Origin of the sequence: Mycobacterium conspicuum, from assembly GCF_010730195.1 — a bacterium.
GTDB lineage: Bacteria > Actinomycetota > Actinomycetes > Mycobacteriales > Mycobacteriaceae > Mycobacterium > Mycobacterium conspicuum.
In genome coordinates this window covers 6,174,047-6,230,644 of the sequence record NZ_AP022613.1, presented here as the reverse complement: position 1 = coordinate 6,230,644, position 56,598 = coordinate 6,174,047, and the positions used below count along the sequence as shown (strand labels likewise).

The window sequence follows — 56,598 nt, the reverse complement described above, 5'->3', positions numbered from 1 at the left end:
CCGTACACCAGCCGCTGCCCACCCACGCGCGAATCATGGTGCGTGGCAGCGATATTCAGGGTCAGGCGGGCCAGCTCCGGCGCGCTGCTGACGACGTCGCCGGTGCTGCGCAGCACCGCACCCGCCAGGCCCGCGTCAAAGTGCGGCCCCGGGACCCGCGTCCGAAACACCTCCCCGTCCCACCCCGCCGTCGGATCCGACGCCGGCGGCGGCGCGTCGACGCCGATGCCGGACAGGTCGTCGTCGGGCGCGCCGTCAAGTGTGAAATCCGAGCTGGCGGGCAGCATCCCGCAGCGGTAGAAGTCGAGCACCAACCGGTCGGCCTGGTCGATGGTGGTCATCCGCAGCGCCGCCAATCCCGTCGGCGCCCGGCCCGGCTTGACCGAATTCGCCCGCAGCCCAACCACTTCGGTGCGGGTGTAGAGGCTGTCACCGATGACCGGGAAGCGGTGAAACGTCAGCCCGCGGTAGAACAGGTTCGCCTTGACCCGCTGGGTCGCCAGCGTCGACTGGCCGATCGCGACGTCGCACACCAGGCCCGGGTGTGCCAGCGGCCCCGGCGCACCGGTCACGGCGGCGCACAGCTCGGCGTCCAGGGAAAGCCGCATCCGGTCACCGAGGATCGCCTGATGCGCGGCGGCCAACCCGGACGACAGCGTCGCCGACGGCGCCCAGTCGAACACCTGACCCACCGAGAGGTCATCGAAGTAGGGACCACCCTCGCGTATCCGCGCATACGTCACCGGGCCAATATGGCACACGTGGGCAGTGATCTGAACGACGAAGAAGCGATGCTGGTCGCCACCGTGCGGGCGTTCGTCGACCGCGATGTCAAACCGACCGTGCGCGAGGTGGAGCACGCCAACGAGTACCCGGAGGCGTGGATCGAGCAGATGAAACGCATCGGCATCTACGGCCTGGCCGTCCCCGAGGAGTACGGCGGGTCGCCGGTGTCGATGCCGTGCTACGTCGAGGTCACCGCCGAGCTGGCGCGCGGCTGGATGAGCCTGGCCGGCGCCATGGGCGGGCACACCGTCGTGGCCAAGCTGCTGACCCTGTTCGGCACCGGGGAGCAGAAGCGCGCCTATCTGCCGGCGATGGCCACCGGCAAGTTGCGGGCCACCATGGCGCTGACCGAGCCCGGCGGCGGTTCGGATCTGCAGAACATGACCACCACGGCGGTGCCGGACGGTCCGGATGCCTTGCTGATCAACGGCTCCAAGACCTGGATCTCCAATGCGCGCCGGTCCGGATTGATTGCGCTGCTGTGCAAGACCGACGCCCAGGCCAGTCCTCGGCACAAGGGCATCTCGATCGTGCTCGTCGAACACGGGCCGGGGCTGACGGTGTCGCGGGACCTGCCCAAGCTCGGCTACAAGGGTGTCGAATCCTGCGAGTTATCGTTCGACGGGTACCGGGCGCCGACGTCCGCTGTCTTGGGAAATGTTATGGGACAAGGCTTTTCACAGATGATGAAGGGGCTCGAGACCGGCCGCATTCAGGTGGCCGCGCGCGCCCTGGGCGTGGCGACGGCCGCGTTCGAGGATGCGCTCGCCTACGCGCAGCAGCGGGAGAGCTTCGGTCAGCCGATCTGGAAGCACCAGGCGGTGGGCAACTACCTGGCCGACATGGCGACCAAACTCACCGCGGCCCGTCAACTCACCCGCTATGCGGCGCAACGCTACGACAGCGGCGAGCGCTGTGACATGGAGGCCGGCATGGCCAAGCTGTTCGCGTCGGAGGCCGCGATGGAGATCGCGCTGAACGCCGTGCGTATCCACGGCGGCTACGGCTATTCAACCGAATACGACGCGGAGCGCTACTTCCGCGACGCGCCGTTGATGATCGTCGGCGAGGGCACCAACGAGATTCAGCGCAACGTGATCGCCGCGCAATTGGTGGCCAGGGGCGGAATCTGAGTTTTGCCGCCGCGGGTGCGCTATATTTGCGTGACTTCGGCGCCACCCCAAGGGAAGGCAGTTGCCATGAGTTATCCGCCAGGGCCCTACGAAGGTTCCCCGGGTTGGCCCGCGAGCAACCCCGGCCAGCAGCCGGGTTGGCAATCTCAGCCCGTCCCCCCGCCCCAGCCGGGTTGGCCGGCCCAGCAGCCGGGTTGGCCGGGCCAGCCACCGCCGGACAACTATCTCGTCTGGGCGATCCTGACCACCCTGTTCTGCTGCCTGCCCACCGGCATCGTGTCGATCGTCTACTCCACCAAAGTCTCCGGGCTGTGGGCGCAGGGACAGTACGGCGAGGCGCAGGCCGCGGCGGACAACGCCAAGAAGTGGGCGATCATCAGCGCGGTCGCGGGGCCCGTCGTGTATGTGATCTTCATGGTCATCTACTTCGCCTTCATCGCGGCGGTGGTCACCCACATGCCCTCCATCCCCACCACCACCACGTATCCCGGCTACTGAGTAACCGCCTTGGGCGCCAGCGGGTTTGGTGTCACGCCGGCTCGATCGCGTCCACCAACCCCCAGGCCAGCGCGGTCTCGGCGTCGATAGTTCTGCCGGACAACACCAGATAGGCGGTGCGCCAGCGGCCGATCCGGCGCGTCACGCTCACGGTGCCGCCGGCGCCGGGGATCAACCCCAGGCCCAGTTCCGGCAGCCCGAATACCGAATCGCGTTGTGCCTCAACCCATCCGCAGAACGCTGCCATCTCCAGCCCGCTGCCGAGCACCCGCCCGTGCACCCGGGCCCGGCAGCCGGAGCCGAGCCTGGCGGTCAGCGCGTCCAGCGCCAGGGCCGGGCTGTACCGGGTGCGTGCCAGGTGCGCGCTGGCCGGGTCGGCGAAGGTACCGAACTCGGCGAGGTCTCCCCCGCTGCAGAACGACGGGCCATTGCCGCTCAACACGATCCCGGTCACCGACGGGTCCAGCTGCGCGACGGCCAGCGCCTCCAGCAGCGCGGCGCGCGCGTCGGTGGAGAACGCGTTGTGCCGTTGCGGCCGGTTGAACGCGACGTAAAGCGTGTCGCCGTCGCGCCGCGCCACCACCGGGTCGGGGATGACGGGCACGCTAGCCGGGCCGCGCTCGTCGAGCCAGCGCGCGAACTCCGGGCCGGCCTGCAGCGTCGAATACGCCAGCGACTCGGTGATCACCCCGGCCAGCGTCGCGCCGGCGGGATCGATCGCGCGCAGCACGTCGTCGCAGACCGCGCTGGCCTGGGGCCAGCGTTCGCAGCGTGCGGTCAACTCGGCCAGCGCCTCGGGCACCGAGGCCACCGTGACCACCCGCCGGTCGGCGCACGGATCCTCGGACAGCGTGAAAGTCGCTGCGTCGAGCGAGGATTCGTCGCTTGACGGACCTACGGCGATGTTGACGCCGGGCGGCCCAAATTTCACACCGAATACTTCTCGATCAACGCGTTCTTGTAGAGCTTGCCGGTGTCGGTGCGCGGCAGCTGGGCCTCGAACCCGATCGACCGGGGGCACTTGAAGTGCGCCAGTCGGTCCCGCAGCCAGTCGAGCAGCTCGGCGGCGAACTCATCGGTGGCGTCGGCCTGGTCGACGGTCTGCACGGCGGCCACCACGCGTTGGCCCATCTCGTCGTCGGGAACGCCGAATACCGCCGCGTCCAACACTTTCGGATGGGTGACCAGAAGGTTCTCGGTCTCCTGCGGGTATATGTTCACGCCGCCGGAGATGATCATGTGATGGCGGCGGTCGGTCAAATACAGGTAGCCCTCGTCGTCGAGGTAGCCGATGTCGCCGACGGTCATCCAGCCGTGCTTGTCGCGCGACGCGGCGGTTTTCGCCGGATCGTTGAGGTATTCGAAGGCGAATCCGCCGCCGTCGAAATAGATCTCGCCCGCCTGCCCGGGGGGCAGCTCGTTGCCGTTCTCGTCGAGGATGTGCACGCCGCCCATCATGGGTTTGCCGACCGAGCCGGGATGGGCCAGCCAGTCCTCGGCGGTGATCAGCGTCGACCCGATCGCCTCCGAGGAGGCGTAGTACTCGTCGACGATCGGGCCCCACCAGTCCATCAGCTGCTTCTTGATCTGCACCGGGCACGGCGCAGCGGCGTGCATCACCCGTTTGAGGCTGGACAGGTCGTACGAATCACGAACGGCGGCAGGCAGTTTGAGCATCCGGACGAACATCGCCGGCACGAACTGGCCGTGCGTCACGCGGTAGCGCTGGATGGCGTCCAGCGTGCCCTCGGCGTCGAACTTCTCCATCACCACCGTGGTGATGCCGGCGCCCTGGATCGTCATCGACCACACCGACGGCGCGGTGTGGTAGAGCGGCGCCGGGCTCAGATACACTGCGTCGGGATCCAGCCAGAAGCCGACCAGGCCGGCCATCATGCCCGGGGCCTGATCCGGTGGCAGGTGCGGCAGTTCGCGTTTGATGCCCTTGGGCCGCCCGGTAGTGCCCGACGAGTACTGCAGCAGGTCGCCCTCGATCTCGTCGTCGATCGGGGTGTCCGGTTGGTCCGCAACGCATTCCGGGTAGCGCTCCCAGCCCGGCAGGTCACCGTCGGCCAGTATCAACAAATCCGGTAGTCCGCCCGGCAGGTGTTCGGCCAGACCCGCGCAGGTTTCGGCCAGCGCGGCGGACCCGACGATGGCCTTGGCGCTGCTGTTGTCGATGATGTAGGCCGCCTCGGCCGGCGTCAGGTGCGTGTTGATCGGCACGTAGTACAGGCCGCTGCGCCGAGCCGCCCACATGACCGCGTGGATGTGCTCGTTGTTCTCCATCAGGATCGCGACGGCGTCACCCTCGCGCAGGCCGGCCTTCCGGAAATGGTGGGCCAACCGGTTGGCACGGGCTTCCAGGTCGTCGAAGGTGACGACGGTTCCGGACGGATGGAGGATGATCGCAGGTTTGTCGGCGCCGATATAGGGGCGAATCTGCATGCGCCGACTGTACATCGCCCATTTCGACGCCCAATTCGGCGCCCAATTCGAAGCCCAATTCGGCGCCCAATTCGACCGCCGTTTTAAGCGGTCAGCCGTGCGGCGCTTCGGAGATCTTGCTGTCCGGCTTACCCAGCGTTTGGCACCAGGTCTGCGCCGACAGGCGCGTCGCGTCGATCTCCATGTTGGTCGGCTGGTTGCCGCTCTTGTCCTTGAGCATCTTGCTGATTTCGGTGTTCTGCTTGTTCTGGTCCTGGCCGGTGAAGTCCTTGCACTGCGTGTCGCCGCCGGTGTTGACCACCTGCGAGGCTGAGCATCCACTGAACAGAATTCCTAGTGCTGCAACCGCAATGGCGGTCGCCGCCGGTGTACGTGACATCGTTGTCGGCCTTCCGGGAAGAGGGGTGTGTCAGCTATTTATAGACCGAATCGCGCCGCGCCAAACACCGGACTCACCAGACGCAAAACCCCCGACACGCGGTGCGTGCGGGGGCTTTTGCGTCTGCTCGCGGTTACTGGGCCTATTCCGCCTCGGCCAAACGGTGCTTCAGCGCGTCGAATTCGTCCTTCACGCCGGTGGGCAGCTTGTCACCGACGAACTCGAGCCACTCCTCGATCAGCGGCAGCTCCTCGCGCCACTCGGCGGCGTTGACCGACAGCGCCGTGGCGACGTCGGCGGCCTTCACGTCGAGCCCGTCCAGGTCGAGGTCCGCGGCCGACGGCACGATGCCGATCGGGGTGTCCTGGCCGCCGGCCTGGTGCTCGATGCGGTCCACGATCCACTTCAGCACCCGGCTGTTCTCGCCGAAGCCCGGCCACAGGAACTGGCCCTCGTCGCCGCGACGGAACCAGTTGACGAAGAAGATCTTCGGCAGCTTGGACTCGTCGGCGTTCTTGCCCAGGTTGATCCAGTGCTGGAAATAGTCGCCGACGTGGTAGCCCATGAACGGCAGCATGGCCATCGGGTCGCGGCGCACGGCGCCGACCTTGCCCTCGGCGGCCGCGGTCTGCTCGCTGCCCATGGTGGCGCCCATGAACACGCCGTGCTGCCAGTCGCGGGCCTCGGTCACCAGCGGCACCGTGGTCTTGCGGCGCGCGCCGAACAGGATGCCCGAGATCGGCACGCCCTGCGGGTCGTCCCACTCCGGCGCCAGGATCGGGCACTGCGACATCGGGGTGCAGTAGCGGGAGTTCGGGTGCGCGGCCTTGGCGTCGGACTCCGGGGTCCAGTCGTTGCCCTTCCAGTCGGTCAGGTGCTGCGGGTCGCCCTCCAGGCCCTCCCACCACACGTCGTTGTCGTCGGTGAGCGCGACATTGGTGAAGACGGTGTTGCCGGCCTCGATGGTGCGCATGGCATTGGGGTTGGACTTCCAGTTGGTGCCCGGCGCGACCCCGAAGAAACCGAACTCGGGGTTGACCGCGTAGAGCCGGCCGTCCTTGCCGAACCGCATCCACGCGATGTCGTCGCCGAGGGTCTCGGCGCGCCAGCCGGGGATGGTGGGCTGCAGCATGGCCAGGTTGGTCTTGCCGCAGGCCGACGGGAAGGCCGCGGCGAAGTAGTACGCCTTGTTCTCCGGGGAGATCAGCTTGAGGATCAGCATGTGCTCGGCCAGCCAGCCCTCGTCGCGGGCCATCGCCGAGGCGATCCGCAGCGAGTAGCACTTCTTGCCCAGCAGCGCGTTGCCGCCGTAGCCCGAGCCGTAGCTCCAGATCTCGCGGGTCTCGGGGAAGTGGGTGATGTATTTGGTGTCGTTGCACGGCCACGGCACGTCTTTTTGGCCAGGCTCCAAGGGAGCCCCGACGGAGTGCAGCGCCTTGACGAAGAACCCGTCGTCGCCGATCTTCTCCAGCGCGGCCTTGCCCATCCGGGTCATGGTGCGCATCGAGACGACGACGTACTCGGAGTCGGTGATCTCCACGCCCAGCTTGGGGTCCTCGGCGCCCAGCGGGCCCATGCAGAACGGCACCACATACATGGTGCGACCGCGCATGCAGCCGCGGTACAGGTCGGTCAGGGTGGACCGCATCTCGACCGGGTCCATCCAGTTGTTGGTCGGGCCGGCGTCCTCTTCGCGCTCGGAACAGATGAACGTCCGCGATTCCACGCGCGCCACGTCGGACGGGTCGGACAGCGCCAGGTAGGAGTTCGGGTGCTTCTTCTCGTTCAGCTTGGTGAAGGTGCCGGCGTCCACGAGGTGCCCGGCGAGCCGGTTGAACTCCTCCTCGGAGCCGTCGGCGAACACCACCCGGTCGGGCTGGGTTAGCTCGGCGACCTCCTCCACCCACGCCAGCAGCCCCTGATGATTCGTGGGGGCGGTATCCAGACCGGGAATGGTCGCTGAGGTCATCGAACTCTCCTGAATTCTTCGGCTTACTCGCGGGCGTCCCGGCGTTATTCGCGATACGCCCACACAACTGTTGACGTGTGCTGCTTTGTTACCAGGTTATCGTGATCACCTTGCTAGGGAAGATCCGGACGGGTATAAGACTCCTCACAACAACGATTCAGAAGCGCTCAGCCCGCCCCGTTTCACCCGTACGGGTATACCCGGATCGCCCAGTTCTGCACTTACCACCCCAAGCGCGGCCCGCAGCGCGGGCAGCCGCCGGTCCCGCGCCGCAGCGGCCCGCGCCGCCGCGATGGCGTGTTCGCGGAGTTCGCCGTCGATCGCTCTGACCCGTTCGGCCACCCGCGCGCGCTCCGCCTCGTCGCGGGCCGCCAGCGCGCCGGTCAGCATCGACTCGGCCTGCAGCACCCGGGTGGCGACCAGCTCCTCGGCCACCGACCGTAGCGACGCTGCCGCCTCGCCGGCCCAGCGGTCCAGCAGCGCGCGGTCGCGCAGCAGCCCGCGCAGCGTCACCACCACATAGGTGAGCGCGAGCCCGACGGCAACACACGCCGCCGCCCCGGCCAGCTCCAGTGCGGGCCGCAAAGCCAGGCCGGTGAGCATCCGGCTCAGCGTCAGCCCCACGCCCAGCCCGAACCCGGCGCCCAGCAGCAACATCAGCGCGGTTTCCGGCCGTCGCGGTTTCAGCGGCGGCGCCGGGAACTCCACCACCGGCAGCCGCTCGACCGCCGGTAGCGCCACGCCCACGCCCATCGTCTCGGCGACGTCGGCCAGGTGCGCGTCGGTGGCCTCGCTCACCTCGGCCACCACCCGCTCGACCCGCGCGCGGGCCTCCCCTTCGAAGCCGCCCATCGCTCGGCGCGGCAGCGCGGCGGCATCGTCTTGCAGTTCGCCGCGCACCGACGCGCAGCGGTGGCGGGCGAAGTGGGACAGCTGCACCCGGGCCTGTTGGATCCGGCCGCGCAGCGCGATGCTCCGCTCGGTTTTCGATTCGCGCCGTTCCCGCAGGGCCGTGGCGCGCGCCTCGCGCAACGCCTCGACGCGGGCCCGCCGGCCGGCGCCCTCGGCGTCATGCTCGCACCGCAGCGCGGCCGCCCGCAGCCGGGATTCCCACGCCCGCAACCTGTTTCGCCGCGGGACGCACGGGTCGGCGAGCCGCGCCGTCACGGCGTCGACGAGGTCGTCGACGCAAGCGCCTCCCATTTCGGGCGCCGCGGCGGCCCCCACCCAGGGCGCCCCGGCGTAGCGCGGCGCGTGGGCCACCAGCGCGTCGCGGTCGGCGGCGAGCACGTCCCGCCAGCCGTGGTGCACGTCGATCTTGGCCACCACGCAGACCACCGCGTCGGTGTGTTCGGCCGCGGCGTCGAGCAACGCGCGGTCGGATTCGGTCAGGTGGGCCGCCGCCGAGACGACGAACACCACCGCCAGGGGCGCATCGCCGTGCCCCAGCTCGGTCGACTCGACGAACCTGTGCTGGGGCAGCCGGTCGCGCAGCGCCGCGACGACCCCGCTCACGCCGGCCAGCCACGGCCCGGTCACCAGCACCGCGTCACACGGGGTGCTCGGGGGCGGATCCAGCGCGGCCGGCCCGACCCCGGCCACCAGGGCGTCCACCGCGGCGACCGGACCGTCGTGGGCCCCGTCCGTCACGCCGGCGCTCCGGCCCAAAGCCGCAACGATCCCCTGGCGATGTCCGCGCCACACGCGCGGTGCACGACACGGGCCTGCGCCCGGCCGTACCGCTGCCAGCGCGCGGCCCGCGCCAGGTACCCGGCCCGGTCGCGGCACTCCTCCACGTCCAATCCGGCGGATTCGGCCACGTCGACGGCGGCGGCCATCCGGGCGAGCACCGTGTCGTCGCGCGCCAGGAAGCCGCCGATATCGGGGTTCGCGACCGCCAGCGCCTCGAGTTCGGCGACGGCGTCCAGCACCCGCCGATAGCGCACGTCGGCGGACACCCCGTCGAGCCGGTCCAGCACCGCGTCGACCCCGCTGACGCGCCGCAACAGCGCGCGCACCTGCGCGGGCGGGATGCCGCGGCGCGCCGCGGCGACCGCGACCGCGGCGCCGAACGGGCCGAGCGCGCCCGAACCGGGGTCCTCGAGCTGCGCGGCCACCGCGAGCAAGCCGCTCATCGGCAGCACCCGGACCCCGAGCAGTTCGGAAAAATGCGTGCAGCGCGCCCGCGCCAGCGCCATCGGCCCGTCCCCGGCGAACCCGGTCACGTCGGCTTTGTTCAGCACCGCCAGCACCGGACACCGCGCCGCGGCGACGGCCCGGGCATCCTCGGGCTTGACCACCTCGGCAAGCACGTACACGAGAACGTCCGGCTCGCGCGCGGCGCCAATGTCGCCAATATTTAATGCCCGCGCCACCGCCGAGCGGCCCACCCCGCGCCGTCCGCGCACGGCCACCCGCACCGGCGCCGCGGCCCGCTCCGCGACCGCGGCCAGCCGCTCATCGATCCCCTCGGCGGCGAATCGCGCCAGCTCCGAAACGAACGCCCGGTGGCCCGCTCCCAGCATGCCCCGAATGGTGGCAGCTGTGCGGCCAACCCGCGAGCCACCCTGTGGTAGCAGCCGAAGGCAACTGTTGGGTATCAATCTGGATCTGAGGCGACTACATCGGCGTGTCATGCGCCACGATGGACGGATGTATGCGCAACCGGGAGTGACGGCGCGCGCCGACACACCGGCGGCCGAGCGAGCGGAGCCCAACCGGCGCCTCCCGGCCAGCAGCTTTCGCTCACGCCACTCCGCCCTGTCCGACCTGCAACGGGACACCTGGGAGCGGCGGTGGCCGGAGCTGGGCCTATCGGTCGGGCAGGAGCCGTCGGGCGAGCAACCGGACATCGCGGCATGGTTCGGCCGGCGCGCGCCGCTGGTGGTGGAGATCGGCTGCGGCAACGGCGCGTCGACGCTGGCGATGGCGCAGGACGAACCCGACATCGACGTGATCGCGGTGGAGGTTTATCGGCGCGGGCTCGCGCAGCTGCTGTGCGCGATCGAGCGCGAGCAGGTCGGCAATGTCCGGTTGATCCTCGGCAACGGGATCGACGTGCTGGAGCGCCTCGTCGCGCCGGGCTCGCTGACCGGCGTCCGCGTCTTCTTCCCCGATCCGTGGCCGAAGGTGCGCCACCACAAGCGCCGGTTTGTGCAGCCGGCGACGGTTGACCTGATCGCCGACCGGCTACTCCCCGGTGGGATTCTGCATGCCGCGACGGACCATCCGGGTTACGCCGAGCACATCGCGGAGGTCGGAGACAGCCAGGCCCGGCTCGTCCGGGTCGATCCCGGCGCCGAATCACTACCGATCTCGGTGGTGCGCCCCACTACTAAATACGAGACGAAGGCCCAAGAAGCGGGCAGCGACGTCACCGAGCTGATCTGGAAAAGACGATGACCATGAGCGTGACAGAAGAAGCTCCTCCGGCCCTGCACGACGAGGGCGGCGACAGCGCCGCGGCCGAGTTCACCCCGCCGATCCGGCGGGTGCTGCTGGTGTGGGACGCCCCCAACCTCGACATGGGCCTGGGCTCGATCCTGGGCCGGCGCCCGACGGCGCTGGAGCGCCCGCGTTTCGACGCCTTAGGTCGCTGGCTGCTGGCGCGCACCGCGGACGTCTCGGCGGCTCGTCCGGGCGTCACGATCGAGCCCGAGGCCACCGTGTTCACCAACATCGCGCCGGGCAGCGCCGACGTCGTCCGGCCCTGGGTGGAGGCCTTGCGTAATGTGGGCTTCGCGGTCTTCGCCAAGCCGAAGATCGACGAGGACAGCGACGTCGACCGCGACATGCTCGAGCACATCGAGCGCCGGCGCAGCGACGGTCTCGCGGCCCTGGTGGTGGCCTCCGCCGACGGTCAGGCCTTCCGTCAGCCGCTCGAAGAGGTGGCCCGCGACGGAACGCCAGTTCAGGTCATCGGATTTCGTGAACACGCGAGTTGGGCACTAGCGTCGGATACCTTGGAATTCGTCGACCTGGAGGACATCACGGGTGTCTTCCGGGAACCATTGCCGCGGATCGGCCTGGATTCGCTGCCTGAGCAAGGGGCATGGCTGCAGCCGTTCCGGCCGCTGTCAGCGCTGTTGACAGCACGCGTATGAGCGTGTGTGAGACTGGGAAGCCACTGCGCGGCTCGGTAGAGATCCAGTAAGGAGCGTACGTGTTCGCCTGGTGGGGTCGAACTGTGTACCGGTATCGGTACATCGTTATCGGGGTGACGGCGGCCCTGTGCCTGCTCGGTGGTCTCTTCGCGATCGGCCTGGGTAAGCACCTCACGTCGAGCGGCTACTACGACGACGGCAGCCAGTCGGTGAAGGCTTCCATCATCGGCGACAAGGTGTACGGCCGCGACCGCACCGGCCACGTCGTCGCCATCTTCAAGGCGCCGGACGGCAAAACCGTCGAGGACCCGGCCTGGGCCAAGAAGGTCACCGACGAACTCAACCAGGTCGTGCAGGACCATCCCAACCAAATCATGGGCTGGGCCGGCTACTTGAGGGCGCCCGATACCACCAGCCCACTCATTCGGGGCATGGTCACGCAGGACAAGAAGTACACGTTCGTGTCCATTCCGATCAAGGGCGACGACGACGACACGATCCTCAACAATTACAAAACCGTCGCCCCCGACCTGCAGAAGCTCGACGGCGGCACCGTGCAGCTCGCCGGGCTGGAGCCGATCGCCAACGCCTTGACCGGCACCATCGCCACCGACCTGGAGAAGTTCGAATACCTCGGGGTGCCGGCGGTGACCGTGGTGCTGTTTTTGGTGTTCGGCGGCGCGGTCGCGGCCTGCCTTCCGGCCATCGTCGGCGGCCTGACCATCGCCGGCGCGCTGGGCCTGATGCGGTTCGCCGCCCTGTTCGGCCCCGTGCACGTCTTCGCCCTGATGGTGATCTCGCTGATCGGCTTCGGTATCGCCATCGACTACGGGCTGTTCGTGGTGAGCCGGTTTAGGGAGGAGATCGCCGAGGGCTACGACACCGAGGCGGCCGTGCGGCGCACCGTGATGACGGCCGGTCGCACCGTGGCGTTCTCCGCCGCGCTGATCATGGTCTCGACGGCCAGCCTGCTCGTGCTGCCGCAGGGCTTCGTGCATTCGATGACGTACGCGATCTTCGCCGCGGTGGGCCTCGCCGCGCTGCTGTCGATCACACTGCTGCCGGCCTGCCTGGGCATCCTGGGTCGCCACGTGGACGCGCTGGGCGTGCGGACCGCCTTCCGGGTGCCGTTCCTGCGCAACTGGAAGTACTCGCGGGCCTACCTCAACTGGCTCGCCGACCGGCTGCAGAAGACCAAAACCCGCGAAGAGGTCGAGGCCGGCTTCTGGGGCAAGCTGGTCACCCGGGTGATGAAGCGGCCGCTGCTGTTCGCCATCCCGATCGCCGTCGGCATGATCCTGCTGGTCATCCCGTTGGGCAACCTGTCGTTCGGCGCCATCAGCGAGAAGTATCTGCCGCCGGACAACTCGGTGCGCCTGGCGCAGGAACACTTCGACAAGCTGTTCCCCAGCTACCGGACCGATCCGCTCACGCTGGTCATCCAATCGACCAACCATCAGCCCGTCACCGACGCCCAGGTCGCGGACGTGCGCAGCAAGGTCATGGCGATCAGCGGCTTCAGCGAGCAGGACAACGACCCGGCGAACATGTGGCAGGAGCGCAGCTACGCGCCGGGCGCCTCGAAGGACCCCTCGGTGCGGGTGCTGCAGAACGGACTCATCAACCCCAATACCGCGGCGGAAAAGATCGGTGAGCTACGCGCCATCACCCCGCCCAAGGGCATGGAAATGATGGTGGGTGGCACGCCGGCCCTGATCGAGGATTCGATTCACAGCCTGGTCGACAAGGCGCCGCTGATGGCGGTCGTGCTGATCAGCACCACCATGCTGCTGATGTTCCTGGCGTTCGGGTCGTTCGTGTTACCGATCAAGGCCGCGGTGATGAGCGTGCTGACGATCGGGTCCACCCTGGGCATCCTGACGTGGATCTTCGTCGACGGGCATTTCGCGACGCTGCTGAACTTCACGCCGACGCCGCTGATGGTGGTGATCATCGCGCTGGTGGTGGCCGTCGGTTACGGGCTGGCCACCGACTACGAGGTGTTCCTGGTGTCCCGGATGGTCGAGGCGCGCGAGCGCGGCATGTCCACCGCCGAGGCCATCCGGATCGGCACCGCGACCACCGGGCGGTTGATCACCGCGGCCGCGCTGGTGCTGGCCGTGGTCGCCGCCGCGTTTGTGTTCTCCGACCTGGTGATGATGAAGTATCTGGCGTTCGGCCTGATGGCCGCGCTGCTGTTGGACGCGACCGTGGTGCGGATGTTCCTGGTGCCCTCGGTGATGAAGCTGCTCGGCGACGACTGCTGGTGGGCTCCGCGCTGGGCGCGGCGCCTGCAGAACCGCCTCGGCCTGGGCGAGATCGACCTGCCCGACGAGCACAAGCGGCCCACCGGGTTGAGCGGAGGGGGGCGCGCCGTGCGGCCGCCGGTGAAGGCGGCCAGCCTGGCCGCCGCGACCCCGCGTCCGGCGCACGACCCCACCCATCCCAGCCCGCCGCCCACGCGTCCCGGCCCGGCCCCGCTCCCCTCCGGCGAGAGCACCGCACGGCTGAACACTCGGCCGAACGCGGCAACGGACGACGCGAACACCACTCGCCTGTCGGTGCCCGGCCAGCCCGCGCCGCCGCCACCGGCACCGACGCGCGCCGCGCCCGTTCCCGGGCCGGCTTCCGGTGAGGATGCCAGCGACGCGGCCGACCCCACCGCCGCCCTGCCGGTCATGCGGCCCGAGAGCGCGGCTCCCTCGGATTCCGAGGCCGCCACCGAAAAGATGAACGCCCGCGGCCAGGCCGACCACGGCGACAACGGCAGCGATGTCGGCCATGTCGGCAATGTCGATGACGCCGGCGAGCCGCGGCCGCGCCGCCGCGGCGGCGGCGGGGGCGTCAGTGCCGCCGATTTGCTGCGCCGCGAAGGACGGCTTTAGCTCTCCACGCCGTACTCATCGGTGAGTTCCGCCGCCGCGATGGTGAACCCGGTCAGGGTCACCGTGCGGGCTTGTCGGGTTCGGCCTCGACGACGGCCCCGGTATCGTCCTCGGCCTGTTTGTCCACTTCGGCGGACGGATCGGGGGCCAGCAACACCTGCACCGCGTTGTTCAGAAACGCGACCGTCGGCACCGCGAGCAACGCCCCGACGATCCCCGCGAGCACGCCGCCGGCGGCGATCGCCAGCACCACCGCGAGCGGGTGAATCGAGACCGCGCGCCCCATCACCAACGGCTGCAGCAAATGCGTCTCGAGCTGGTTGATCACGATCAGCAAACCGAGCGTGGCGAACGCGTAGACGATGCCCTTGGCCAGCAGGGCGACCACCACGGCCAGAAAGCCGGCGATCACCGCACCGACCAGGGGGACGAACGCGCCGAGGAACACCAGCGACGCCAGCGGCAGCGCGAGCGGCACACCCATGATCGCCAGCCCGACGCCCACCCCGGCCGCGTCGGTCAGCGCCACCAGGAACGTGGCCCGCACGTAGCCGATCAGCGACGCGTAACCGGCACGGCCCGCCTCGGCCACCCGTTCCCGCGCACTGACCGGGACGATCTTGGTGACGTAGGACCAGATGTTGCGGCCGCCGTACAGGAAGAAAATCAGCGTGAGCAGCGCCAACACCGCGGCGGTGACCAACTCGGTGATGGTGGCTGCGGTGGCCAGCGCGCCGCTGGTCAACTTCGCCTGGTTGTTGTGCAGCGCCTGAATCGCCGCGTTGCCCGCGTTGTCGATCTGTTCGCCGCGCAGATGGGCCGGCCCCTCGATCAGCCACCGGCGGGTGGAGTCGATGCTGCGCTCCACCTGCTTGGTCAGATCGGGCACACCGTAGACGAACTGGATGATGACGAACGCCAGGATGCCGCCCAAGATCGCGAACCCGCCCAGCAGCACCACCGTCACCGCGCCGCCGCGCGGCAGACCCCGCCGGTCTAGCCAGTCCACCGCCGGCAGCAGCAAAGCGCTGATCATCAGCGCCAGCAACACCGGAACGACGATGACTTCCAGCTTTTCCACCAGCCACAACACGGCGACCGCGGCGCCCAGGATGACCAGCAACCGCCACGCCCAGGCGGCGGCCTTACGGACCAGCGGTTCGACCGACGCGGCGTCTGAAGCGCCCTCGATGTTCGCCATTCCAGCAAGCCTATCCGCCGAGTTGAAACCTCTCGGGCCGGCACGATCCGGTCACGACCCCGGATCAACCCCGACACGGTCTTCGTTGCGCAGCGATCGGTGCGCCACCTGCGCGGTTACCCTAAATCACGTGCCGCACCACGCCGCCGCCCGCAAGCTGGTCAGCCAGCGCGAGGCTGCCCCGCGCGGCAAATACTGGTGGGTGCGCTGGGCCGTGCTCGGCGTCGTCGCGGTGGTGCTGGCCGTCGAGATCGCGCTGGGGTGGGATCAGCTGGCCAAGGCGTGGCGGAGCCTGTTCGACGCGAACTGGTGGTGGCTGCTGGCCGCGACGACGGCCGCGGTCGCGTCGATGCACAGCTTCGCCCAGATCCAGCGCACCCTGCTGGCGTCCGCCGGGGTGCACGTCAAGCAGCTGCGCTCGGAGGCCGCGTTCTACGCGGCCAACTCGTTGAGCACCACGCTGCCGGGCGGACCGGTGCTCTCCGCGACGTTTCTCCTACGGCAGCAACGCATTTGGGGCGCCTCGACGGTGGTGGCGTCGTGGCAGCTGGTCATGTCGGGGGTGCTGCAGGCGGTCGGCCTGGCGGTGCTCGGGCTGGGCGGCGCGTTCTTCCTGGGCGCCAAGAACAACCCGTTCTCGCTGCTGTTCACCCTCGGTGGTTTCGTCACGCTGCTGCTGCTGGCCCAGGCGGTGGCGTCGCGCCCGGAGCTGATCGAGGGCATCGGCAACCGCGTGCTGGCGTGGGTCAACTCGGTTCGGGGCCGGCCCGCCGACACCGGCGTGGAAAAGTGGCGCGAGACGCTGATGCAGCTGGAATCGGTCAGCCTGGGCCGGCGCGACCTGGGTGTGGCGTTCAGCTGGTCCCTGTTCAACTGGATCGCCGACGTCGCCTGCCTCGGCTGCGCTGCGTACGCGGCCGGCGACCACGCCTCGGTCGCCGGCCTGACCGTCGCGTACGCCGCCGCCCGCGCGGTCGGCACCATCCCGCTGATGCCGGGCGGGCTGCTGGTGGTGGAGGCGGTGTTGGTGCCCGGCCTGGTGTCCAGCGGGATGTCGCTGCCCAATGCCATCTCGGCGATGCTGATCTACCGGCTGATCAGCTGGTTGCTGATCTCGGCCATCGGCTGGGTGGTGTTCTTCTTCGTGTTCCGCACCGAGAAGACCGACGACTCCGACGACGATTCGCCCACCGGGCCGCTGCCGATCCTGTCCGCCCCGGATCCGTCCGAAACCGCGTTGCAGGGCCCGCTGCCGCCCCAGCAGCCGCTGGCTCGGGAGCCCGAGCGCGACCGTCGTTAGCCGACGGTGTTGCCGCGCGGGGGCCCCGGCAGGGTGACACCCGGAAGCGGCGCCACCGGCCCGGCCGGCCCAGCCGGCAAGCCGGCCTGCAGCCCACCGGCGGCGCCCTGCGCCTGCTGCATCAGGCCCATGGCCTGCGGCACCGTGATCGGCAGCTTGCACTGCGTCGACAGCCCGGTCAGCGGCTGCGCGATCGACGTCATGTCCATGGCCACCTTCGGGTTGGCCTCGAAGTAGGACTTCAGCGTGGTCATCGACTGCGGCCCGGCCTGCTGCTGCAGCACCGACGTCATCGCCTGGTTGGTCTCGGGATGGGAGTCCAGGTAGTCGCCCATCGACTTGGAGACCGAACCGATCGTGCGCGCCACCTCGCTGGCCGCGCACGGGTCGGTCGCGCCGGTGGCCGGCGGTCCGGCCATCAGCAGGGCCGGCACCGCGGCTCCGACCAGCCCCGCGACGAACATGCCGCGCGTGGTCGCATGACCCAATTTCATGGATGGCTCCTCAACGATTGTGTGGGCTCGAACGCCCCCGGCACCCCCGCGCCGGCCCCCCGACATCCTGCCATCGGGCGCGCAACCGGTGCCAACTCGTGTGACCAAGATCCACCCGGTCGGCGACTTCGCAAACGCCTCGGCAACAACTTGATCGCGACTTCGCAGCTCCCGCGTCGCCGCAGCTCAGCACCCGATAATCTCACTTTATTCACAGGGCGCTGCGGTACGCTCGCGTGCACCGCTTTCGCGAGGACCGGGGAGAGAAGAAATCCAGCAGTTCATGATGCGCTTAAGCCGCAACCTGCGCAGATTCCGCTGGTTGGTCTTCACGGGCTGGCTGCTCGCGCTGGTTGTGGCGGTGTATGTGGTGCTGACGCAGTCCGGGCATCTCACCGGCGGCGGTTTCGCCGTGGCCGGGTCGCAGTCGCTGCGGGTTCACGATCAGCTCGAAGCGCAGTACCACGAGCAGGGCGCGTCCTCGTTGGCGCTGGTCGCGGCGCCCCGCGCGGACGCCAGCTACCAGGACATGAACGACGCCGTCGCGCAGTTGCGACGCCTGGCCGCCGAGTTCCCCGGGGTCACCGAGGTGCCCAATCCCACCCAGCGACCGCCGCAACCCGACCGCCCGTACGTGGTGTCCCTGCGGCTGGACTCCCGCAACACCAGCGACGTGGCCAAGAAGCTGCGGGAAAAGGTGGGCATCCACCAGGACCAGTCCGGGCAGACCGCGAACGGCCACGTGCGGCTGTATGTCATCGGGCAGGGTGCGCTATCGGCCGCCGCGGCGGCGAACACCAAGCACGACATCGCCGCGGCCGAGGAATGGAACCTGCCGATCATCCTGATCGTGCTGCTGGCGGTGTTCGGTTCGCTGGCGGCCGCCACGATCCCGCTGGCGCTCGGCATCTGCACCGTCGTGGTCACTTTAGGCCTGGTCTATCTGCTCTCGCTGCACATGACCATGTCGGTGTTCGTCAGCTCGACGGTCTCGATGTTCGGCATCGCGCTGGCCGTCGACTATTCGCTGTTCATCCTGATGCGGTTCCGTGAGGAGCTGCGCGCCGGCCGGCAGCACAGCGAAGCGGTGGACGCGGCGATGGCCACCTCGGGGCTCGCGGTGGTGCTGTCCGGGATGACCGTCATCGCCTCGCTGACCGCGATGTACGTCATCAACACCCCCGCGCTGCAGTCGATGGCCACCGGCGCGATTCTGGCCGTCGCGGTGTCGATGCTGACGGCAGCGACCCTGACGCCGGCGGCATTGGCCACCTTCGGCCGGTCGGCGGCCAAGCGCTCGGCGCTGCTGCACTGGTCCCGCCAGCCGGAGAGCACCCAGTCGCGGTTCTGGGCCCGGTGGGTGCGTTGGGTGATGCGGCGGCCGTGGATTTCGGCGGCGGCCGCCTCGGCCGTGCTGGTGGTGATGGCGATGCCGGCGGCGTCGATGGTGCTGGGCAACAGCCTGTTGCGCCAGTTCGACTCCTCGCACGAGATCCGGGCCGGCGTGGCCGCGGCGGCGCAGGCGCTCGGTCCGGGCGCGCTGGGCCCGGTGCAGGTGCTGGTCACATTTCCCGACGGGGGGGCGTCCAAGCCCGAGCACGCCGAGACCCTGGCCGCGATCCGGCACCGGATGACCCTGGCGCCCAACGTCGCCTCGGTCGGACCGCCGCAGTTCGCCGACGACAACAACAGCGCGCTGCTGTCCGCCGTGTTGTCCATCGACCCCGAAGACCTGACCGCCCGCCAGACCATCGACTGGATGCGCACCGAGCTGCCCGAAGTCCCGGGCACCGCCACCGGGCAGGTGGCCCAGGTGGACGTCGGCGGCCCGACGGCGCTGATCAAGGACTTCGACGCCCGGGTCTCGTCCGCGGTGCCGCTGGTGTTGGTGGTCGTCGCCCTGATCGCCTTCGTGATGCTGCTGATCTCGATTCACTCGGTGTTCTTGGCGCTCAAGGGCGTGCTGATGACGCTGCTGTCGGTGGCCGCGGCCTACGGCAGCCTGGTGGTGGTGTTCCAGTGGGGCTGGCTGGACAAGCTCGGCGTGCTCAGTTTCGAACGGCTCGGCTCGATCGACAGCATCGTCCCGCCGCTGGTGCTGGCGATGACCTTCGGCCTGTCCATGGACTACGAGATCTTCCTGCTCACCCGCATCCGGGAGCGCTTCGTGCAATCGGAGCTGACCCGCGACGCGGTGGCGTACGGCGTGAGCACCAGCGCGCGCACCATCACCAGCGCCGCCCTGATCATGATCGCGGTGTACATCGGCTTCGCGTTCGCCGGCATGCCGCTGGTCGCCGAGATCGGCGTGGCCTGCGCGGTCGCGATCGCGGTGGATGCCACCGTGGTGCGGCTGGTGTTGGTGCCGGCGCTGATGGCGATGTTCGCCCAGTGGAACTGGTGGCTGCCCCGGTGGTTGTCTCGGGTATTGCCGTCGGTCGACTTCGACCGGCCGCTGCCCGTCGTCGATCTCGGTGACATCCTGGTCATCCCGGACGACATTTCGGCCCTGATCGCGCCCAACGCCGACCTGCGCATGGTGCTCAAGTCGGCCGCGAAGCTCAGGCACCTGGCACCCGACGCCGTATGCGTGGCCGACCCGCTCGCCTTCACCGGCTGCGCGCGCAGCTGCCCGGAGCTCGAAACGGAGCCGGCCCGCGGGCTGGTGGCCCGCGCGATGACCCGGGCCGAGCGGCCGGTGCATCCGGTCACGCTGTGGCGTGGGCGGCTCAAGGTCGCCATCGACGCGCTGGAGGCCAAGGGCGCCCGCCAGACCTATCAGCGGCGCACCCCGGTGGAGACTACCCACGTCCAGTTGCCCACGGGCGACCGGCTGCTGATCCCGACCGGCGCCGAAGCGCTGCGCCTCAAGGGCTATCTGATCATGTGCCGTAACAGCCGCCGCGATTACACCGAATTCGCTGACATGGTCGATGCGATCGAACCCGAAACCGCCGCCATGGTGCTGGCCGGGATGGACAGCTATTACTGCTGCAAGGCGGATGACCGCCTCCCCGACCAGCAGTGGATGACGACCCAATTGGTTCGCCGGCTCGCAGATCCCGATCCCTCTGACATCGGTAAAACCCCGTTGTCGGAGGCCGACGCCGAGGCAGACTGGGAAGATGTCCGGCAGCGTTGCCTGTCGGTGGCGGTAGCGATGCTGGAGGAGGCGAAGTGACGTTGGCGGCCGCCCGCAGCGAACCAAGCCCTGCGGAGCCGCAGCGGCCCTCCGGGGACCCGCGGCCCGTCGAGTTCTGGCCCACCGCCGCCATCCGTTCGGCGCTGCAAAGCGGCGACATCGCCACCTGGAAGCGCATCGCGGCCGCACTCAAGCGCGACCCGTACGGGCGCACCGCCCGCCAGGTCGAGGAGGTCCTCGACGGCACCCGGCCGGCCGGCATCGCCAAGGCGCTGTGGGAGGTGCTGGAGCGCGCCCGCGCCCACCTGGAAGCCAACGAGCGCGCCGAGGTGGCCCGCCACGTGCGGCTGCTGATGGAGCGGTCCGGCCTGGCGCAGCCGGAATTCGCGTCCCGGATCGGGGTCGAGCCCGACGACCTGGCGGCCTACCTCGACGGCAGCGCCAGCCCGACGGCGTCGTTGATGATCCGGATGCGACGGTTGTCGGACCGGTTCGTCAAGGTGCAGGCCGAGCGTTCGCCCGAATCCAACTAATCTTCGGTGAAATAACAGAACTGTTATACTTATCGCATGGCGTCGCATGGCGGGCAGCTAATCCGCGAGGCGCGTCGCCGTGCCGGGCTCACTCAGGCCGAGCTCGCCGCCCGTGCCGGGACCGCTCAACCCGCCGTCGCGCGCTGGGAGTCGGGCTCGACGGCCGTCAGCCTCGACGACGTGATCCGGCTGGTGCGACTCTGCGGGCTCGAGTTGGAGCTGCACATCGTCCCCCGCGACGACAGCGACCTCGTTCAGGCAGCGCGCCTGGCCAACCTCACCGGCCAGCAGCGACTGGACCGCCACGCACGCGTGGCGGCCGAGCTCGACTACCTTCGGCATGCCGGCAAGTCGTGACGTGGGACTCAACCTGGCGAGACTGTTCGAGGTCCTCAACCGTCACAAGGTCAGCTACGTATTGATCGGCGGCCTCGCCGCGGTCTACCACGGCTCGCCGTTTCCCACCGAAGACGCCGACATCACGCCCGCCGCCACCCGCGCCAACCTCACTCGCCTCGCCGCCGCCCTTCGCGAACTCGACGCTCGGATCCGCACCGTCGCCGAGCCCGATGGCGTGCCCTTCGCGTGCGATGCGGACGGGCTGGCCGCGGCGCAGACGTGGAATCTCGCCACGGAGGCCGGCGACCTCGACATCTCGTTCCTGCCGTCGGGCACCCGCGGTTACCCGGACTTGAATCGCGACGCCACGTCGGCCGAAATCTATGACACCACAGTGCAAATCGCCTCACTGGCCGATGTCATTCGCTCCAAGCAGGCGGCCAACCGACCCAAAGATCAACGGGTATTGCCCACCCTGCGCGAGATCCTCGCCAACCGCACCGACTGAGCGTGTCAGCGCGAGTTGAGCGGGGCCACGTCGGTCACCAGCCAGTCGCCGCCGCGCTTGGTCAAGGCGACCCGCAGCGCGGGCACCGCTCGGCTGGGCGGCTGGCCCGGGGCGTTCTGGGTGACCCGCAGGATCACCGCCACGCTGGCCGCCGTGGGGCCGAGCGCCTCCACTCCCGCCGCCAGCGTGGCGGCCTGTGCCGTGATGTTGTGCTGGGCCATCTCGGCGCTGGACTTGTTGTATTGCTCCTTGAACGCGTTCGCCTGCTCGGGCACCATCATCGCCGCGGCCCGGTCGATGGAGCTGGTCGGCGCGCTCGGGGTGAACGACGCCATCGCCTCGGCCATCCCCGTGGCGACCTGCACCACGTCTCGGGAGTCCTTTTTGAAGTCGCGGTCCGGCTTCGCCCAGTGGGTGTAGCCGGTGAGCACCGCCGCGGTCAGGGCGGCCGCGCACAGCAGGACGACGCCCAGCCGCAGCGCGGGCGCGTCGTCGTCGGTGCCGACGCTGACCGAATCGCGGCGCAGCAGCCAGAAGTTGACGCCCACCCCCTCGATGATCAGCAGCACGAGGACCGAGCACGCCGACACCCACCACAGCGGCCAGCCGAGCACCACCCCGATCAGCACCAGCGCGCCGATCGCGGCCAGCGGCGCCACGATGTCGAAGGCCAGCAGCCGCCACACGTTTCGCATCGATTGACGGGTCATCGGATCGACTCCAGGTGCGAGATCAGCAGCCTGCCGTCCACGTTGGAGACGTCCAGTCGCAGGTTCCAGTGCACGGTCTGCGGCTTGGCGCCGGCGTTCTCGCTGACCGACGTCGCGACCAGCATCACCGAGTCGGTCCGGCTGGCGAACGGCGGCAGCTTGGTGGTCACGGGCGGCCGGGGCGCACCGGGCTGCGGATCCAGCTCGTGGTGGACCGTCTCGATCGCCACCGCCTCGATGCGGCCGGCGCTCTGCGATTGCAGCTTCTCCACCACCTGCCGGTAGGGCTGCACGGCCGCGTCGAAGTCGGAGTTGAGTTCGCCGACGGTGCCGTCGTGTAGCCGCTGCAGGCTGGCATCGACGTTGCCGCTGTTCATGTTGATCAGCACGCCGGTCCAGTCGGCGGCGGTCTGCATCACCCGGGTCAGGTAGGCGCGTTCGCGCACGTCGTCGTGGTGGTCGGTCCAGATGAACGCGCCGAACACGACGGCGGCGATCGACAGCACCGCGAGGACGGCCGACGCGATGCCGTAGTTGGAGAACATCGGGCCGGCCGATTCCGGTTCCGCCGAGTCGTCCTCTGTTTCGGCCTGCTCCCCGTCTGACATGGCCCGATCGTCGCACCCAAAAAGTGATGGAAGGATGGCGGGGTGACATTAGAAGCCATCCGCTCGGGCATCGACCTTAGCTGGGTCGACGCCGACGCCCGACCCCAAGACGACCTGTTCGGTCACGTCAACGGCCGCTGGCTGGCCGAATACGACATGCCCGCGGACCGGGCGACCGACGGCGCGTTCCGGTATTTGTTCGACCGGGCCGAAGAACAGGTGCGCGATCTGATCAGCGAGGCAAGCTCGTCCGGCGCCGGCCCGGGCACCGACGAGCAGCGCATCGGCGACCTGTATGCCAGCTTCCTCGACGAGGACGCCGTCGAACGCCGCGGCACCCAACCGCTGCTCGACGAGCTGTCCGCGATCGACGGCGCCGCCGACGCCGACGCGCTGGCCGCCGTCCTGGGTTCGCTGCAACGCACCGGCGTGGGCGGCGGCGTCGGCGCGTATGTCGACACCGACTCCAAGAACTCGGCCCGCTACCTGGTGCACTTCTCCCAGTCCGGCATCGGGCTGCCCGACGAATCGTATTTCCGCGACGAGCAGCACGCCGAGGTGCTGGCAGCCTATCCCGGACACATCGCGAAAATGTTCAGTTTGGTGTGCGGCGGCTCTACCGACCAGCACGCCGACACCGCGGCGCGCATCGTGGCGCTCGAGTCCAAACTGGCCGCCGCGCACTGGGATGTGGTCAAGCGGCGCGACGCCGACCTGTCCTACAACCTGCGCACCTTCGCCGAACTGCAGGACGAGGGGGTTGGCTTCGACTGGGTCGGCTGGGTCACCGCGCTGGGCGGCACCCCGGAGCAGGTCGCGGAAGTGGTTGTCCGCCAACCCGATTACCTCACCGCGTTCGCGGCGCTGTGGGGCAGCGAGGACCTCGAAGACTGGAAGCACTGGGCGCGTTGGCGGTTGATCCGGGCCCGCGCCCCGTGGTTGACCGACGCCATCGTGGCCGCAGACTTCGACTTCTACGGCCGACTGCTGACCGGAACCGAGCAGATTCGCGACCGCTGGAAGCGGGCCGTGTCGCTGGTGGAAGGCCTGATGGGCGACGCCGTCGGAAAGCTTTACGTGGCAAAGCATTTCCCGCCCGACGCCAAGGCCCGCATCGATACCCTGGTGGACAACCTGCGTGAGGCCTACCGGGTCAGCATCACCGACCTGGAGTGGATGACGCCGCAGACCCGCGAGCGTGCGCTGAGGAAGCTGGACAAGTTCACCGCCAAGGTCGCCTACCCGAAGAAATGGCGGGACTACTCGAGCCTGGTGATCGACCGCGACGACCTGTACGGCAACTACCAACGCGGGTATGCCGTCAACCACGACCGCGAACTGGCCAAACTCGGGGGTCCGGTGGATCGCGACGAGTGGTTCATGACGCCGCAGACGGTGAACGCCTACTACAACCCGGGGATGAACGAAATCGTCTTCCCCGCAGCCATTTTGCAGCCGCCGTTCTTCGACGCCGACGCCGACGACGCCGCCAACTACGGCGGCATCGGGGCCGTGATCGGCCACGAGATCGGGCACGGCTTCGACGATCAGGGCGCCAAGTACGACGGCGACGGCAACCTGGTCGACTGGTGGACCGACGACGACCGAACCGAGTTCGGCGCCCGCACCAAGGCGCTGATCGAGCAATACGACGCCTACACGCCGCGCGCCCTCGATGCCGGCCACCACGTGAACGGCGCCTTCACCGTCGGTGAGAACATCGGCGATCTCGGCGGGTTGTCCATCGCGCTGTTGGCCTACCAGCTCTCGCTGAACGGCGAACCGGCGCCCGTCATCGACGAGCTTACCGGCGTGCAACGGGTGTTCTACGGCTGGGCGCAGGTGTGGCGCACCAAATCCCGTGACGCGGAAGCGATTCGGCGGTTGGCGGTGGATCCGCACTCACCACCGGAGTTCCGCTGCAACGGCGTCATCCGCAACCTCGACGCGTTCTACGACGCCTTCGGCGTCACCGAGGACGACGCGCTGTACCTGGAGCCCCAGCGCCGCGTCCGCATCTGGAACTAGGAGGCCGGACTTGTGCTCCTGGAGCGGGGGGATGTTCCCGAGGGCGTCCATGCTCTTGTTGCGCAAGGGACGGTGACGTCCGATGACTATCGCCAGGTCTTTGAGCCGCTGGTCGAGCGAGTTCGGCGAAGCGGGCAGCGGTTGCGTCTGCTCTACCAGTTCGGGCCGGACTTCGACCGGCTGACACCAGCAGCGCTGTGGGCAGACAGCCGGCTCGGCGCTCGCTACCTGCCCCTGCTCGACGGCTGCGCGCTCGTCGCCGACGTCGACTGGGTTCGAGCGCCCGGACGCAGTATCGCGGCGTGGATGCCCTGTCCCATGCGCGTTTACGGCAACGAGCGGCGAAACGAGGCGGCTGGTTGGCTGGCGTCCCTGCCCGCACGCCAACGGCCGTCCACCGCGCAGATGGTAAAGACCTATGTGGGCGGCACCGGCGGCGCGGCGGCCAGCCTGGCGAAGCTCCTGATTGCGCGAAGGTAAGGCAGATCAGACGGGCACTTTTTCGACCACTGGGCAAGCCTCGATCCGCGCGGGCACGTGCTTGTGCCACGGCGTGCCCGCGTACTTGTCGCGCCAGTCCGTCGACGTGAGCGTGTTGGGCGCGACACCGGGAACGACGGTGGCGCCGTCGTCACCGACGTAGTCGAGCCCAAAACCGTTGGGCAGGGCCGCATGTCCGGGCAGCATCGTCTCGGTGATCTCGACGGTGGCCTCGGCGCTGCCGGCCGCCGTCGTGATCCGCGCCCGGCCCCCGGCCGAAAGCCCAAGGGCCTGAGCGTCTTCGACGCTGACGCGCAGCGCTCCGTCGGCGTCGCGTTTGCGCCAGGTCGGGTCGCGGAAGATGTCGTTGGCGGTGTAGGCACGCCGCTCCCCCACCGACAGCACGATCGGCAATTCCGGGGTGGTCAGTTGGGCCGGCGCGGTGGTCAATGCCCTGAGGTCGTCCAGCATTTCGGGGATTTCCAGGGCGATCTTGTGATCGGCGTGGCTGATCAGCGCGAAGTCATCCTCGTAGGTGTGCGCGGTGAACGTCACCCCGGACGGGCTGTCGAGGATCGCGTCGAACAACGCGTTGCCGTCGGCGTGACCGGCGCGCGCGACGGCCTCGGGATAGGTCATGGCGGTCTTTTGGGCCAGCCCCCACAGCGCGGCCGCCCCGGCCAAACCGTCGGGCAGCGTGGGGCCCAGCGTCTCGTAAAGCACGTAGGGCAGCAACTTGGACAGCGTGGGGTTACCGGCCACCGCCGCCAGAAAGGCCTCGGTGTAGGCCTGGCGGCCGTTTTGCGCGGCGTCCCGCAGCGGCCGCAGGTCGGCTTCGTCGACGACGCCGAGCGCCCGCACCAGCCGAGCCCAGATCTCCGGTTCGGGCAGCGTCCCCGGTAGCGGTGCGAGCAGCGGCCGGCGGAGCTGAAAGCCGTTGTGCGGGAACTCGAAATTGAAGAACGTGGCTTCCGGCTTCTCGAACTGGGATGCCGCGGGCAGCACATAGTGGGCCAGCCTGGCCGTCTCGGTCATCGCGACGTCGACGACCACCATCAGCTCCAGCGCCTGAAACGCCTCCCGGCACGCCGCCGAATTGGCCAGCGAGTGCGCGGGATTGCCGCTTTCGACGATCATCGCCCGGAACCGGTCGGGATGGTCGGTCAGGATCTCCTCGGGCACCGCATTGGCCGGAATCAGCCCGGAGATGATCGGGGCACCGGTGACCGGCGTGCGACCCGAGACCGTGCTGAACAGCGGGGCGAACGACGAATGCAGGTGCTGGCCACCTTTTTTCGCGAAGTTGCCGGTGAGGATCCACAGCAGCTTGTTCAGATACGAGCACAGGGTGCTGTTGGGTGCCTGCTGGATGCCGAGGTCCTCGAACACCGCCACGCTGCCGGCCGCGCCGATGCGCCGCGCGGCGGCCCGCAGCAACTCCTCGTCCACGCCGCAGTGCTGCGCATGCTCACCGACCGGCACGTCGCGCAGGGCGTCGCGCACGGCGTCGGCGCCATGCACGTGCTCGGCGAGAAATGTCTCGTCGCAAAGGTTTTCCTGCACCAGCACCGCGGCCAGGGCGGCCAGACACCAGGCGTCGGTACCGGGCCGGACCCGCAGGTGGAAGTCGGCCATCTTCGCGGTGTCGGTGAGCACCGGATCGATCACGATCATCGACCGCGCCGGGTCCTTGGCGATCTCGTTGAGCACGACCCGGGCTCGGGGGAAGCTCTGCGACATCCACGGGTTCTTCCCGACGAACACCGACACCTCGGCGTGCTCGAACTCCCCTCGCGTGTGGCCGCCGTACAGCTGGGCATCGACCCACGATTCGCCGGTCTTCTCCTGCGCCAGCGCGTTGGATCGGTAGCGCGACCCGAGGGCCTTGAGGAACGCCCCGCTATACGCCCCGCCCAGATGATTGCCCTGCCCGCCGCCGCCGTAGTAGAAGATCTTGTCGCCGCCGTAGCTGTCGCGGATGTGCTTGAAACCTTCGGCGATCTCGACAATCGCTGTGTCCCAGTCGATTTCCTCGAAGGTCCCATCGGCACGTCGGCGCATCGGCGAGGTCAGCCGGGCGCGGTTGTTCTGGTAGTGGTCGAGCCGCAACGCCTTGTTGCAGGTATAGCCCCGCGTGCCCGGATGTTCCTTGTCGCCCCGGATGCGGGCCAGCGTGCGGTCTTCGACCTGCACGACGATCCCGCAGTTGCATTCGCACAGGATGCAGGCGGTGGGCTTCCACTCGGCGGTCATCGTGCCTCCATGAAGACGTTGCGTAGTTGACGGTGAACGACGTCGAGCGGCGTCAGGTCGCGCCGCACTCGGGCCAGCACGATCGCGCCCTCGAGCGCCGAGGTGGCCAGCACCGCCAGCTCGTTGGCCCGCTCGGCCGATACTCCGTCGGCGATGAACCGTTGCGCGATCAGGTCGGTCCAGTGGTCGAACGCCGCCGCGGCGCGTTCGATCACGGCCTGTTCGTCCGCCTCGACGGAGACCGCCACCACCGGACAGCCCGCGCGGAAGTCGCTATCGAGCAGCTGCCGGCGGTACTTCTCGATCAGCGTGTCCCACAGCTCGCGGCCGTTTGTGGCCTCGGCGATGCTCCCGGCGACGTGCTCGCCGGCGAGGTCGACGGCCTCGCGCAGCAGCTGCGTGCGCCCGCCCGGGAAGTAGTGGTAGGCCGAGCCCCGCGGGGCGCCGCTGTGCTCGAGGACATCCGAGATGGCGGTGGCGTGCGCGCCGCGTTCCCTGATCAGCAGGGCGGCCGACAGCACCATCCGGTCACGGGGGCTGCGCATATGTATGATGCTATACATAACTCGCGGCCGTGCGGAAGCCTTGCTCAAATACCGCGCCGGAAGCTAGTTGGTGATCCAGTCGCTGGAGCCGTCGTTCTTCTTGTAATTGCCGCCGCTGGAGTTCACCACGATGATCGGATCACCGGGGCCGAAGTTGTCGAAGAACCACTTCGCGTTGCTGGGGCTGATGTTGATGCAGCCGTGGCTGACGTCGCGCTTGCCCTGGTCGTCGACCGACCACGGGGCGCTGTGCACATAGTCGCCGACGTTGTCGAAGCGGACCGCGTCCTCCACCGTCACCTTGTAGCCGTAGGTCGAGTTGACCGGCACGCCGTAGGTCGAGGAGTCCATCACCACCGACGCCTTCTTGTCCTGCACGTAGTAGGTGCCGTTGGGGGTCTGGTGGTTGCCGGACGTCATGCCCATCGACATCGGGAAGGTCTTCTCCACGGTGCCGTTGCGCGCGATGGTCAGCTGGTGCGTGGCGTCGTCGGCCGTGGCCACCAGTTGATCTCCGGTCTGGAAGCTCATCACCGTCCCGCCGGCATCGACGGTCACCGCGGTGTGGGCGGGCCAGAAGTTCAGCGGGCGCCAGCGCAGCTGGGTCGGGGTCATCCAGTAGAACTTGCCCGCAACCGGCGGAGTCGACATCACGTGGACCGCGTCGATGGCCGCGCCCGCGTCGGCAACCGTCCCGGGGAAGTTGATGATGATCGGCTGGGCCACGCCGACCGTCGAGCCGGGTTTCGGAACGAACGACGGCGGCGCGAACGGGGCCTGACCGGTGAACGGTGTCGGGTTCTGCCCCTCAACCGGGCCCACCGCCGCCGGAAAGGCCGGCAGCTGAAACGGGGCGGGCAGCGGCGGTGGCGCCGCGACGGGCGGCGGCGCGGGCGGGACCCCCGGGGCACCCGGATCGGCCGGTGCGGGAACGTTCGGATCACCGGGCGCGGGATCCGGATCCGCGGCCGCGGTCCCCGCCCCCAGCACCAACAGAGCGGCAAGTCCAGCTGCGCTCAGAGCCCCAAACAGACCCTTCGTCCAGCCCGCCATACGCATTCCTCCTGTCGCGGTTCTCGACCAAGTGTCGCATAGCGCGGCGGCCAGCTACCTGTTTCACCGCCGCCAGGTCGCGCGTGGCGGCCCGAAATATCGCGCTGAACTGGCGAGCTATGAATAGGAGTGAGGTTGGCCCAGCAACGTCGCTACAGCTGCCAGTCCTGGGCGCCGTCGTTCTGGGTGTAGGAGCCGACGGAGTTCTTCACCACGACGGGGTCCCCGCTGCCGAAGTTGTCGTAAAACCACTTCGCGTTGCGCGGGCTCAGGTTGATGCAGCCGTGGCTGACGTCGCGCTTGCCCTGGTCGCCGACCGACCAGGGCGCGCTGTGCACGAAGTTGCCGCTGTAGTCGATCCGGACCGCGTCGTTGACCGTCACCTTGTAGCCCCACGACGAGTCGGTCGGAACCCCGTAGGTCGAGGAATCCATCACCACCGAGGGCATCTTCTCGAGCACGTAGTAGGTGCCGTTCGGGGTCTGGTGGTGACCGGCCGACATCCCCATCGACATCGGGAAGGTCTGCACCACGGTGCCGTTGCGGGTGATCGTCATCTGATGCGTGGCGTCGTCGGCCGTGGCCACCAGCGAGTCGCCGGTATGAAAGCTCGACCTCGCGCCGGAGGCATCGATGTTCACGACGGTGTTGGCCGGCCAGAATTCCAGTGGGCGCCAACGCAATTGGGTCGGGCTCATCCAGTAGAACTTCCCCGGCACCGGTGGATTCGACGAGATGTGGACGGCTCGTTCGGCCATCGGCCGATCGGCGATCGGCACCGGGAAGTTGATGATGATCGGCTTGGCCACGCCGACCATCGAACCGTCGAGCGGGTTGAACGTCGGCGGATGGAACACGGGTGCGCCGACGTACGGTGTCGGGTCCTGCCCGGGAACCGAGCCCGCCGGCACCGGGAGGGCCAACGGATCGGGCCCCGCCATCGGGGGTTGCGGGTCGACCGGGTCGGCCGCGGCGTTCGGATCGCCGGGCGGACCCGGATCCGGATCCGCGGCGGCGGTGCCGGTGTTGAGCACCAGGCCCACCGCGCACGCGACGAGGAAACCCGCCCTCATGGGCGCGCCGCCGCGCCTTCTTCGGCCACGTCGAACGTCTGCCGGTTGGCCGCCATCCCGATCAGCGCGACACCCACCAGGCTCGCCGAGGCGGTCAGCATCAGCGCCACGCTGCGCTCGTAGATGAGGCCGCCGGCCAGCGAGCCGGCCATGATGCCCACCTGGAACGCGGTGACGTACAGGCCCGACGCGCCGTCGGGGTCGTCGGCGCCGCTGCGCATCGCCGCGGACTGCAGCATCGGCGTCACCCCGGTCGCGGTGGCGCCCCACAGCACGATCGCGCCCGTGCCGATCAGCGCCATGGCCGCGGTGGGCCGTGAGCCGAAGGCGAGCAGCGTCAGCAGCAGGAACGCGGCCGTGAGCCCGGCCGTGCAGCACAGGATGGCGCCGCGGGGCCGGCGGTCCAGCGGGCGCGCAACCAGGGGCACGGACAGCACTCCGGCGAATCCGTAGGCAGCCAGCAGCCAGGCCAGGTTAGGTCCGCGCACGCCGACGACGTCGCGGATGATCACCGCGATGTACGTGTATGAGACGAAGTGGCCGGTGACGCCGATCATGGTGATCACGCTGACGATGATCAGCCGCCGATTGCGGTGATGCCGCGACCGCGGACCGACGTGGGCGAGCTGATCCGTGGTGAGCACCAGCTCGGGCAGCATGGTGCGCGCGGCCACGGTGACGATGGCCGCCGCGACGGTGACGCACACGACCGCCAGCCGCCAGCCCCACATCAGGCTCATCGCCGCCGTCAGGGGGCTGCCGAGCACCAGCGCCAGGCTGGTTCCGACATAGATCGATGTCGTCGCGCGCCCGGCATGGCTCGGCGGAACCAGCCGGGTCGCGATCGGCGCGATGACCGACCACAACAGGCCGTGGGTGATCGCGCAGAGCACCCTTCCCGCGGCCAGCACCGCGAAGTTGGGCGCCAGCGCCGAGATGAGCTGCGACAGGGTCAGGCAGGCCAGGCTGGCGACCAGCACCCGCCGGCGCGGCACGTGCGCGGTCCAGCGCACCAGCGGAATGGTGGTCAGCGCCGCCACCAGGGCATACCACGACAGCAGCGTGCCCACCAGCACCACGCTGACGTTCAGATTCCGCGCGATCGCCGACAGCGCCCCCACCGGCAATAGTTCGGCGGTGACATAGATGAACGCCGCCGCGGCCAGCACAGCGAGCTGCACGGCGATCCGTGGCGTCCACGGTCGGGTGGCAGCGCTGGCGGCTCGGGTTTCGGCAGTCATAGCGTGGGATGTTGCTGACGCGATCACACTGACCCTAACCGTACGCACAGCAACCGCGCCTAGTGCGCACCCCCGCGGCGCAACACGCCCCGCAAATCAGGAGCGAACGAGGCGCGCGATCGCGGCCGAGGCCTCGGCCAGCTTGGTTTGGGCCTCGTCGCCGCCCTCGGCCACCGCACGGGTGACGCAGTGGCTCAGGTGCTCGTCGAGCAGGTTCAGCGCCACCGAACGCAAAGCGTTGTGGGCCGCGCTGATCTGAGTGAGGACGTCGATGCAGTACTTGTCCTCGTCGATCATCCGCGCGATGCCCCGGACCTGTCCCTCGATGCGCCGCAGCCGCTTGGCGTAGCTCTCCTTTTCCTGCGTGTATCCGTGTGGCTCCGACGGCGTAGTCATGCCGTCATGGTACTCCATACCCCGACGGGGTATAACCCGCAAATACTGCCTTGCCCGCGCCGCGCATACTGGCACGATGCCCGCAAATAAGTCCCCCGATATCAAACCCCGCAGTCGCGAAGTCACCGACGGTCTGGAAAAGGCCGCCTCCCGTGGCATGCTGCGCGCGGTAGGCATGGGCGACGAAGACTTCGCCAAGCCGCAGATCGGTGTCGCGTCGTCGTGGAACGAGATCACCCCGTGCAACCTCTCGCTGGACCGACTGGCCAAGGCGGTCAAGGAAGGCGTGTTCGCGGCCGGCGGCTACCCGCTCGAGTTCGGCACGATCTCGGTGTCCGACGGCATCTCAATGGGCCACGAAGGCATGCACTTCTCGCTGGTGTCGCGTGAGGTGATCGCCGACAGCGTCGAGACGGTGATGCAGGCCGAGCGATTGGACGGATCGGTGCTGTTGGCCGGCTGCGACAAATCGCTGCCGGGCATGCTGATGGCCGCCGCCCGCCTGGATCTGGCCGCGGTGTTCCTCTACGCGGGGTCGATCCTGCCGGGGGTGGCCAAGCTTTCCGACGGCAGCGAGCGCGAGGTCACCATCATCGACGCCTTCGAGGCCGTCGGGGCCTGCGCGCGCGGGCTGATGCCACGCCAGGACGTCGACGCCATCGAGCGCGCGATCTGTCCGGGCGAGGGCGCGTGCGGCGGCATGTTCACCGCCAACACCATGGCGAGCGCCGCCGAGGCGCTGGGTATGTCGCTGCCCGGCAGTGCGGCGCCGCCCGCCACCGACCGGCGCCGCGACGGCTTCGCCCGGCGCAGCGGTCAGGCCGTCATCGAGCTGCTGCGTCGCGGCATCACCGCGCGCGACATCCTCACCAAGGAGGCGTTCGAGAACGCCATCGCGGTGGTGATGGCGTTCGGCGGCTCCACCAACGCGGTGCTGCACCTGCTGGCCATCGCGCACGAGGCCGACGTCGCGCTCTCGCTGGAGGACTTCAGCCGGATCGGTTCCAAGGTGCCGCACCTGGCCGACGTCAAGCCTTTTGGTCGTCATGTGATGTTTGACGTCGACCACATCGGCGGGGTTCCCGTGATCATGCGGGCCCTTCTGGATGCGGGCCTGCTGCACGGTGACTGCCTGACCGTGACCGGCCAGACGATGGCCGAAAACCTCTCGGCCATCGCCCCGCCCGACCCGGACGGCAAGGTGCTGCGCGCGCTGGACAACCCGATCCACCCGACCGGCGGCATCACCATCCTGCGCGGCTCGCTGGCGCCCGACGGCGCGGTGGTCAAGTCGGCGGGCTTCGATTCCGACGTGTTCGAAGGCACCGCAAGGGTTTTCGACGGCGAGCGGGCCGCGCTGAACGCCCTCGAGGACGGCACCATCACCCACGGTGACGCCGTGGTGATCCGCTACGAGGGGCCCAAGGGCGGGCCCGGGATGCGCGAGATGCTCGCCATCACCGGTGCGATCAAGGGCGCGGGACTGGGCAAGGACGTGTTGCTGCTGACCGACGGCCGGTTCTCCGGCGGCACCACCGGGCTGTGCGTCGGGCACATCGCCCCGGAGGCGGTCGACGGCGGACCGATCGCGTTCCTGCGCGACGGCGACCGGATCCGGCTCGACGTCGCCAACGCCACGCTGGACATACTGGGCGATGCCGACGAATTCGACGCCCGCCGCAAGGATTTCACGCCTCCCCCGCCGCGCTACAAGACCGGCGTGCTGGCCAAATACGTCAAACTGGTCGGCTCAGCGTCGGGCGGTGCGATCTGCGGCTAGACCGCGCGACGACGTGGACATCGCAGATCGGCTCCGGCTCGATGTACCGGTGGGCCAGGCGGGGATGGGCGGCGGACTCGCCGGCGCCGCGCTGGCGGCCGCGGTGGCCGGCGCCGGTGGACTCGGCACCCTCGGTCTGGTCACGCCTCCCCAGCTGCGCGAGGCGATCGGCCAGATGCGTGCGGGGGCCCCAGGCCGCGCGGTCGCGGTAAACCTGTTGCTGCCCTTCGTGACTCGCCGCCACGTCGCGGTGTGCATCGACGCCCGCGTCGACGTCGTGGTGCTGGCGTTCGGGGAGAATCGCCGGCTCGTCGAGCATCTGCGCGATGCCGGCATATTCGTGTTCCTGATGGTCGGCACCCAAGCGCAGGCGCGCAAGGCCGTCGCCTTTGGTGCCGATGGCTTGATCGCACAGGGGCGGGAAGCCGGCGGCCACCTCGTCGGAACCGTGCCGGCCCTGGACTTCCTGCCGCAGGCGTTGGCCGCGGCCGGCAACCGCCCGGTGTTTTTGGCCGGCGGAATCGCCACCGGTGCCGACACCCGCGCCGCCCTGACGGCCGGGGCCAGCGGTGTGATCGCCGGAACGCGATTCCTCATGACGCACGAAGCCAACGCCAACCGCGAATACCAACGACGAATCCTGCACGCCGACAACACCATCGAGACCAACCTGTTCGGGATGTCGTGGCCGCTGCGGCACCGCGTGGTCCCCAACGCCGCCACCCGACGGTGGTGCCACGACGACGGCAAGGCCAAGGCGCTACCCGCGGCCCTCAACAGGGTCAGCGGTCCGTTGTCGGTGCTGGGATATCTGGACGCCGGCGCCCTGCTGCGGCTGCAATCGCCGGCGCGACCGATCTTCACGCCACTGGCGCCGGTTGCCGAGATGCCCGATGCGTGGGTGGACCGCGCCGCGCTGTACGCCGGTGAAACCGCACGGCGGATCAGCGAAATCACCTCTGCCGCAAGGGCGGTCGACGATCTCAGCCCGTCCTAGGCCTTCACGCTAGCGCACCAGGGCCAGCGCGAAGCCGTCCCAGTGCTTGGCGCCCACGGTCTGGATCGCGGCCGCGGCCAGCCGCGGGTCCGCGCCCATCAGCCGCAGCGTCTCGCGCACCGCGCTGGCCGCGACATCCTGTGACGTCGCGGTGAGCACCCGGCCTTCCCGAATGACGTTGTCCGCCACAATGACTGCGCCGGGACGCGCCAGTCGAATCGCCCACTCCACGTACGCCACATAGTTGTCCTTGTCGGCATCGATGAACACCAAGTCGAACGGGCCGTCGGTCACCGTCGGCAACGTGTCCAGTGCGGCGCCCACCTTGATCTCCACCCGATCGCCCACGCCCGCGCGGTCCAGGTTGGCCCGCGCCACCTCGGCGTGCCTGGGCTCGTACTCCAACGTCACCACCCGCCCCTGCGGACCCGCGCCCCGCGCCAGCCAAATCGTGCTGAAGCCACCCAGCGTGCCGATCTCCAGGATGCGGCGCGCCTGGATCGCGCCGGCCAACAGCGACAGGAACTTGCCCTGCTGAAACGAGACCGCGATCTGTGGCAGCCCGGCGGCGTTGCTGGCGGCTAGCGCCGCGGACAGCACCGGGTCGTCGCCGACGAGCGTGCCGTCCAGGAAGGCGTCGACGTCTTGCGGGGTGGGTGCCGGGGTGGGTGACGTGGATTTGTCGGTCATGCCCACCACGCTAGCGTCGCGGTCTTGCCTTATACCCCTACCGGGTATAGGCTTAGGACCCATAAGCGCCCGCCTAGAGAGATGAGGATGACGAAAATGGCGAACTACGAAGAAGGCACCTTGCTCACGTGTGGCCATGAGGGCTGCGGATGTCGCGTCCGCATCGAGGCCGCCTGCCACTGCTCCGGCTCCGGTGAGCCCTACCGCTGCACCTGCGGCGACGAGTTGGTTCCGGTTCAATAACCCCTGCTCAGACGGCGCCGTCGGTTGTCAGCCGACGGTGCCGCATGGGCCCGCGCCGTTGCCGTAGAAGTTGACGAAGCCGCCGGCACCGCCATTGCCGCCGCCGATGATCCCGCCGGCGCGACGCTTGCTGCTCACTACGATGGCGTTCCCGCCTGATCCGCCGGAACCGGTGCCACCCCACAGCGGGTCGGTGTTCGCCGCCTCGGCAAGGGCATAGGCCGCCCCACCCGAGAACAGCAGCCGCACGAACCGGGCGTGAAACGCCGCCGATTGCGCGCTCAGTACCTGGAACTGCTGGCCATACGTAGCGAACAACCGCGTGACTGCCGCCGACACCTCATCGGCGGCGGCGGGTGCGATCGACGTCGTCGACGGTGCCGCGGCGGACGTCGCCTGGCTGATGTCCTCCCCGACCCCGCTCAGCCCAGCCGACGCCGACGCTAAACCCTCGGGTGAGGCGTTTAGATCGGACGACACCACGGGCCCCCGTCATTCCAAAGGAAACTCGGAAAATGCACAGACCGTCCAAAGCACTTTACGCGCGTGGAATTGATTTAGGGCGGTTGTAGCGCGCCCCCGGTCAGCTCGACCTCGGCCATCAACCGCGGGGCGACCGCCGACGCGCCCACCACCACGGTGTAACTGCCCGAGCGGATCCGCCACCCGCCGTCGTGGCGGGCGAGCAGGCGCGGATCAGCCTCGATGGTGACGCGGCGGGTCTCGGCGGGTTCCAGCTCGACGCGTTCGAATCCCAGCAGCCGTAGCCTTTGCTCGCCGGGCGCGGCGGTCAGGTACAGCTGAGGGACGTCCGCCCCGCTGCGGTCACCGGTGTTGGTGACGCTGAAGCTGGCCCGCACGGTGTCGCCGCCGCTCACCACCAAGTCGCCATAGTCGAAGTCGGTGTAGGACAACCCGTGGCCGAACGCGAACATCGGCGTTTGACCGGTGTGGGCGAACCATCGGTAGCCGACCTCGGCGCCCTCGGTGTAGCGGATCGTGCTCGGCGTCCCGAACGGGGCGCCGAGGTCGGGGAGCTCCGGGCGCGGGGTCTGACCCAGATCCACCGGGAAGGTGATCGGCAACCGGCCCGACGGGTTCACTTGGCCGGCAAGGATTTCCGCGATGGCCCGCGCGCCGGCCTGGCCCGGATACCACGCCTGCACAATGGCGTTCACCGAGTCCCGCCAGGGCATGGCCACCGGGTTGCCGGTCTCGAGCACCACGACCGTGTTCGGGTTGGCGGCCGCGACGGCGGCGATCACCGCGTCCTGACCCCACGGCAGCGACAGGTCGGCGCCGTCGAAGCCCTCCCCTTCGACGCGGATCGCGAACACGATCGCGATGTCGGCCCGCCGCGCGGCGAGCACCGCCTCGGCCGGACTGATGCCGGGGTCGAACTCGATCTGCGCGTGCGGCAACTGTTTTCGCAGCTCGCTGAGTGGCCTGGACGGCAGCAGGTACAGGTTGCGCAGCCCGGCTGTCAGGCCGGCGCCACCGATCGGGATCACGTCGGCGAAGCCGCCCGGCGGGACGACCGCGCTGGACCCGCAGCCGATCGGGACACCGGTGTGCGCGTAGCCGCCGATGACGGCGATCCGCGCGGCCGAATCCGGCCCGAGCGGCAGCGCGCCGCGATTCTGCAGCAGCACGATTCCCTGCCGTGCGATCTCCAGCGCAATCTCGTTGTGCCCAAACATATCCGGCGTATCCGCGGCGGTGTCCCATCGGTCGATTTCGACGGCGTACATCGACGTCAAGATCCGCCGGACCATGTCCGACAGCCGCTCCCGGGAAAACTCTCCTTCGGCGTGGGCGGCGCGCAGCCGATCGGTGAACGCCTCGGACTGCCACAGGATGGCGTCGATCTGCGCCCCGCACTCCTGGTCGAGGCCGCCCAGCGCGCACTCCCAGCTCGGGGTGCCGCCCCAATCGGACATCACCCAACCGCGATATCCCCAAACACCTTTCAGCACCTCATTGAGCAAGACGTGGTTCGCCGAACAGTAGTCGCCGTTGACCTTGTTGTAGGCCGCCATCACCGCGCCGGGCTGCGCGCGCTCGATGGCGATCTCGAAGGCCAGCAGGTCCGATTCGCGGTGTGCGTCGGGATCGATGACCGCGTCCAGCCAGTGCCGGTTGGTCTCGTTGCAGTTCAGCGAGTAGTGCTTGACCGTCGCGATCACGCCCTGCGCCTGTATGCCGGCGATCGTCTCCGCGGCCATGGTGGCGCTCAAAAGCGGGTCCTCCGAAAGGTATTCGAAGTTGCGGCCGTTGCGCGGATCGCGCGTCAGGTTCATCGCGGGGGCCAGCTGGACGTTGAACCCGCGGCTGCGGGCTTCCCGGCCGATCGCCTCGCCGGCGGCCCGCGCCAGCGCCGGGTTGAAGCTGCCGGCCAGCGCGAGCGTGGCGGGCAGCGCGGTGGCGGTATCGCCGGGACGGAAGCCAGGATTGGTGACGCCGAGGCCCGCGTCACTCATCCGCAGCGCGGGGACACCGAGCCGGGGAACCCCGGGCACATAGCCCGCGCTCATCGCGATGCCGGGCGGGATGCGTTCGTCGTGCAGGGGCCAGGATTCGCTGGCTCCCATCACCGCGACAAGCAGCGAGAACCGCTCGTCGTCGGTCATCGATTGCTCGGTCTCGCGAGCACGCTGGGCGGCGTGCTCCCAGTCGAGGCTCACGGCGTCGCGAAGGTGACGTCCAGGATCTGCTTGGCGCCGTCGGTGACCGTCAGCCCCGAATCATTCACGCTGATCGAGTCGGCCGTGAATGCGATGCCGACGGGCGCGACGGTAGGGTCGCTCCGTGGATCGACGGTCACCTTGGTGATCGCGGGCGCCCCGGTGAACTTGTAGACCGGGCCGTTGAACGTGCCCGTCCCCAGCCGCGCACTCGTCAGAAACGTCTCCGTCACCTGGGTTCCGGCGACGTCGAAGCTGGCGTTCACCTGCACCAGCTTGTTGCGGGTGCTGTAGAGCGTGCCCTTCGGCCAGCTGACGGGGACGGTGCCGGTGACGGTGTTGGTGAACACCTGGTCGACCGTCGGGTAGTTCGCGGTCAGCGACACCGTCGAGCCGTTGAGGGAGGCGGGCGGAGGCGGCGGGGCCGCGGACGTGGAAGTGCTGGCGGTCGGAGGCGCCTGATTTCCACAGCCGGCGACCACGACGGTCAAGACACTCAGCGCGGCAATCGCGACTCGTCTCGTCACGGCTCTCCACTATGCCGCGACTACCGTCAGCGCACGCCCTCTTTGGCATAAACGACGCGCAGCACGTGCCCGAGTTCTGGCCCCATCACCAGCTCGGTCAGCGCGCACATCGTCGCGACGAATTCCGCGCCGTGCGCCGGCTCGGCGCGGCACAGGTGGTGCGCCACCTCGTGCAGCACCACCAGTTCGCGCAGCGCCCAGTCGGCGGTGTCCCGGTCGGGCACCGCGATAACGCCAGCGCCATCACGGTTTTCGTAGTGCGCGGCGGTGGCGGCGCGCCGCGGCCGCACCCGCAGCGGCGAGACCTGCGGCCACTGCCGGCGCACCGCCGGCAACGCGAGCACGTCGTCGACATAGCGCTGGGCGGACGCCACCGACCCGAACCGCCCCTCGGGCGGCAACGTCAGCTGCGTGCCGAAGAAGTCGATGCTGGGCGATCCGTGTTCGGCGGCGCGGTCGAACATCGTCCGGACGAAATCCTCGGCCGCGTAGACCTTCGCACGCTGCGAGTCCCTCACCCGCGCAACGCGCTGCGCGCCCCCGGCAGCTCGGGGCTGGTACCCAACCGCGCACGCCTGCCGGCCCGGTCACCCGCCCGCCGGGCCGCCGACGAATACCCCGCCGTCGCGCTACTGGCCCGCCAGGTGCCGCGCGCCTGCGACGCGCCGCGGTAGTAGTCGCGCAGCTCGATGTCCTTGTCCCGCAAGGCAATAGCTGTGCCGGGCGGACGGCGACGATCCTTGGTAGCCTCGCGCCTGGTCTCCTCGCGGGCCTCGGCCAGCCGCTTCCCGACGCGGGCGCCGAACGCCAGCTGAAAGTTGAGGCGGGCCGTGATCGTCGGCGTGGGCCGGTGCGCACCGGAGGCCAGGTAGCTATCCGAAGCCCGCACCATCTGCACCACCAGGCTGGCGTAGAGCGCGTGACTGGCGTCGATGTCCTCGGCGAACCCGTAGGCGTAGACGAAGGTCGAATTCGACGCGACATCGCAGCGCACGTCGTTGGCCGCCGCGATGACCACGAACAGCTGCACGTACGTCCGCAGCCCGCGCGTGCCCGCCGTCCCGATGGTGATGGTGCGCTGGGTGGGAGCCTGCGCGGCCGAGCGGTTGGCCGAGTGCGAGCGGGCCACCGCCAGGTCGATGGATGCCGCGGTCGCCAACCGTTGCGCGGCGGTCATGAAGGCGTCGGCCTCGTGGACGTTGTCGGTGCCTTCGGCCTGACGTAGCAGCGCGGCGATGCGCGCCAACATTTTGTCGTCGGTCATGCCGCCAAAGTACTAAAGCCGTACGACATCTGGCATTACAGCCGTTTGGTGATCCAGGAAACGACGTCGTCGAGCACCTGGTCGCGTTCCGGCTCGTTGAAGACCTCGTGGTACAGCCCGGGGTACACCTTCAACTCGACGTCGCTGGACCCCACGCACCCGATCAGGCGGCGGCTGCCGTCCAGCGGTATCAGCCGGTCGTCGGAACCGTGGACCACCAGAAGCGGCGCATGCAAGGCCGGCGCCCGCTGCGGCATGGTCTCACCGACCTGCAGCAGCGCCCGGCCGATGCCGAAGGGAACCCGGCCGTGGTACACCAGCGGATCGTTCTTGTATGCCGCCACCACCTCGGGGTCACGCGAGATGGCGTCGACGTCGAGTTCCTGCACCGGCACACCCGGCAGCAGCACGCCGAGCCCCTTGGCGGCCAAAGCCATCAGCGGGTTCACCAGCTCCTGGGCCGCCACCGCCGGCGCCGACAACACCATCAGGTCGTAGTTGTCCGGGCGTTCCACGCCGTAGGCGAACACGATCCCGCCGCCCATGCTGTGGCCCAGCACGACGCATTTGAGCGCGGGATGCTCGCGCCGGGCGATCCCGACCAGGGTGTCGAAGTCGCCGGTGTACTCCGAGATGTCCCGCACCAGCATCCGCTTGCCGTCCGAGCGGCCGTGGCCGCGGTGGTCCAGGGCGTAGGTGACCAGCCCGTCGGCGCCGAACCGCTGCGCGACGTGGTCGTAGCGACGGGCGTACTCCCCGAGACCGTGTGACAGCACCACCACCGCGCGCGGCGGGACGTCGGGCGTCCACACGTCATAGACGATGCGCACGCCGCCGACCCCGTCGAAATGCCGTTCAGTGCGGGTTGTCATTACGGGCAGCGTAATGGCTCGGTAAACACGGATGTCAGAGAGCCTGCGTAGGCTGTGGCCGTGACCGTGCGGGCCGAACCAGCCAGCGCAACCGGCGGAGACTTCTCGGCACATGCCGAGCCGTACCGCCGCGAGCTGCTCGCGCACTGCTACCGGATGACGGGCTCGTTGCACGACGCGGAAGACCTGGTGCAGGAGACATTCCTGCGGGCCTGGAAGGCCTTCGACCGATTCGAGGGCAAGTCGTCGATCCGGACCTGGCTGCACCGCATCGCCACCAACACCTGCCTGACCGCGCTGGAGGGCCGTCAGCGCCGGCCGCTGCCGACCGGGCTCGGGACGTCGAGCTCCGACCCCACCGCAGAACTGGTGGAACGCCGTGAAGTGGCCTGGCTGGAGCCGCTGCCCGACCTGACCGACCCGACCGCGGACGCGGCCGACCCGGCGGTCATCGCCGGGTCCCGGGAGTCGGTGCGGCTGGCGTTCGTCGCCGCGCTGCAGCACCTCTCCCCCCGGCAGCGCGCGGTGTTGCTGCTGCGCGACGTGCTGCAGTTCAAGGCGGCCGAGGTGGCCGAGGCGATCGGGACCACCACGGTCGCCGTCAACAGCCTGCTGCAGCGGGCCCGCTCGCAGCTGGACGCCGTCGGGCCCGCCGACCGGTTGTCGGACCCGGACTCCCCCGAGGCGCAGGACCGCCTGGCCCGCTACATCGCGGCGTTCGAAACCTACGACATCGACCGGTTGGTGGAGCTGTTCACCCGCGAGGCCATCTGGGAGATGCCGCCCTACACCGGCTGGTACCAGGGCGCGCCGGCCATCATCACGCTGATCCACCAGCAGTGCCCCGCCGAGCTTCCCGGCGACATGCGCATGCTCCCGCTGGTCGCCAACGGCCAGCCCGCCGCGGCCATGTATATGCGCGCCGGTGAGGTGCACGTGCCGTTTCAACTGCACGTGCTGGACATGCGCGCCGACGGGGTGACGCACGTGGTGGCGTTCCTCGACGACTCGTTGTTCGCGAAATTCGGGTTGCCCCTTAAGCTCTAGCGAATGACCGAACCAGTGCTCGAAGCCATACCCGGGAAACCCAATCTGCTGCTGGGCGCCTTCGAGATTGACAGCGTTGGATACGCGGCCGAGGAGTTCTTCGTCTCGGGCACCGCGTCGTCCTACAGCCCGGAATCGGAGCCGGGCGCCGACGGCCAGTGGCGGGTAACGCCTTCGGGCGCGGCCGATTTCACCACTCGGATCGTGGCGCTGACGCCGAAAGACCGAGCCCAGTTCAACGGCACCGTGCTCGTCGAGTGGCTCAACGTCAGCGGCGGGATCGACGCGCCCGCCCTGTGGATGATGGCGCATCGCGAGGTGCTGCGGGCGGGCTATGCCTATGTCGCGGTGTCGGCCCAGAAGGTCGGGGTGGACGGCGGCGTCAGCCTGATGGGCATCGACATGTCCCTCAAAGCCCAGGATGCGAGCCGGTACGGACGCCTGATTCACCCGGGCGACGCCTACGCGTTCGACATCTTCTCCCAGGTGGCCGGGGTTGTCCGGGGCGGCGGGCTGCTCGGCGACCTGCAGCCGCGACACGTCATCGCGCTCGGCGAGTCCCAGTCCGCGGTGTTTTTGACCACGTACATCAATGCGGTCGATCCGCTCGCCAAGGCCTACGACGGCTTCCTGGTGCATTCCCGGTTCGGGCCGGCCGCCCCGCTGGACGGCAGCTCGTTGATCGAAGAATTGCAACGGCCCAGCGGTGAGCAGGCGGCGGTGCCGTTCCGTCGGGATCTGCGCGTCCCGGTCGTCACGATCATCACCGAAACGGACCTTTTCGGCGAGAATCCGCCCGGCTACTACGCCGCGAGGCAACCCGACAACGATTGGTTGCGGGTCTGGGAGATTCCCGGCACCGCGCACGCCGACAACTACACGATCCAGGTCGCCGCGATCGACACCGGCTCGGCGCCGCTTGACGACCTGGCGGCGGCCTACGCGCCGACCAAGATGCTGATGGGTCAGGAACTCGGGCATTACATCAACTTCGCGCCGCAACACCATTACGTGCTGCAGGCCGCGCTCGCCGCACTCACCACCTGGGTGGCAACGGGCGAGGCGGCGCCCCGCGCACCGGCCCTCGAGGTGCGCAAAGCCGAAGCGCCGCAACCTGTTCCGGATGGTCACGGCGTGGCCCAGGGCGGCGTCCGGACGCCGTGGGTGGACGTCCCGGTCGCGCGGACATCCGGGATCATCCCCCCGGAGGCCGCCGCGGAAAGCGTGATGGCCTGGCTCTTCGGTTGTGGTGAGCCCTTCGACGCCGCCACGCTGTCCCGGCTCTACCCGGGCGGGGCCACCGAGTACCTGGAACGCTTCACGGCTGCGCTGGACACTGCGATCAAATCGGGCTTCATCCTGGAGGCCGACCGCGCCGAGATCCTCGCCCTCGCCGCGGCGAACTACCCGGGCAGCTAGCCGCCGGGTCTCCACATTTGCTCGGTGGTCTCGGCGCCGCCGGGCAGCTCGATGAACTCGATCGGCGTGCCGTCGGGGTCGTAGACGAACATCATCCGCACGCCCCCAATGTCAACGGGCGGTACGCATTTCACGTCGCCGCGCTCGACGACGCGTTGGTGCACCGCGTCGACGTCGGCGACGGTGAACGACATGTTGGTGTAGCCGCGGTGCGGGCCGTCGGGGGCGACGGGCACGTCACCAAGGTCGAGCAGTTCGATCATGGTGCCGGCGATCAGCCCGCCGACCATCCGGCCCGCGGCGTCGCTGGTCCCGGTCACCGCGTCCAACCCGGCGCCGTCGAGCGCGACGTCGAACACCACGTCCATCCCCAACAGGCCGGTATAGAAGGCCAACGAGACGTCCATGTCGGAGACGCCGATGCACAGATGGGAAAACCGTTGAAGCGGAAGCGGTTCGGGCATGTTCACCTTTCCTGTTCAGCTTCCTGAGGCCAGCACGTCGCGCACCGCGCCGTCCACGGCGCTCAGCAGATCCGGATCGATGCCGGTGCGCCCGCGGACCAATACCGTGGCGCAGTTGGCGGCGGGCAGCCCTTCGGCCGGGCACAAGCCGTCGGGCAGCTTGCCGATCATCGGCAGCAACGCCAGGCCGAGGCCCGAGCGCACGGCGGCGTAAAGCCCCGCCAAATCGGCGCATTCGGCGGCGATCTCGTAAGCAACCCCATGCTTTTCGAGGATGGCGAAGGCCGGCTCGCGCAGCGTGCACGGCTCGGCGAAGATCACCAACGGCAGCGGATCTTCCTGCCGAGCCGTGAAGCTGCGCGCCGAAACCCATTTCAGCTGAACGACTCCCGACGCATTCGCGCGATCCAGCCCGGACCCGTCCAGCATGATCGCCAGGTCCACCAGCCCCCGGTCCAATGCGTCCGCCAGTGAAACATTGCGGTCCAGCCGGAAGCGGGCCCGGCGGTCGGGCAGCCGCTCGCGCAGCACGCTGGTCAGCGCGGGCAGCATCACGTCGGCGCCGTGCTCGGTGGCGCCGATGGTCAGCAGCTTGTTTTCGGTGGCGCCGAGGTCGTCGAGGGCGGTGTCGTGCGCCGCCAATATCGTGCGCGCGTGCCGCAACAGCTTGCGGCCGACTTCGGTGAACAAGACGCCGCGCCCGGAGCGCTCGACCACCGGCGCGCCGACCACGCCTTCCAGCTTGCGTAGGTGCTGGCTGACCGCGGACTGGCTCAGGTGCAGCGCGGCCGCCGCCCTGTGAAACCCCCCACAGTCGGCGACCGCGACCAGGCTGCGCAGCGGCGCGATGTCGAGCACCTGGGCCATGGCGTCACCCTAGTCCGATCAGCGATAACGATCAATAATTTCGTCAAAAGCGCATGCTAGCGCCCTAAGTGATAAGCAGTCATGATCGGTTGCGATCGCCAATAATCGTTGGACGCCGCGGGTCCGGCTCCATGAGCATGGGGGCCATGGACCAGCCGCGCATGCCATTGACCACCGCTTCGGCGGTGACGCTCACCTACGCGATCGGTTATCCCATCGGGACGCTCGCGGTCACGGCGATGACGCCGATGGCCGTCCTGGTGCTGCGCTTCGGCCTGGCCACCATCATCCTGTCGGGCTGGGCCCTCGCGGCCAAGGCGTCCTGGCCGCGCGGCGCGCGGTTCGGTCATGTCGTCGTCGCGGGTCTGCTCATCCAGGCCGTGCAATTCTGCTGCCTCTACGAGGCGGTGCTGCTCGGCGCGCCCGCGGTGCTGTGTGCGGTGGTGATCGCGATGAATCCGGTCATCACCGCGATCCTGGCGGCGACATTCCTGCGCGAGCCGCTCGGCTCGGCGCGGATCGCCGCCCTGGCCCTCGGTGTCGTCGCGGTGCTCGCCGCGTGCGCACGACGCCTGATGACCACGCACGGCATCGATCCCGTGATCGTGCTGCTTGCCGTTGCGCTGCTTGGCCTTTCGATCGGCGGCGTGTACCAGCAGCGGTATTGCGTCGGCGTCGACTTCCGCACCATGAGCGCGATGCAAAACGCGGTGGCGCTCGTTCCGGCGGGAGTGCTCGCGATCCTCACGCCCTACGCCGTGCACGACGCGGTCAAAGCCACCGTCGCGATCGCCGGCGTGGTGCTGCTCAATGCCACGCTCGCGGTCAGCCTCTACGTGCGCGCCATCAGTGTGCACGGAGCGACCCCGGTGGCGATGCTGTTCGCCGTCATTCCCGCGGTGGCCGCGGTGCTGTCCTGGTTCATGCTCGGGCAGCGCCCCGACATCGGCATCGCGATCGGATTGGTCGCCGGGGGCGGCGCCTGCTGGCTGAACAGCCGGGCCTCCAACCCGGCGGGCCGTCAAAACAGGCGGCTGTCCGGCGACGGACCGGGCACCGGGCGCACCAGCCCCGCCCCGGTGACCAGCGGCAGGTCCAGCGCGGACAGCAGCCCGGGCGGCGCCGCGCACACCGCGGGGATCGCGTTAACCATGCGCGACGAGCCCGCGATGCGCGCGCCCAGATCGTGGTCGTGCTCGTCGGCCATCTCGAATTCGCAGCGCATGGCGGGTGACCCCTCGATCTCGACGCGGTAGAGACCGCGGCCGCTGGCCAGGCCGTAGCCCAGGTCCTTGGGCTCGATCGTGATGTGCGGTTGCGGCCAGTCCGGGGCGATGTCGTCGCGCATGCGGGTGACGTGGTCGAGGACGAAGGTCGGCTTCTCGCCGACATACCCGGTGAGCGTCGAGCGCATCGCCGCGATCGTTCCGGCCGCGATGTGACCGGTGGGGGTGTCGAACGACTCGGGGGCGGGGATGCGTTCGTTGGTTTCCTCGACGTGGTCGATCTTGGTCCCGAGTCCGGCCGCGAGCTGGTGCAGCACCGGGCCCCAGCCGAAGGTGAACACGCCGGGCGTGGCGGCGAACGCGGTGAACTCCGGCGGCTTGCCGAATCCGAGGATCTCGTACACCGCGGCCTTGTCCGGGTAGGTGGCATAGTTGAACATCTCGGTCACCCGCACCGACTCGATCACCCGGGATACTCCGGTAAGCACAAGCGGCAGAACATCATTGGCGAAGCCGGAGTCGATGCCGGTGGTGAAGAACGACACCCCGCCGTCCAGCGCGGCCTGCCGCAGCGGGTCGGTGAACGCGGAGTCGACAGCGTCGGGGAACACCAACGGCACCACCGAACACGACACCACGTTCTTGCCGGCCCGCAGGATCGACGCCATGTCCGCGACGGCGTCCAGCGGCCGCAGGTTCGCGCCGGCCGCGTACACCACCGCGTCGGCGTCCCCGGCGAGCAGCGCGGCCGGGTCCTGCGTGGCCACCACGCCGACGGGCGCGATGCCGCACAGCTCGCCGGCGTCGCGGCCGGCTTTGGCGTCGCTGTGCACGACGACGTCGACCAGCTCCAGCTGCGGATGGTCGATCACGCCGCGCAGGGCGATCACGCCCATCGAACCCGGGCCCCAGACGCCGACCTTCAACACGAGGAAGTCTCCTAATATTAGGATTGCTAAAGCTATATTTAGGAAGAGGGTAAGGAGCCGGCCATCGCCGCGTCAATCGCCAAGTCGCCGCCCACGGCACGGGTGATGGATGTGCTCGGCGCGCTGGCGGATTCCCCCGGCGGGCGGACGTCGGCCGAGCTGGCGAAGGCCTGCGGGATCAGCACCTCGACGTGCGCCCTGCTGCTCGCCGAGCTGGAACGCGGCGCGTGGGTGGCGCGCCGCGAGGACCGCCGCTATGCGCTGGGCAGCGGCTTGTTCCGACTGGTCCACGGGCTGCGCAGGCAGTTTCCCCTGTTGGACCGGGGGCGCGACGCCCTGACCTACCTGCACGAGACGCTCGGCGCGGGCTGTTCGATGTCGAAGATCGGGGACCGACACCTGATCACGGTCGATAGCGTCGGCCACGGCACCGACGGGGAGCACGCGGTCGGGCAGCGCTTCCCCATCGACCCGCCCTTCGGCCTGGTCGCGATGGCCTGGCGTGACGACGATTTCGTGCGGACCTGGCTGCAGGGGGTCCGGCCGCGGTTGAGCCGCGCCGAGATCGCGCAGCAACAACGGGTGCTCGCTGATATCCGCGCCCGCGGCTATGGCGCCTGGCGGTTCGACGACACCCACCAGTCGCTACACCACCGGCTGACCAGCGTGCTGGCCTCGCTGCAGCCCACCGCGGAAGTGAGTCGCCAGTTGACCACGCTGATGACGATGGTGACGCTGGAGTCGGTGACCGATGCGCTCGAAACAGAGCTCGCGTCAACGGAATTCGTGGTGCTGCCGATCTTCGGGCAGGACGGCCGGCCGGAGTTTCAGATCGAGATCCACCTGGGCCGTTCGGCCGGGCTGACGCTCGGCGGGCTCGACGACGCGCTGCGCCACGCCCAGGGGCTGCTGGCGGCACTACCCTGAACCCATGGCCGCCACCGTAACGATCCGCCGAGCCGGCGACCGGGCCGTCACCCGAACCTCCTGGCTGCATTCCCGGCACTCCTTCTCCTTCGGCGATCACTACGACCCCGACAACACCCACCACGGCCTGCTGCTGGTCAACAACGACGACATCGTCGAGCCTGGCAAGGGATTCGACACCCACCCCCACCGCGACATGGAGATCGTCACCTGGGTGCTGCAAGGCGAACTGGCACACCGGGATTCGGCCGGCAACCACGGTGTCGTCTATCCGGGTCTGGCGCAGCGCATGTCGGCGGGCAGCGGAATCCTGCACTCGGAGAAGAACCATTCGTTCACGGAGCCAGTGCATTTCGTGCAGATGTGGGTGATCCCCGACGAGACCGGCATCATGCCCGGCTACCAGCAGCACGAGATCGACGACGCCGCCCTGAATGGCCGCTTGGTCACCGTCGCCTCGGGCATACCCGGCCACGACGCCGCCATCACCCTGCACAACCGCAACGCCGCCCTGCACGCCGCGCGGCTGCGGCCCGGCGACGCCGTCGCCCTGCCCGCGGCGCCGTACCTGCACGTGTTCGTCGCCAAGGGCCGGCTCGACCTCGAGGGTGCCGGCATCCTCGACGAGGGGGATGCCGTCCGGTTCACCGACACCGACGGTCGCCGGCTGGAAGCCGACGCCGCCTCGGAGGTCCTGATCTGGGAGATGCGGGCACAACTCGGCGGCTAGGGGTCGGGGTCGTTGCGCAGGAGTTCGTCGGGGTGGTGGGCGTGGTTGATTTGGGGTGGTTCGTTGCCGTTGGTCCAGCCGAGGCGTCCGGTGTTGGTGATTTGGGTGTGCAGGTCGCCGCGGCTGGTGGCGGCGTGGTCGCAGCCGCAGGCGAAGAAGAGTTTGTCGGCGTCGGTGCGGCCGCCGTGTGCCCAGTCCGGGCAGTGGTGGACTTCGCAGCGGTAGCCGGGCACCAGGCAGTTGGGTCGGGTGCAGCCGCGGTCGCGGGCATGGCAGATGAGTCGTTGGTCGGCGGTGGCGATGCGTTTTTGCCGGCCCAGGTACAGCGGGCGTTGGGTGTGGTCGTCGAAGACCGCTAGGTAGTGAATCGCGCTGGCGGCCATGCGGATCAGATCGGGCATGGGTAGCCGCGAGCCGCCGCCGGTGCGCGCGGGTGCGGGCATGGCGATGGTGGGGTCGGCGACGGCGTGGGCGGCTTGGTTGAGTTCGGCCATGGTGGTGGTGACCACCACGGTCACCGGGTGGCCGCGGTGCACACCGAGCTGCCCGGAGGCGATGGCGTGGTGCATGCCGAGTTTGAAGGCGTCGTGGCAGCGTTGTGCGGGGGTGCGCTCGTCGCGCTCGGTGTCGTCGGGTTGGTGGCGGCCGGGCCGCACGGCGGCCTCGACGGCTTCGAAGTAGGCGCGGGCTTCGGGGTCGATCCATCCGCTGATCCGCGACATGTCATCGGGGCCTTGCGGGCCCAAATGCAAGCCGCGGCGGCGGGCGCGGTCGGCGTCGGTGAACACACCGTCGGGGTTGAGGTAGTCGGCGATGCGTTGGCCGAGTCGTTCGACGACTTTGGCGTCCACGCGCCCGGCGTGTTCGACCAGGCGGCGTTCGGCGTTGGCCACCTCGGCGGGCGCCACGCTGGCCGGCAGCACGTCCAGGGCGCGGCACACAACCCGGATGTGGTCCTCGCCGACGTCGCCGGCCTGTACGGCGGCGGCCAGCTCGGGCAGCGGGGCGGGCAGCGGCGGCCCGGTCAGCGAGCGGCGCGGTCGGATGCGCGCCGCCAGTTTGAACCGGCGGGTGATCTCCCCCGGAGCGATCCGCAGCCGCGCCCACAACGTGTCCCGTACCGCGGGCACGAACCCGGTCTCGTCGGGCGGATCGGCGATCTCGGCGAAGATCCGGTACATCAGACCGCGGTTAACCCGCTCCTGAGTCTCCAGCCGCTCGGCGACCTGCACGCGAAACGAGCTGCCGACCAGATCCGAAGACGTCTCCCGCAACACGTCGTGGGCGGCGTCGATCGCATCCAGGGCAGCACTCATCCGCTCTCGTGCCGCTGCGCCGCTGACAAAGCCCATGCCCCAACGCTATCGAACATACGTTCGCACACAACAGGCCCGCCTGCAGATCTGTGGATAAGCGGCCAACTGTGGATAACGTTCTGAGCATGGACGCACCGGACGAGCAGGAACCCGAAACCGCCCCGGTGGTCATCACCGCGAAGGGCCTGGGGGTGGACGGCGAACACGGCCCCCTGTTCGCCGGCATCGACCTCGAGCTCACGTCGGGCCTGCACGCCATCCAGTTGCCAGGCGGGCCGCCCCAGGACGCGCTGCTGTTGACGCTCGCCGGACGCCTCAAGCCCACCCACGGCACCGTGACCGTGCTCGGCGACACGCAGCCCCGCGCCATCCGCCGGCATTGTGTGATCGCCGCCTTCGCCGACATCGACGAGCTCGAGGAATCGGTGACGGTGCAGACCGTGCTCGCCGAACAGAGCCGGTGGCTCGCAAAGTGGTACTCCCGCATCCCGATCGAGGCCGGCCAGGACAAACTGCAGGACGTGTTCGGCGCCATCACGCCGCCAACCCCGACCAGCTTCATCGTCGAATTGACCGACCTGCAATTGTTCCTGTTGCGAATCACCCTGGCGCTGATGTCGGATCGCCCGATCCTGGTGGTCGGCGACCTCGAACAGGTCCGCGACAACGCGGAGCGCGCGCTCGCCGTCGGCCGGCTCGGTGAGATCGCGACCACGCGCACCGTCGTTGTCGGTGTGACCAACCCGCTCGGCAGCGACGCACCCGAACACGATCTGCACGATCACCGAATCCTGATCGAAAGGGACTGACGATGTTGGCTGGACTCGCATTCGGTTCGGAGATCAAGCGTTTCGGGCGCAGCCGGTTGACGCGGGTGGCCATCGTGGTGCTGATGCTGCTGCCGTTGGTCTATGGGGCGCTTTATCTTTGGGCGTTTTGGGACCCCTTCGGGCACGTGAACAAGCTGCCCGTGGCGCTGGTCAACTCCGACCGCGGGGCGTCGGTCTCCGGTCAACAGTTCAACGCCGGCGACGAGATCGCCAAAAGCCTCACCGCCGACCGCAGCCTGGACTGGCGCGTCGTGAGCCCGCAAGAGGCCCGCAGCGGAGTCGACCACGGCAAGTACTACTTCATGCTCGAGCTGCCACCGGACTTCAGCGAGGCGATCGCCTCGCCGGTCACGGGACAACCGAGAAAAGCCCAACTCATCGCCGTCTACAACGACGCCAACAACTACATCTCGTCCAGCATCGGACGCACCGCCATCGACCAGGTGCTCAACGCCGTGTCCACCCGAATCTCCGGCCAGGCGGTCAATCAGGCTCTGTCCGTGGTTGTTTCGTCGGGCGCCGGGATCAAGCAGGCCGCCGACGGAGCCAGACAACTCGCCGACGGCGCGGCTCAGCTCGACGACGGGATCGGGCAACTCTCTACCGGTCTGCACCAGGCCAGGACGGGGTCGACACAGGTCGCCAACGGCGCCAAGCAACTCTCGGACAGCATCAACGCGGCCACCGACCCGCTGCTGGCCGTCACCAAGGCGCTCTCACAGGTCGGCGGCGGCGCGACCGCGCTGCAACAAGCCTCCGACCAGATCGGCACCATCGCCGCCGCACAGGACGGCGCCGCGAACCAGCTGACACAGGTGATAGATCAGCTGTCCGCGAGCCCGGATCCGGTGGCGGCCAACGCCGTTGGCGTCTTGCGCGGCATCCAGGATCAACTCCGCGGCCATCAGTTCACGCCCCAGATCCGCCAGCAGCTGACCAACGCGCAGAACGCCACCGGGCCCCTGCGGTCCGCTCTCGACCAGGTGGGCCGCGGGAACCAGGACCTGACGAGCAAGCTCACCCAGCTGCGCAGCGGCGCCGAACAACTCGCCGCCGGCAGCGCCGAGTTGGCGACCGGCATAGGCAAACTCGACGACGGTGCGGTGCAGCTGAAGAACGGCAGCACACAATTGCGAACGGGCTCAGCCGAGTTGGCCACCAAACTCGGCGAAGGCGCAAAGCAGCTGCCCAACTGGACAACCCAGCAACAAAACGCCATCGCCGACACCATCGGCGGCCCGGTCCGTCTGGACACCACACATGAGAACGCCGCGCCCAACTTCGGCACCGGGATGGCGCCGTTCTTCCTCACCCTCGCCTTGTTCTTCGGCGCGCTGGTGCTATGGATGATATTGCGGCCGCTGCAAAACCGCGCGATCGCCGCCGAGGTGATCCCCCTCCGCGTGGCGCTGTCCAGCTATCTCCCCGCCGCCGTGATCGCGCTATTCCAGGCGACCATCCTGTACTGCGTGGTGCGCTTCGCCCTCGGCGTCCACTCGGCGCATCCGGTCGCGATGCTGACCTTCATGATGCTGATTTCCTGCACGTTCGTTGGCGCGACACAAGCGATCAACGCGGTCGTCGGCCCCGCGGTGGGGCGGGTGCTGATCATGGCACTGCTCATGCTGCAGTTGGTCAGCGCCGGCGGCATGTACCCCGTGGAGACCACCTCGAAGCCGTTCCAATTTTTGCATCGGTTCGACCCGATGACCTACGGCGTCAACGGACTTCGACAGCTCATCCTCGGCGGCATCGACCACCGGCTGTGGCAAGCGATTATCGTGCTGTTCACGATCTGGGCTGCCGCGCTGGCGATCTCAGCCCTGTGCGCCCGCCGGGACCGGCTCTGGAGCCTCGACAGGTTGATACCGGCCATCAAGATTTAGACAGGAGCCAGCATGACCCACGCTGCGCCGAACCCGAAGGCGAACATCAAAGCGCTACGCACCGTTCGCTTTTGGGCCTTCCCGATCCTGGCCACGCTGGCCGTGATGTCGGCGCTGGCGGCACTGTACCTGGGCGGGATCGTAAATCCGATCACTAATCTGCGCCACTTCCCGATCGCCGTGGTGAACGAGGACGCCGGGCCGTGGGGTGCAAAGCTTGTCGAGGGCCTGGTCCATCAGGCCGACAAGAACACCTACGACATCCGGGTACTGCGCCACGACGACGCCCGGCGGCAGTTGGACAGCGCGAAGGTGTACGGCGAGCTGCTCATTCCGCCGACCTTCTCGTCCAACCTGACCGATTTCAGCGAAAGCGCCGTTTCACCCACGCATGCCGAGCGGCCCTCCGTCACCATCTTCACCAATCAGCGTGCCGGCACGCTCGGTTCCAGCATCGCCGGCCAGACCCTGACCAAGGCCATGGCGCTCGCCAATAGCGAAGTGGGCAAGAGTGTTTCGGCTCAAGTCACGGAGCAGATCGGTGGAGCGCCGTTGACAGGAGCATCGGCGACGGTGCTGGCCAACCCCATTGACGTCAGGTCGGCCGTGTACAACCCCTTGCCGAACGGCACCGGCAATGGATTGTCGGCGTTCTATTACGCGCTCTTGCTCTTGCTGGCCGGATTCACCGGCAGCATCGTGGTCAGCACGCTGGTGGATTCGATGCTCGGCTACGCGCCGGCCGAATGGGGCCCGGTGTACCGATTCGCCGAACAGGTCAGGATCTCGCGTTTGCAAACCCTGATGGTCAAGTGGGCCATCATGGTCTTGTTAGCGTTGCTGACTTCGGCGGTCTACCTGGCGATCGCACACCGGCTCGACATGCCCATTCCGCTTGGCTGGCAGTTGTGGCTCTACGGGGCGTTCGCCATCAGCGCGGTGGGCATCACCTCGAGCTCACTCATCGCGGTGCTGGGCTCCATGGGAATGCTGTTCAGCATGCTGGTCTTCGTCATCCTCGGCTTACCGTCGGCGGGCGCCACCGTCCCGTTGGAAGCGGTGCCGACGTTCTTCCGGTGGCTGGCCGCGTTCGAGCCGATGCACCAGGTGTTCCTGGGTGTGCGTGCGCTGCTCTATCTCAACGGCCGCGCGGACGCCGGCCTGACCCAGGCGTTGCTGATGACGGCCCTGGGCCTGGTGATCGGGCTGTTGGTGGGTGGCGTCATCACAAACATCTACGACCGCAAGGGCTTTCACCGGATCCAGGGCGCAGCCGAACTAGCGATCGCCGCCGAACACCAAGCGCAACATCAAGCCCGGCAAGGCAAAGACGAAAGCCCCAGCGTGCAAACGTAATTGCTGCGCGGCCGAAGTGTCACTCGGTCGTGACCTGCATGGTTGATCCTGTTTGGGTCCCACTTCATCAGTGCTGAAAGGGCTGCCGTGCTTCCCCCCATGGCCAGCTTGCGCCGGCTGGCGGCTTGGTGCTCCGCCGTGGCGGCGTGCGCGACGCTCGCCATGCCGGTCGCACACGCCGCTGACGGCCGCGAGATGCTGGCGAACGCCATCAACACCACCCAGGGTTCATATCTGGTCTACAACTTCGGCGCCGGCCATCCCATGCCGATGCTCAACGCCGGCGGCAGCTGGTACGAGGGGAACAGCGGCGGGCACCTGATGATCATCAAGAGTGCGGCCGGACGGCTACAGCCGCACCTGCTGGTCGACACCCACCAGGGTGATCAGGCGCGCTGCGAGAGCAATCCCGGAGCCCGCACGGGCGAGGGCCTGCTGCAAGCGTCCGAGGTCTACACACCACTGCAGGCGTGGCAGCGGATGGGTCAACCGACCATCGCGATCAATGCGAACTTCTTCGACGTGCGCCCGCAGAAGGGCGGCTCGTGGCGCACCACCGGCTGCTCTTCCCCGCTGGGCGCCTTCGTCGACAACACCCACGGCCAGGGCCGCGCCAACGAGGCGGTCACGGGCACCGTCGCCTACCCCGGCAAGCAAGGCCTGTCCGGCGGCGGCGAGAGCTGGAGCGCGCTGTCGACGATGATCATGCCCGTCGGCGGCGCGCCGTATGTGTTGCGGCCCAGGGGAACCCAGGACTACGACGTCGCCACCCCGGTGGTCGCCGACCTGCTCAATAAGGGTGAGAGGTTCGTCGCGGTCTCCGGGATCGGTCTGCTGTCCCCCGGCAGGACCGGGCAGCTGCATGACCCCGGGCCCAGTGCGGCGCGAACGGCCATCGCCTACGCCAAGCAAAAGGACGAGATGTACGTCTTCGAAGGCGGCAGCTACACCCCGGACAACATCCAGGACCTGTTCCGCGGCCTGGGCAGCGACACCGCGATCCTGCTCGACGGCGGCGGGTCGTCGGCCATCGTGTTGCGCCGCGATACCGGCGGCATGTGGGCCGGCGCGGGTTCGCCACGGGGATCCTGCGATACCCGCGAGGTGCTCTGCGATTCGCACGAGCGGGGCCTGCCCAGCTGGCTGGCCTTCAACTAGCGTCCGGGCCGAACCGGAAGATCAGCATGCTGACCGCCACCACCGCCGCCGTCAGCGCGAACACCGGTGCCACCACAATGCGTGACATCGTGGCGCCGAGGAAAGCCCCGGCGCCCATCGTGAAAACCACACTGACGCGCAGCTTTTCACGCTCACCAGTGCCACCGGCCAGATGACTGTCCAGACCCAGGCTGACGATCGTCGAGGTCAACACGGTGGTGGAGAGTTCTTGAATCCCGAACTGACGCGCGCTGGAGTGCTGTAGCCCGAACGTCACCGCGAGCAGGCCGATCATGATGAGTTTGCTGTTGTCGTGGTAGTGCAGCGCACCGGTGCCGGCCAGGATCGACAACGCCAGCAGCAACACGATTTCGGTCGCCAGCACCGTGGTGATCCACTGCCGCGTGCGCGCCCCGAAATGCCGCGCCAACCGGCCGCTGACGATCGTGGTGCAGACGAACGTCGGCAGCGCCACCGCCACCGCGGTCAGATCGATGTTGGTCCGCGGGGCCAGCCAGAACCCGAGAAAGATCACGTTGCCCGTCATGTTGGCGACGAACACGTGGCCGAGGACCAGGATGCTGATGGCATCGGCCAACCCGGTCGCGAAGGTCAGCAGCAGCAGCGCGATCACGGTCGACCGCTCGGATACCGGCGATGCGATTTGCCTTGGGGCCATCGGTCCCGCTAGACGTGCGGCGTCAGATCCAGCGAGGTGATGGTCGTCATCCTGGTCACCAGCCAGTGGCCCTTGTCGCGCCTCATGATCAGCCGGTAGGACAGGTATTTCAGCGCCGGGACGTTCTTGGTCAGCGGGCTGGTGGACGTGGTGTTGGTGTAGACGATGGCGACCGCGTTCGGGCCGTCCAACGATTCCACCGCGGCTCCGGTGACTTCGGTGTGGTTGGTGACCTTGGCCTGTTTGTTGGGGCCGACGATCGCGTCGACGAATTTGCGGTACTGGGCCGCGAAGTCGCCGCTGAGGTACATCGCGGCGCGGTCGGCCAGGGTGTCCATGTTCTCCGGCGTGTAGGTCCACAGCGCCGTGATCGCGTTGGCGGCGGTGCGCGCAACTGTCAGTTTGGTTGCGACGGCGGCGCGGTCGGAAAGGTAGGGCTGCAGGGTCGCGCCCGCGAATGCCGCGGACCCGACGAACAGGAGGGCCGCGATTGCCACTACGACGGCGATCCGCTTGCCGGCCGGTCGCCGGGTCCGCATCGCGGCGGCCTCGGAGCTCGCAGGCGCCGCCTCGGCATCATCGTCGGGCTGTTCAGCCTGTTC

At 68.8% G+C, this 56,598-nt stretch carries 52 protein-coding genes and 2 pseudogenes (2 of these 54 only partly in view); 24 read left to right on the top strand and 30 right to left on the bottom strand.

What is annotated here, in order from left to right:
* Nucleotides 1-743 carry the 5' portion of a MaoC family dehydratase gene (locus G6N66_RS28740; protein WP_085235297.1) on the bottom strand. The gene continues 244 nt to the left of window position 1, outside the view, so 743 of the gene's 987 nt are visible here — the first part of the coding sequence; it begins with the start codon at nt 741-743; its stop codon lies off the left edge, out of view.
* Between the two features lie 9 nt (nt 744-752).
* Here G6N66_RS28740 and G6N66_RS28735 point away from each other — a divergent pair, with 9 nt between their 5' ends.
* Together G6N66_RS28735 and G6N66_RS28730 are read left to right on the top strand one after the other, a co-directional pair.
* Complete coding sequence (locus G6N66_RS28735) at nt 753-1,919, top strand: acyl-CoA dehydrogenase family protein (protein ID WP_085235298.1); 1,167 nt, start codon at nt 753-755, stop codon at nt 1,917-1,919.
* A 66-nt stretch (nt 1,920-1,985) separates the two neighbouring features.
* Nucleotides 1,986-2,417, top strand: coding sequence for a CD225/dispanin family protein (locus tag G6N66_RS28730; RefSeq protein WP_085235299.1), 432 nt, complete (start codon nt 1,986-1,988; stop codon nt 2,415-2,417).
* 31 nt (nt 2,418-2,448) lie between these two features.
* Here G6N66_RS28730 and G6N66_RS28725 read toward each other — a convergent pair whose 3' ends face one another.
* The 6 genes from G6N66_RS28725 to G6N66_RS28700 all read right to left on the bottom strand — a co-directional run bounded on the left by G6N66_RS28725 (nt 2,449) and on the right by G6N66_RS28700 (nt 9,738).
* Nucleotides 2,449-3,348 (bottom strand): enoyl-CoA hydratase/isomerase family protein, encoded by a 900-nt coding sequence (locus tag G6N66_RS28725; protein WP_085235300.1) that lies wholly within the window; start codon nt 3,346-3,348, stop codon nt 2,449-2,451.
* On the bottom strand, nt 3,345-4,865 hold the full coding sequence (fadD4, locus tag G6N66_RS28720) for a fatty-acid--CoA ligase FadD4 (RefSeq protein WP_085235306.1): 1,521 nt from the start codon (nt 4,863-4,865) through the stop codon (nt 3,345-3,347). The genes G6N66_RS28725 and fadD4 overlap by 4 nt, the downstream gene beginning before the upstream one ends.
* Before the next feature lie 91 nt (nt 4,866-4,956).
* On the bottom strand, nt 4,957-5,244 hold the full coding sequence (locus G6N66_RS28715; protein ID WP_085235301.1) for a hypothetical protein: 288 nt from the start codon (nt 5,242-5,244) through the stop codon (nt 4,957-4,959).
* Nucleotides 5,245-5,386: 142 nt separating this feature from the next.
* Nucleotides 5,387-7,213: a phosphoenolpyruvate carboxykinase (GTP) gene (locus G6N66_RS28710; RefSeq protein WP_085235302.1), complete on the bottom strand. Its 1,827-nt coding sequence runs from the start codon at nt 7,211-7,213 to the stop codon at nt 5,387-5,389.
* A 144-nt stretch (nt 7,214-7,357) separates the two neighbouring features.
* Entirely contained in the window at nt 7,358-8,863 is a 1,506-nt protein-coding gene (locus G6N66_RS28705; protein ID WP_085235307.1) for a hypothetical protein, read from the bottom strand.
* Complete coding sequence (locus tag G6N66_RS28700) at nt 8,860-9,738, bottom strand: hypothetical protein (RefSeq protein ID WP_085235303.1); 879 nt, start codon at nt 9,736-9,738, stop codon at nt 8,860-8,862. The genes G6N66_RS28705 and G6N66_RS28700 overlap by 4 nt, the downstream gene beginning before the upstream one ends.
* Before the next feature lie 109 nt (nt 9,739-9,847).
* Here G6N66_RS28700 and trmB point away from each other — a divergent pair, with 109 nt between their 5' ends.
* The 3 genes from trmB to G6N66_RS28685 are packed head-to-tail and all read left to right on the top strand — an operon-like array spanning nt 9,848 to nt 14,201.
* The gene (gene trmB / locus G6N66_RS28695; protein ID WP_179968328.1) at nt 9,848-10,615 is read left to right on the top strand and encodes a tRNA (guanosine(46)-N7)-methyltransferase TrmB; all 768 of its coding nucleotides are present in this window, start codon (nt 9,848-9,850) and stop codon (nt 10,613-10,615) included.
* A 2-nt stretch (nt 10,616-10,617) separates the two neighbouring features.
* The gene (locus G6N66_RS28690) at nt 10,618-11,316 is read left to right on the top strand and encodes an NYN domain-containing protein (protein ID WP_163645934.1); all 699 of its coding nucleotides are present in this window, start codon (nt 10,618-10,620) and stop codon (nt 11,314-11,316) included.
* A gap of 59 nt (nt 11,317-11,375) precedes the next feature.
* A complete protein-coding gene (locus tag G6N66_RS28685; RefSeq protein ID WP_163645933.1) occupies nt 11,376-14,201 on the top strand; it encodes an MMPL family transporter in 2,826 nt (941 codons plus the stop codon).
* A gap of 58 nt (nt 14,202-14,259) precedes the next feature.
* On the opposite strand, the gene G6N66_RS28680 is transcribed toward G6N66_RS28685, so the two are convergent.
* Nucleotides 14,260-15,402, bottom strand: a complete 1,143-nt coding sequence (locus tag G6N66_RS28680; protein WP_085231857.1) for an AI-2E family transporter — start codon at nt 15,400-15,402, stop codon at nt 14,260-14,262.
* Between the two features lie 130 nt (nt 15,403-15,532).
* Here G6N66_RS28680 and G6N66_RS28675 point away from each other — a divergent pair, with 130 nt between their 5' ends.
* On the top strand, nt 15,533-16,702 hold the full coding sequence (locus G6N66_RS28675; RefSeq protein ID WP_085231856.1) for a lysylphosphatidylglycerol synthase transmembrane domain-containing protein: 1,170 nt from the start codon (nt 15,533-15,535) through the stop codon (nt 16,700-16,702).
* On the opposite strand, the gene G6N66_RS28670 is transcribed toward G6N66_RS28675, so the two are convergent.
* Entirely contained in the window at nt 16,699-17,196 is a 498-nt protein-coding gene (locus tag G6N66_RS28670) for a hemophore (RefSeq protein WP_085231855.1), read from the bottom strand. The genes G6N66_RS28675 and G6N66_RS28670 overlap by 4 nt on opposite strands.
* A gap of 283 nt (nt 17,197-17,479) precedes the next feature.
* Here G6N66_RS28670 and G6N66_RS28665 point away from each other — a divergent pair, with 283 nt between their 5' ends.
* The 4 genes from G6N66_RS28665 to G6N66_RS28650 are packed head-to-tail and all read left to right on the top strand — an operon-like array spanning nt 17,480 to nt 21,718.
* Nucleotides 17,480-20,377, top strand: a complete 2,898-nt coding sequence (locus G6N66_RS28665; protein WP_085231854.1) for an MMPL family transporter — start codon at nt 17,480-17,482, stop codon at nt 20,375-20,377.
* Nucleotides 20,374-20,871 (top strand): transcriptional regulator, encoded by a 498-nt coding sequence (locus G6N66_RS28660; protein ID WP_085231853.1) that lies wholly within the window; start codon nt 20,374-20,376, stop codon nt 20,869-20,871. Before G6N66_RS28665 ends, G6N66_RS28660 begins: the two co-directional genes overlap by 4 nt.
* 36 nt (nt 20,872-20,907) lie before the next feature.
* Nucleotides 20,908-21,228, top strand: a complete 321-nt coding sequence (locus G6N66_RS28655) for a helix-turn-helix transcriptional regulator (protein ID WP_085231852.1) — start codon at nt 20,908-20,910, stop codon at nt 21,226-21,228.
* Nucleotides 21,212-21,718 carry a hypothetical protein gene (locus tag G6N66_RS28650; RefSeq protein WP_139825102.1) on the top strand — a complete coding sequence of 169 codons (507 nt, stop codon included), beginning with the start codon at nt 21,212-21,214 and terminating at the stop codon, nt 21,716-21,718. The genes G6N66_RS28655 and G6N66_RS28650 overlap by 17 nt, the downstream gene beginning before the upstream one ends.
* Before the next feature lie 5 nt (nt 21,719-21,723).
* On the opposite strand, the gene G6N66_RS28645 is transcribed toward G6N66_RS28650, so the two are convergent.
* The gene (locus tag G6N66_RS28645) at nt 21,724-22,413 is read right to left on the bottom strand and encodes a hypothetical protein (RefSeq protein WP_085231861.1); all 690 of its coding nucleotides are present in this window, start codon (nt 22,411-22,413) and stop codon (nt 21,724-21,726) included.
* A gap of 11 nt (nt 22,414-22,424) precedes the next feature.
* Nucleotides 22,425-23,036, bottom strand: coding sequence for a hypothetical protein (locus tag G6N66_RS28640; RefSeq protein ID WP_085231850.1), 612 nt, complete (start codon nt 23,034-23,036; stop codon nt 22,425-22,427).
* 42 nt (nt 23,037-23,078) lie between these two features.
* Between G6N66_RS28640 and G6N66_RS28635 the strand changes: the two genes are divergently transcribed.
* Entirely contained in the window at nt 23,079-25,064 is a 1,986-nt protein-coding gene (locus tag G6N66_RS28635; protein WP_085231849.1) for a M13 family metallopeptidase, read from the top strand.
* Between the two features lie 12 nt (nt 25,065-25,076).
* Nucleotides 25,077-25,544 (top strand): SpoIIAA family protein, encoded by a 468-nt coding sequence (locus G6N66_RS28630; RefSeq protein ID WP_085231848.1) that lies wholly within the window; start codon nt 25,077-25,079, stop codon nt 25,542-25,544.
* Between the two features lie 6 nt (nt 25,545-25,550).
* Here G6N66_RS28630 and G6N66_RS28625 read toward each other — a convergent pair whose 3' ends face one another.
* The 6 genes from G6N66_RS28625 to ricR form a co-directional block, all read right to left on the bottom strand.
* The gene (locus tag G6N66_RS28625) at nt 25,551-27,797 is read right to left on the bottom strand and encodes a molybdopterin-dependent oxidoreductase (protein ID WP_085231847.1); all 2,247 of its coding nucleotides are present in this window, start codon (nt 27,795-27,797) and stop codon (nt 25,551-25,553) included.
* A complete protein-coding gene (locus tag G6N66_RS28620) occupies nt 27,794-28,342 on the bottom strand; it encodes a TetR/AcrR family transcriptional regulator (RefSeq protein ID WP_085231846.1) in 549 nt (182 codons plus the stop codon). The genes G6N66_RS28625 and G6N66_RS28620 overlap by 4 nt, the downstream gene beginning before the upstream one ends.
* Nucleotides 28,343-28,405: 63 nt before the next feature.
* On the bottom strand, nt 28,406-29,395 hold the full coding sequence (locus G6N66_RS28615) for a L,D-transpeptidase (RefSeq protein ID WP_085231845.1): 990 nt from the start codon (nt 29,393-29,395) through the stop codon (nt 28,406-28,408).
* A 152-nt stretch (nt 29,396-29,547) separates the two neighbouring features.
* Complete coding sequence (locus tag G6N66_RS28610) at nt 29,548-30,468, bottom strand: L,D-transpeptidase (RefSeq protein ID WP_085231844.1); 921 nt, start codon at nt 30,466-30,468, stop codon at nt 29,548-29,550.
* Nucleotides 30,465-31,709 (bottom strand): MFS transporter, encoded by a 1,245-nt coding sequence (locus G6N66_RS28605; protein WP_085231843.1) that lies wholly within the window; start codon nt 31,707-31,709, stop codon nt 30,465-30,467. Before G6N66_RS28605 ends, G6N66_RS28610 begins: the two co-directional genes overlap by 4 nt.
* A 96-nt stretch (nt 31,710-31,805) precedes the next feature.
* The gene (gene ricR, locus G6N66_RS28600; RefSeq protein WP_085231860.1) at nt 31,806-32,105 is read right to left on the bottom strand and encodes a copper-sensing transcriptional repressor RicR; all 300 of its coding nucleotides are present in this window, start codon (nt 32,103-32,105) and stop codon (nt 31,806-31,808) included.
* Between the two features lie 76 nt (nt 32,106-32,181).
* On the opposite strand from ricR, the gene ilvD reads away from it, so the two are divergent.
* Entirely contained in the window at nt 32,182-33,885 is a 1,704-nt protein-coding gene (gene ilvD, locus G6N66_RS28595; protein WP_085231842.1) for a dihydroxy-acid dehydratase, read from the top strand.
* Between the two features lie 13 nt (nt 33,886-33,898).
* Nucleotides 33,899-34,882: an NAD(P)H-dependent flavin oxidoreductase gene (locus tag G6N66_RS28590; RefSeq protein ID WP_085231841.1), complete on the top strand. Its 984-nt coding sequence runs from the start codon at nt 33,899-33,901 to the stop codon at nt 34,880-34,882.
* A gap of 9 nt (nt 34,883-34,891) precedes the next feature.
* Here G6N66_RS28590 and G6N66_RS28585 read toward each other — a convergent pair whose 3' ends face one another.
* Entirely contained in the window at nt 34,892-35,572 is a 681-nt protein-coding gene (locus G6N66_RS28585; RefSeq protein ID WP_085231840.1) for an O-methyltransferase, read from the bottom strand.
* Between the two features lie 81 nt (nt 35,573-35,653).
* On the opposite strand from G6N66_RS28585, the gene mymT reads away from it, so the two are divergent.
* On the top strand, nt 35,654-35,815 hold the full coding sequence (gene mymT / locus G6N66_RS28580; RefSeq protein WP_232079438.1) for a copper-binding metallothionein MymT: 162 nt from the start codon (nt 35,654-35,656) through the stop codon (nt 35,813-35,815).
* Nucleotides 35,816-35,842: 27 nt separating this feature from the next.
* Here mymT and G6N66_RS28575 read toward each other — a convergent pair whose 3' ends face one another.
* The 6 genes from G6N66_RS28575 to G6N66_RS28550 all read right to left on the bottom strand — a co-directional run bounded on the left by G6N66_RS28575 (nt 35,843) and on the right by G6N66_RS28550 (nt 41,162).
* Nucleotides 35,843-36,295, bottom strand: coding sequence for a PE family protein (locus G6N66_RS28575; RefSeq protein ID WP_163645932.1), 453 nt, complete (start codon nt 36,293-36,295; stop codon nt 35,843-35,845).
* A gap of 77 nt (nt 36,296-36,372) precedes the next feature.
* Complete coding sequence (locus G6N66_RS28570; RefSeq protein WP_085231859.1) at nt 36,373-38,445, bottom strand: glycoside hydrolase family 3 protein; 2,073 nt, start codon at nt 38,443-38,445, stop codon at nt 36,373-36,375.
* A gap of 50 nt (nt 38,446-38,495) precedes the next feature.
* Nucleotides 38,496-39,026 carry a hypothetical protein gene (locus G6N66_RS28565; protein WP_139825101.1) on the bottom strand — a complete coding sequence of 177 codons (531 nt, stop codon included), beginning with the start codon at nt 39,024-39,026 and terminating at the stop codon, nt 38,496-38,498.
* A gap of 26 nt (nt 39,027-39,052) precedes the next feature.
* Nucleotides 39,053-39,544, bottom strand: a complete 492-nt coding sequence (locus tag G6N66_RS28560; RefSeq protein WP_085231836.1) for a TIGR04338 family metallohydrolase — start codon at nt 39,542-39,544, stop codon at nt 39,053-39,055.
* On the bottom strand, nt 39,541-40,290 hold the full coding sequence (locus G6N66_RS28555; RefSeq protein WP_085231835.1) for a DUF2786 domain-containing protein: 750 nt from the start codon (nt 40,288-40,290) through the stop codon (nt 39,541-39,543). The genes G6N66_RS28560 and G6N66_RS28555 overlap by 4 nt, the downstream gene beginning before the upstream one ends.
* 35 nt (nt 40,291-40,325) lie before the next feature.
* Complete coding sequence (locus tag G6N66_RS28550; protein WP_085231834.1) at nt 40,326-41,162, bottom strand: alpha/beta hydrolase; 837 nt, start codon at nt 41,160-41,162, stop codon at nt 40,326-40,328.
* Nucleotides 41,163-41,193: 31 nt separating this feature from the next.
* Here G6N66_RS28550 and G6N66_RS28545 point away from each other — a divergent pair.
* Nucleotides 41,194-42,209 (top strand): annotated as a pseudogene (locus tag G6N66_RS28545) (sigma-70 family RNA polymerase sigma factor).
* 3 nt (nt 42,210-42,212) lie between these two features.
* The gene (locus G6N66_RS28540) at nt 42,213-43,628 is read left to right on the top strand and encodes an alpha/beta hydrolase domain-containing protein (protein WP_085231832.1); all 1,416 of its coding nucleotides are present in this window, start codon (nt 42,213-42,215) and stop codon (nt 43,626-43,628) included.
* On the opposite strand, the gene G6N66_RS28535 is transcribed toward G6N66_RS28540, so the two are convergent.
* Nucleotides 43,625-44,092, bottom strand: coding sequence for a VOC family protein (locus G6N66_RS28535; protein ID WP_085231858.1), 468 nt, complete (start codon nt 44,090-44,092; stop codon nt 43,625-43,627). The genes G6N66_RS28540 and G6N66_RS28535 overlap by 4 nt on opposite strands.
* Nucleotides 44,093-44,107: 15 nt before the next feature.
* The gene (locus G6N66_RS28530; protein WP_085231831.1) at nt 44,108-44,959 is read right to left on the bottom strand and encodes a LysR family transcriptional regulator; all 852 of its coding nucleotides are present in this window, start codon (nt 44,957-44,959) and stop codon (nt 44,108-44,110) included.
* Nucleotides 44,960-45,105: 146 nt separating this feature from the next.
* On the opposite strand from G6N66_RS28530, the pseudogene G6N66_RS28525 reads away from it, so the two are divergent.
* A pseudogene (locus tag G6N66_RS28525) lies at nt 45,106-46,038 on the top strand (DMT family transporter); the annotation flags it as partial.
* Here G6N66_RS28525 and G6N66_RS29870 read toward each other — a convergent pair.
* Nucleotides 45,981-47,114, bottom strand: coding sequence for an NAD(P)H-dependent amine dehydrogenase family protein (locus G6N66_RS29870; RefSeq protein ID WP_085231830.1), 1,134 nt, complete (start codon nt 47,112-47,114; stop codon nt 45,981-45,983). The pseudogene G6N66_RS28525 and the gene G6N66_RS29870 overlap by 58 nt on opposite strands.
* A gap of 105 nt (nt 47,115-47,219) precedes the next feature.
* On the opposite strand from G6N66_RS29870, the gene G6N66_RS28515 reads away from it, so the two are divergent.
* Nucleotides 47,220-48,041: a MarR family transcriptional regulator gene (locus tag G6N66_RS28515; protein ID WP_085231829.1), complete on the top strand. Its 822-nt coding sequence runs from the start codon at nt 47,220-47,222 to the stop codon at nt 48,039-48,041.
* A 4-nt stretch (nt 48,042-48,045) separates the two neighbouring features.
* Nucleotides 48,046-48,771 carry a pirin family protein gene (locus G6N66_RS28510; RefSeq protein ID WP_085231828.1) on the top strand — a complete coding sequence of 242 codons (726 nt, stop codon included), beginning with the start codon at nt 48,046-48,048 and terminating at the stop codon, nt 48,769-48,771.
* Here G6N66_RS28510 and G6N66_RS28505 read toward each other — a convergent pair.
* Complete coding sequence (locus G6N66_RS28505) at nt 48,768-50,123, bottom strand: 13E12 repeat family protein (protein WP_163645931.1); 1,356 nt, start codon at nt 50,121-50,123, stop codon at nt 48,768-48,770. The two genes, G6N66_RS28510 and G6N66_RS28505, sit on opposite strands and share 4 nt — an antisense overlap.
* Nucleotides 50,124-50,212: 89 nt before the next feature.
* Between G6N66_RS28505 and G6N66_RS28500 the strand changes: the two genes are divergently transcribed.
* The 4 genes from G6N66_RS28500 (at nt 50,213) to G6N66_RS28485 (ending at nt 55,317) form a co-directional block, all read left to right on the top strand.
* Nucleotides 50,213-50,896 carry a hypothetical protein gene (locus G6N66_RS28500; protein ID WP_085232002.1) on the top strand — a complete coding sequence of 228 codons (684 nt, stop codon included), beginning with the start codon at nt 50,213-50,215 and terminating at the stop codon, nt 50,894-50,896.
* Between the two features lie 2 nt (nt 50,897-50,898).
* Nucleotides 50,899-52,803, top strand: a complete 1,905-nt coding sequence (locus tag G6N66_RS28495; protein WP_085232003.1) for a YhgE/Pip domain-containing protein — start codon at nt 50,899-50,901, stop codon at nt 52,801-52,803.
* A 12-nt stretch (nt 52,804-52,815) separates the two neighbouring features.
* Nucleotides 52,816-54,159 carry a YhgE/Pip domain-containing protein gene (locus tag G6N66_RS28490; RefSeq protein WP_085232004.1) on the top strand — a complete coding sequence of 448 codons (1,344 nt, stop codon included), beginning with the start codon at nt 52,816-52,818 and terminating at the stop codon, nt 54,157-54,159.
* A 99-nt stretch (nt 54,160-54,258) separates the two neighbouring features.
* Nucleotides 54,259-55,317 (top strand): phosphodiester glycosidase family protein, encoded by a 1,059-nt coding sequence (locus tag G6N66_RS28485; protein ID WP_139825111.1) that lies wholly within the window; start codon nt 54,259-54,261, stop codon nt 55,315-55,317.
* Here the strand turns inward: G6N66_RS28485 and G6N66_RS28480 are convergent.
* A complete protein-coding gene (locus G6N66_RS28480; RefSeq protein WP_085232006.1) occupies nt 55,310-55,951 on the bottom strand; it encodes a YoaK family protein in 642 nt (213 codons plus the stop codon). The genes G6N66_RS28485 and G6N66_RS28480 overlap by 8 nt on opposite strands.
* Before the next feature lie 53 nt (nt 55,952-56,004).
* A protein-coding gene (locus tag G6N66_RS28475) for an Mce protein (RefSeq protein WP_085232007.1) crosses the window boundary here: on the bottom strand, nt 56,005-56,598 show its 3' portion. 75 nt of this gene lie beyond the right edge of the window; 594 of the gene's 669 nt are visible here — the last part of the coding sequence; the start codon falls outside the window, past its right edge; it ends in the stop codon at nt 56,005-56,007.

What these genes read in the sequence shown, in the direction of transcription:
- fadD4 (WP_085235306.1), bottom strand. Translation starts at nt 4,865, where the DNA reads ATGCAGATTCGCCCCTATATCGGCGCCGACAAACCTGCGATCATCCTC.
- G6N66_RS28615 (WP_085231845.1), bottom strand. Translation starts at nt 29,395, where the DNA reads ATGGCGGGCTGGACGAAGGGTCTGTTTGGGGCTCTGAGCGCAGCTGGA.
- G6N66_RS28670 (WP_085231855.1), bottom strand. Translation starts at nt 17,196, where the DNA reads ATGAAATTGGGTCATGCGACCACGCGCGGCATGTTCGTCGCGGGGCTG.
- G6N66_RS28655 (WP_085231852.1), top strand. Translation starts at nt 20,908, where the DNA reads ATGGCGTCGCATGGCGGGCAGCTAATCCGCGAGGCGCGTCGCCGTGCC.
- G6N66_RS28540 (WP_085231832.1), top strand. Translation starts at nt 42,213, where the DNA reads ATGACCGAACCAGTGCTCGAAGCCATACCCGGGAAACCCAATCTGCTG.
- G6N66_RS28730 (WP_085235299.1), top strand. Translation starts at nt 1,986, where the DNA reads ATGAGTTATCCGCCAGGGCCCTACGAAGGTTCCCCGGGTTGGCCCGCG.
- G6N66_RS28620 (WP_085231846.1), bottom strand. Translation starts at nt 28,342, where the DNA reads ATGCGCAGCCCCCGTGACCGGATGGTGCTGTCGGCCGCCCTGCTGATC.
- trmB (WP_179968328.1), top strand. Translation starts at nt 9,848, where the DNA reads ATGCGCCACGATGGACGGATGTATGCGCAACCGGGAGTGACGGCGCGC.
- G6N66_RS28690 (WP_163645934.1), top strand. Translation starts at nt 10,618, where the DNA reads ATGAGCGTGACAGAAGAAGCTCCTCCGGCCCTGCACGACGAGGGCGGC.
- G6N66_RS28645 (WP_085231861.1), bottom strand. Translation starts at nt 22,413, where the DNA reads ATGCGAAACGTGTGGCGGCTGCTGGCCTTCGACATCGTGGCGCCGCTG.
- G6N66_RS28715 (WP_085235301.1), bottom strand. Translation starts at nt 5,244, where the DNA reads ATGTCACGTACACCGGCGGCGACCGCCATTGCGGTTGCAGCACTAGGA.
- G6N66_RS28510 (WP_085231828.1), top strand. Translation starts at nt 48,046, where the DNA reads ATGGCCGCCACCGTAACGATCCGCCGAGCCGGCGACCGGGCCGTCACC.
- G6N66_RS28605 (WP_085231843.1), bottom strand. Translation starts at nt 31,709, where the DNA reads ATGACTGCCGAAACCCGAGCCGCCAGCGCTGCCACCCGACCGTGGACG.
- G6N66_RS28550 (WP_085231834.1), bottom strand. Translation starts at nt 41,162, where the DNA reads ATGACAACCCGCACTGAACGGCATTTCGACGGGGTCGGCGGCGTGCGC.
- G6N66_RS28585 (WP_085231840.1), bottom strand. Translation starts at nt 35,572, where the DNA reads ATGACCGACAAATCCACGTCACCCACCCCGGCACCCACCCCGCAAGAC.
- G6N66_RS28680 (WP_085231857.1), bottom strand. Translation starts at nt 15,402, where the DNA reads ATGGCGAACATCGAGGGCGCTTCAGACGCCGCGTCGGTCGAACCGCTG.
- ricR (WP_085231860.1), bottom strand. Translation starts at nt 32,105, where the DNA reads ATGACTACGCCGTCGGAGCCACACGGATACACGCAGGAAAAGGAGAGC.
- G6N66_RS28530 (WP_085231831.1), bottom strand. Translation starts at nt 44,959, where the DNA reads ATGGCCCAGGTGCTCGACATCGCGCCGCTGCGCAGCCTGGTCGCGGTC.
- ilvD (WP_085231842.1), top strand. Translation starts at nt 32,182, where the DNA reads ATGCCCGCAAATAAGTCCCCCGATATCAAACCCCGCAGTCGCGAAGTC.
- G6N66_RS28485 (WP_139825111.1), top strand. Translation starts at nt 54,259, where the DNA reads ATGGCCAGCTTGCGCCGGCTGGCGGCTTGGTGCTCCGCCGTGGCGGCG.
- G6N66_RS28735 (WP_085235298.1), top strand. Translation starts at nt 753, where the DNA reads ATGGCACACGTGGGCAGTGATCTGAACGACGAAGAAGCGATGCTGGTC.
- G6N66_RS28495 (WP_085232003.1), top strand. Translation starts at nt 50,899, where the DNA reads ATGTTGGCTGGACTCGCATTCGGTTCGGAGATCAAGCGTTTCGGGCGC.
- G6N66_RS28665 (WP_085231854.1), top strand. Translation starts at nt 17,480, where the DNA reads ATGATGCGCTTAAGCCGCAACCTGCGCAGATTCCGCTGGTTGGTCTTC.
- G6N66_RS28555 (WP_085231835.1), bottom strand. Translation starts at nt 40,290, where the DNA reads ATGACCGACGACAAAATGTTGGCGCGCATCGCCGCGCTGCTACGTCAG.
- G6N66_RS28570 (WP_085231859.1), bottom strand. Translation starts at nt 38,445, where the DNA reads ATGACCGACGACGAGCGGTTCTCGCTGCTTGTCGCGGTGATGGGAGCC.
- G6N66_RS28505 (WP_163645931.1), bottom strand. Translation starts at nt 50,123, where the DNA reads ATGGGCTTTGTCAGCGGCGCAGCGGCACGAGAGCGGATGAGTGCTGCC.
- G6N66_RS28490 (WP_085232004.1), top strand. Translation starts at nt 52,816, where the DNA reads ATGACCCACGCTGCGCCGAACCCGAAGGCGAACATCAAAGCGCTACGC.
- G6N66_RS28610 (WP_085231844.1), bottom strand. Translation starts at nt 30,468, where the DNA reads ATGAGGGCGGGTTTCCTCGTCGCGTGCGCGGTGGGCCTGGTGCTCAAC.
- G6N66_RS28650 (WP_139825102.1), top strand. Translation starts at nt 21,212, where the DNA reads ATGCCGGCAAGTCGTGACGTGGGACTCAACCTGGCGAGACTGTTCGAG.
- G6N66_RS28535 (WP_085231858.1), bottom strand. Translation starts at nt 44,092, where the DNA reads ATGCCCGAACCGCTTCCGCTTCAACGGTTTTCCCATCTGTGCATCGGC.
- G6N66_RS28640 (WP_085231850.1), bottom strand. Translation starts at nt 23,036, where the DNA reads ATGTCAGACGGGGAGCAGGCCGAAACAGAGGACGACTCGGCGGAACCG.
- G6N66_RS28515 (WP_085231829.1), top strand. Translation starts at nt 47,220, where the DNA reads ATGGATGTGCTCGGCGCGCTGGCGGATTCCCCCGGCGGGCGGACGTCG.
- G6N66_RS28700 (WP_085235303.1), bottom strand. Translation starts at nt 9,738, where the DNA reads ATGCTGGGAGCGGGCCACCGGGCGTTCGTTTCGGAGCTGGCGCGATTC.
- G6N66_RS28625 (WP_085231847.1), bottom strand. Translation starts at nt 27,797, where the DNA reads ATGACCGCCGAGTGGAAGCCCACCGCCTGCATCCTGTGCGAATGCAAC.
- G6N66_RS28710 (WP_085235302.1), bottom strand. Translation starts at nt 7,213, where the DNA reads ATGACCTCAGCGACCATTCCCGGTCTGGATACCGCCCCCACGAATCAT.
- G6N66_RS28500 (WP_085232002.1), top strand. Translation starts at nt 50,213, where the DNA reads ATGGACGCACCGGACGAGCAGGAACCCGAAACCGCCCCGGTGGTCATC.
- mymT (WP_232079438.1), top strand. Translation starts at nt 35,654, where the DNA reads ATGAGGATGACGAAAATGGCGAACTACGAAGAAGGCACCTTGCTCACG.